Raw genomic sequence first — 48,418 nt, 5'->3', positions numbered from 1 at the left:
CCTGCGCGCTCGCGAACGCGAGCGCGCAGGTCGCGGCAGCGATCGGCAACATCGCGAAGAAGATCGCGCGCCACGACCCGCGATCGACGATTGCACCGCCGATCGCAGGCGACAACGCGGGCACGAGCAGCGCGACCATCATCACGACCGACGTGAGCCGCGCCCGCGCCTGCGGCGGATACGCGCGATAGGCCATCGTCTGCCCGACCGGAATCAGCAGCCCGCCGCCGAGCCCCTGGACCAGCCGCCAGGCGAGCAACGCTTTGATCGACGACGACGCGCCGACGCCGGCACTGCCGAGCCCGAACAGCAGCAACGATGCGGCGAACACGCGCCGCTCGCCGCAGCGGCGCGCGAGCCACGTGCCGAACGGAATCACGACGGTCAGGCCAAGTACATACATGTTGCCGACCCACGCAAGCTGCGCGACCGATGCGTGCAATTCGCGCTGCAGTGCCGGATACGCGGCGTTCAGCATGAACATGTTCGCGAGATCGATCGCGAAGCCGAGCAGGTAGACGGCGGCAATTCTGGAGCGGTCTGGCATGGCAGCGGAAACATCACGAAACGCCGCAGTGTAGAAGCCGGCGGCCGCATCGGTAAGCGGCCGGATTCGACGGGTCCCGTCGAATTTTTTTGACAATCCGATCACGCCACGACAACGCACCGCACGCGGCGGCACATTCGGGTACCCTTCGAGCGATCCAACGCATAGACAGGACCCACGCCTCAACCATGGTGAGCCTCGATCGTTTCGCCGTCTTCCGTGCCGTGGTCGAAGCCGGTTCGTTCACGGCCGCCGCAACCGCGCTGAACCAGGCGCGCGCGGCCGTCAGTTTCAACGTGAAGCAACTCGAAGCCGAGCTCGGCGTCACGCTGCTCACGCGGACGACCCGGCGTGTCGAGTTGACCGACGCCGGTGAGCGCTTCTACCAGCGCTGCCTGCGCGTGCTCGACGAAGCCGAAGGCGCGATCGACGAAGTGCGCGGCGAGCACGGCGGGATGCAGGGCATCCTGCGCGTGACGTCGACGGTCGAGTATGCGGCGCGCGTCCTCGCCCCGATGCTGCATGCGTTCACTGAACGACATCCCGCGTTACGCGTGCGGCTCGAAACGCATACGTCTCAGGCCGATCTCGTACGCGACCGCTTCGACGTCGCGATCCGGCTCGGACGCCACGAGCACTTTCGCGACCTGCCCTATCGCGGCGTCTGCCTCGCCACCTACGACGTGCTCGCCGTGATGGCGCCCGACCTGCCGGCGAAGGCCGGACTCCCGCAACCGGCGTCGCCCGGCGATCTGGCCCGCCTGCCCCAGCTCGGCCACAGCCGGCTCGAGCGGATTGCCGAATGGACGCTCACCGATCGCGCGGGCAACGAACATGCGTTTCGACCGGGCACGAAGCCTCGCGTCGTCGTCGACAATGCATCGGTGTTGGGCGAACTGGCGCGCCAGGGCAGCGGCGTCGCGCTGCTGCCCGAATGGCTCGTGCGTGACGATCTCGACAGCGGCGTACTGGTCGATGCACTGCCCGCGTACCGGTTTCCGCAGCAGAACGTCTATGCGCTGTACGTCGCGACGCGGCACGTGCCGCAGAAAGTGCGCGCGTGGGTGGATTTCATGAAGGCGCGGTTGCAGCAGGTGCACTGAGCGCGGCTCGCGTGCGTCGCCGCGCGCAGGCCGCCGCATCGGAGCCGGCCGTGCGATACAACCGGCTCCCGTTACCGCACTTTCAGTGCCGGGCAGTCAGTGCGGCTGCCCGTGCTGCGAGGCCGTCGCATCGACGGCCTCGACCGAGCGCGTCAGCCAGGGCCCGATGTCCATCTCCTCGTAGCGCACGAGCCGGCTCTTGCGCGCGCGGCGATACGCCCACCAGATCGCGACGAACAGCGGAATCCACACGTAGATCGACAGCACTTCCATCCAGTCGATGCGGGCCGCGAAGAACGCCTGGTAATCCTGCCCGAGCGAGATCACGATGCAGATCGCGATCGCGAACAGCGGCCCGAACGGAAACCATTTCGCGCGGTACGGCAGTTGATCCAGCCGGTAGCCCTGCTTCAGGAACCCCTTGCGGAACCGGTAATGGCAGACCGCGATGCCGAGCCACGCGATGAAGCCCGTGATGCCGACCGTATTCAGCAGCCACAGATAGATGCCCTGGTTGTTGGTCAGCGACGTGAGAAAGCACAGCCCGCCGACGGCCATCGTCGCGTACAGCGCATTGCGCGGCACGCCGCCCGGCGACAGCGTCGCGAACATCGCCGGCGCGCGCCCTTCCGACGCGAGGTTGTACAGCATCCGCGTCGCCGCGTAGGTGCCGGAATTGCCGGCCGACAGCACGGCCGTCAGGATCACGAGATTCATTGCGCCGGCCGCGAGGCGGAAACCCGCGTGGCTGAATACCAGCGTGAACGGGCTCACGCCGATGTCGGTCACGTCGCTCTTCAGCAGGTTCGGGTCGGTGTACGGCACCAGCAGGCCGATCACGAAGATCGCGAACACGTAGAACAGCATGATCCGCCAGAAGATCTGCTTCACCGCGCGCGGGATCGTCTTGCGCGGGTTTTCCGATTCGCCAGCGGTGATCCCGACCAGCTCGGTGCCGAGAAACGAGAAGCCCGCGATCAGCGCGACGCTCATCATCGCGTGCACGCCGCCGACGAACGGCGCGTCGCCCGTCGTGAAGTTGCGCAAGCCGACCGGATGCCCGTTCCCGATCAGGCCGGCGGCGATCAGCAGCCCGGCCGCGATGAACGCGACCACGGTGACGACCTTGATCAGCGAGAACCAGTATTCCGATTCGCCGAAGCCGCGCACCGACAGCGTGTTCAGCAGGAAGATCAGCACGAGGAAGCCCGCGCCCCACCAGATGCCGGGCACGGTCGGAAACCAGTAGCGCATCACGATCTGCGCCGCGACCAGTTCGATCGCGATCGTCACGGCCCAGCTGTACCAGTAGGTCCAGCCGAGCGCGACGCCGAATCCTTCGTCGACGTACTTCTCGCCGTAGATCGCAAACGAGCCCGATACCGGCATCAGCGCGGCCATTTCGCCAAGGCCCGTGACGACGAAGTACACCATCAATCCGATCGCGATGTACGCGGCGATCGCACCGCCCGGCCCCGCCTGCGCGACCGACGCGCCCGACGCAACGAACAGCCCCGTGCCGATCGAGCCGCCGATCGCGATCATCGCGATGTGGCGGCCCTGCAGACGGCGCTTCAGCGTCGTTCCGGACGGCGCGGCCGTCTCCGCTGCCGCTTGCAAAGCATCCATAGTGTTCACCCTGGTTGTGATTCGAGTCTGACAATTTGATTCGGAATGCAAATCGTCAGGCCCGGTCATTCGCGTCGAATCCGGCCCTTCCCGGCCGGCCGCATCACACGACGCTGCGCTTGATCGCCTGCAGTTCGGCCGTCGTCACGATCTTCTCGATCCGGAACCGCGGGCTTTCCAGCCACACGTTCGCGATCCGCCGGTACTCGTCGAGATCCTCGCACGCGAGCCGCACGAGAAAATCGAACGTGCCGCTGACGAGCCAGCAATCGAGCACGGCCGGATTCGCACGCATTTCGTCCTCGAACGGTGCCTGCGAACGCCCGTGGTCGGCCAGCGTGATCTGCGCGATCACGACGATCGGCTTGGTCGCGCGCGGCGCCTTGATCACCGCGCGGTACCCTTCGATCACGCCGAGCGCCTCGAGCCGCTCCACGCGCGCCTGGCACGGCCGCGGCGTGAGGTTCACGAGCTCCGACAGCTTCCGGTAGGAAATCCGCCCGTCGGTGCGCAGGATGTCGAGGATCCGGAGATCAATCTTGTCGAGCTGCATCTTCTTGTCGGTCATCCGCGTTCGCTCCGGTCGGGTCGTGGCTGGTGCGCGGAACGTCTGCTGTTCCGCGCGGGGGCCACATTATCCGGCCGAAGCGGCCGCGCGCCAATCGGCTAGAACCGCAGCGACAGGCAGGTCAGGCCGCCGTCCATCTTGCGGAACTCGCTCGTGTCGATCACGTGCAGCGGCAGCCCGAGCGACGCGATCGCGTCATGCACGCGCGGGTAGCCGGCCGGCGTGATCAGCGTGCCGTTCACCCGCAGCGTGTTGCCCGCGTATTCGTCGGCGGCCGAAATCGCGATCCGGCGATAGTCGGTGAAGGCCGGATGCGCGGCCAGCGCTTCGGTCACGAGCAGCGTGTCGTCGCCGAGCGCGTTGACGACCGACTTGAGATGCAGGCCGGCGCCCACCGGCACCGCGACAACCGAATAGCCGTAGCGCGACACCAGCGATTCGAACGCGGCGATGCCTTCGGCGTCGGTACGGCCCGTCAGGCCGATGTAGAAGCGCTTGCCGACCTGCATCACGTCGCCGCCGTCGAGACGGCCTTCCTGCATCGGCAGCAGGTCGCGATGTGCGGCCAGCGCCGCTTCGATGTGCACCGTCTCGCCGCGCCGCGCGGGCGCCCCGGGGCGCGTGATCACCGCGAATTCCGGCGTCACGACCGCGGTGTCCTCGACGAAGTGTGAATCGGGGAACGCCTCCAGCGGCGGCAGTTCGGTCAGCTCGACGCCGAGCGTGCGCAGCGCGTCGCAGTATGCGTGGAACTGGGTGAGCGTCTTGTCGTAGTCCGGCGCGCCGAGTTCGGCGGTGGTCAGGCCCGCGCCACAGGACGGCGCGGGGCGGCGAACGATCGCTTGCGTGAATTGCATCGACTCCTCCATGGTCAGCGCCACACCCGTGCGGCACACGGGGCGGCTGCGTTGTGTCCGGACCATTATCGGAAGCCAAATTGCGCAATTCGCGTCGATTTCGACTGCGCCGACAGCCGATTGCGTCGAATTGCGCGCGGCACGCAGCGGATTCGGCAGACGGCCGTTCACCGCCTGGCAAACGGCTGCTTGCGCGTGCGGCGCACCTGCTACACGCCCGGCCCGAACCCCATCTGAGAACGGCCAAGCGCCGTGAGATCGCCCTCCCCGCCGCGCCCGTCGAATTCGACCTCGAAGTGATCGGCCGGGAAATCGGGCGGGCTCTCGCCGCGCACGAACGCAGCCCGCTGGCGCTGCAGGTACGCGTCGTTCTTCGCGCAACAAGGCGCGGCCGCGATGTACATCACGTTGCTGTCGCCGCTGCCGCGGTGCGCATCCTCGACCGCGTGCACGACGTCGCCGTGCCAGAACACCGCGTCGCCCGGCTCCATGTGCGGGATCGGCACCAGCGCGTCGAGCAGCAGCGCATGCCATTCGGGCCGAATCGACAGCGCGCGGCCCGGACGCGCGCCGCACAGGTCGTCATCGGCGACATCATCCTGCAGCGCGCGCAGCACGACATAGGCCATCGCGTTCGCGACCGGAATCAACTGCAGCGTGCCGTCGCCGGGCCCCTGCGGCGTGAGCGCGGTCCAGCCCTGGAACGTGCGGAACATCGAGCACACGGCCGGCGACGGAATCTCCTCGACGTCCGGACGGAACGCCGCATCGAACGGGTCGTAATCGCGCCAGCGACCGGCCAGCACGTGACGGTAGACCTGGCGGAAATTCGCGCCGAGCCAGCGTTCGACGGAGCCGCCGTCGACATGCGGTGACAGCCCGAGCGACGTCGAGCCGGGCGGGCGGCGACGAATCCGGTCGGCATAGGCCGGCACCTGATCGGGATCGAAGTGCGTTTGCCCACCGTCCGCGTGCCGCCACAGGCGGTTCAGGAACACGCGCGCCTCGGTCAGTGCCGGCGACTGGCGCGCAGCCACCTGCGGCTTCGACCAGTAGACACCGTAGATCTGCGGCTTGCCCGATGCGAGGTTGCCGAAATAGCGGTCCTCGGCGCGTGCGTGCAGCCGGTCGGCGAAGCGGTTCGCGTCCAGGTACGCGCCGATCTCGTCGTTCCAGTCGCGCGCCTGCTGCGCATCGAATACGCCGCGGATCACGACCGCGCCATGCGTGCGGATCGCGGCAACCGCGTGCGGCTCGACGTTCCCGCCCGCGATATCCGCGAACGGCACCACCGGAATGACGTCATGGCCATGCGCATGCGCGCGGCGGATCGTGTCGACCTGCCGCGCGATATCGCCCTCCAGCTCGCGGAACGTGGCCGCATAACCGGGCAGGTCGGCGCGCAGCACCCTTTTCGCGTCGCGAATCGCGGCAGGCAGGTCGTCAATCGTCAGTTGCATCGTGGTCTCCTCGCTGACAGGTGTCGTGATGTGCTGTCAGCATACGGCCGGTGCGCGACCGCCTTCGCCACTATCCGGCCAACAATCGATACAATCCTGACAACCGTGCGTCACGCCGGACGATGGCAGACCACGCACAGCTTGTTGCCGTCCGGGTCACGGAAATACGCGCCGTAGTAGTCGCGGTGATAGTCCGGCCGCAGGCCCGGCGGCCCTTCGCAAGTACCGCCGTGGCGCAGCGCGAGCGCGTGGCAGCGATCGACGTGCGTGCGTGTCGGCGCATCGAACGCGATCGTGTGGCCATTGCCCGGTTCGGGCGCGCGGCCGTCGAGCGGTTGGCCGAAGAAGAACAGCGGCCGGTCGGCGTCGGCCGGCATCCAGCCCGACCAGCCGTCCGGCTCGCGGAATTTCAGGCGCAGCCCGAGTTCCGCGAACAGCGGCGCGTAGAAATCGTAGGCGCGCGCGGTGTCGGTCACACCCACGCAAACATGTGAAAACATGGCATCGCTCCGTTGTGACGATCGCTCACGATCATGCCACGGCGCGATGCCCGCCCTCACCCGGAGGCCGCGATGAAGCCGCAGTACGAGCACGTGACGTTCGCCCCCGGCTGTTCGATCCGTGTCTATCACCGCCAACTCGCCCGCATCCCGTTCGAATGGCATCGCCATCCCGAATACGAACTGACGCTGACGCTCAACAGCCGTGGCCGGCGCTTCATCGGCGACCACGTCGCGCACTACGCGGACGACGACCTGGTGCTCGTGCCGCCCAACCTGCCGCATACCTGGTCGTCGAATTCCCGCATCGATCGCGAGGCGCCCGAAGTCGCGCTCGTCATCTGGTTCGACGGCGACTGGGTGCGGCGGCTGGCCGACTGTTGCCCCGAATACGCGCCGCTGCGCTCGCTGCTGCGGCGAGCCGCACCGGGGCTGCGCTTCGACACGGATGCGGCCCGCGCGATGCGCGCACGGCTCCCGCAATTGCTCGATCCGTCGCCGCGCACACGGCTCGCGGCCGCGCTCGACACCCTCGCCGATCTCTCGGAAGCCGGCGGCGAACCGCTCGCCACCGCGCACGCGTACGACCGTGCCGACGGCACGACACCGCCCGCCGACACGGCCGCACCCGAAGCCGAACGCCTCGACCGTGTGCTCGACGCGATCGACCGGCACTTCCACGAACCGCTGCGCATCGACACGCTCGCCGCCACCGCACACATGTCCGAACGCACGCTGCAGCGCCTGTTCGTCCGGCATCTCGGCGCAAGCGTCGGCCGCTACGTGCAGCGGCTGCGGCTCGCGCACGCGTGCCGTCATCTCGTCGGCACCGACTGGCCGATCGCGACCGTGGCCGCGCGCTGCGGTATTCCGAATGCCGCGAACTTCAATCGCCAGTTCCTTGCCGCACGCGGGATGACGCCCGGCGCATACCGGCAGTTCTTCGTGCAGCACGGGCACGCGCCTGATAACGACGCGCCCGAACTCGACACACGCCCGCCGTCGCTGGAGCACCGCGCCGGCCCGGGCAAACCTCGGCCGCACAAATGAAAACACCCCGACGGGATGACCCGTCGGGGTGTCGTGGCGTTGCGATCGCCCGACGCGAGCGGCCTGCCGGCCGTTCGCGCGGCGCACGACTTAACGTGCGTTGAGCGGCTTCGCTTCGCGCGGCGTATCGCCGATGAACAGCTGACGCGGACGGCCGATCTTCTGTTCCGGATCGCCGATCATTTCGTTCCACTGTGCAATCCAGCCGACCGTACGTGCCATCGCGAAGATACACGTGAACATCGACGTCGGGATGCCCAGCGCGCGCTGGACGATGCCCGAGTAGAAGTCGACGTTCGGGTACAGCTTGCGCGACACGAAGTACTCGTCTTCCAGCGCGATCTTCTCGAGCTGCATCGCGAGCTTGAACAGCGGGTCGTCGTGCAGGCCCAGTTCGTTCAGCACTTCGTAGCACGTTTCGCGCATCAGCTTCGCACGCGGGTCGTAGTTCTTGTACACGCGGTGACCGAAGCCCATCAGCTTCACGCCCGAATTCTTGTCCTTCACCTGCTTGATGAATTCGGGGATGTTGTCCGGCGAACCGATCTGCTCGAGCATGTTCAGCGCGGCTTCGTTCGCACCACCGTGCGCCGGGCCCCACAGACATGCGATACCGGCAGCGATACAGGCGAACGGGTTCGCGCCCGACGAGCCGGCCAGGCGGACGGTCGACGTCGATGCGTTCTGCTCGTGGTCGGCATGCAGGATCAGGATACGGTCGAGTGCGCGGACGAGCACGTCGTTGACCTTGTACTCTTCGCACGGGTTCGAGAACATCATGTGCATGAAGTTCGCGCTGTACGACAGTTCGTTCTTCGGATAGACGAACGGCTGGCCGATGCTGAACTTGTACGCCATCGCGACGAGCGTCGGCAGCTTCGCGATCATGCGGATCGCCGACACTTCACGGTGACGCGGATCGTTGATGTCGAGCGAGTCGTGGTAGAACGCGGACAGCGCGCCGACTGCGGCAACCAGCACCGCCATCGGGTGCGCGTCGCGGCGGAAGCCACGGAAGAAGAAGTGCATCTGCTCGTGCACCATCGTGTGCTTCGTGACGGTGTCGACGAATTCCTTCTTCTGCGCTGCGTTCGGCAGTTCACCCTTCAGCAGCAGGTAGCAGCTTTCGAGGAAGTCCGCGTTTTGCGCGAGGTTGTCGATCGGGTAGCCGCGGTACAGCAGTTCGCCCTTGTCGCCGTCGATGTACGTGATCGCCGAATTACAAGCTGCCGTCGACATGAAGCCCGGGTCGTATGTGAACTTGCCGGTCTGGCCGTACAGCTTGCGGATGTCGATTACGTCCGGGCCCAACGTGCCCTTGTAGATCGGCAGTTCGACGCTCGGCGAATTGTCGCTGAACGATAGCGTGGCTTTAACATCAGACGGAGTCATGGCACATCCTCAATCGAAATAAAGAAACGGGATTCGATAACGGGCGTAACGCGTTACACGTTGCGCAGCATCTCCAACAGCCGGTGAATGTCCGGGCTGTCTAGGTCGCCTTCTGGTTCCTTGCGCGCGAGGAGCAAGTCCATCAGGTCGTTGTCGCTCAGATCGAGCAGGCGCGACAACGCGCCTACGTCTGCATCGGTGAGGTCATGCTCGTATCTGCTGAAGAAACGCTCGAAAATGATGTCGTTCTCCAGCAGACCCCGCCGCGCACGCCAGCGGAGGCGTGCGCGACGGTGCGGGTCGGATTGATGCGAATCGTCGCTCATCTCGACCTTAAACCGCGCGGCGGACCATCAGTTCCTTGATCTTGCCGATCGCCTTCGTCGGGTTCAGGCCCTTCGGGCAAACGTCGACGCAGTTCATGATCGTGTGGCAACGGAACAGACGGTACGGGTCTTCCAGGTTGTCGAGACGCTCGCCGGTGGCCGTGTCGCGGCTATCCGCGATGAAGCGGTAAGCCTGCAGCAGGCCGGCCGGGCCGACGAACTTGTCCGGGTTCCACCAGAAGCTCGGGCACGACGTCGAGCAGCTCGCGCACAGAATGCACTCGTACACGCCGTCGAGCTCGTCGCGCTCTTCCGGCGACTGGAGGCGTTCCTTCTCCGGCGGCGGCGCGTCGTTGATCAGGTACGGCTTGATCGAGTGGTACTGGTTGAAGAAGTGCGTCATGTCGACGATCAGGTCGCGCACGACGGGCAGGCCCGGCAGCGGACGCAGCACGATCTTCTGCGGCAGGTCGTTCAGGTTCGTCAGGCACGCGAGACCGTTCTTGCCGTTGATGTTCATCGCGTCCGAACCGCACACGCCTTCACGGCACGAACGGCGGAACGACAGCGTCTCGTCCACTGCCTTCAGCTTCACCAGTGCGTCGAGCAGCATGCGCTCGTGCTCGAGCTCGAGTTCGTACGTCTGCATGCGCGGCGCTGCGTCCTTGTCCGGATCGTAGCGGTAGACTTCAAAAATGCGTTTTGCCATTTCGGATTCCTTTGACTCGGCTTAGAACGTGCGCGGCTTCGGCGGCACGGATTCGACCGTCAGCGGCTTCATTTGAACCGGCTTGTAGTCGAGGCGATCGCCTTCGCTGTACCACAGCGTGTGGCGCAGCCAGTTTTCGTCGTCGCGGTGTTCGTAGTCGCTGTGTGCGTGTGCGCCGCGGCTTTCCTTGCGCGCTTCCGCCGACACCATCGTGGCGCGGGCCACTTCGATCAGGTTCTCCAGCTCGAGCGCTTCGACGCGCGCGGTGTTGAACACCTTCGACTTGTCTTTCAGGTGGATGTTTTCCACGCGTGCCGCCAGGCCGGCCATCTGCTCGACGCCTTCCTTCAGCAGTGCCGACGTGCGGAACACGCCTGCGTGCTTCTGCATCGTCGCGCGGATGTCGTTCGCGACGTCCTGCGTGTATTCGCCCGAGGTCGACTTGTCGAGCTTCGCCAGGCGTGCCAGCGAGAATTCGCCCGCATCGGCCGGCAGCGGCTTGTGTTCCTTCTGGTTCTTCACGTGCTCGACGATGTGGTTGCCGGCCGCACGGCCGAACACCACGAGGTCCAGCAGCGAGTTCGTGCCGAGGCGGTTCGCGCCGTGCACGGACACGCACGAGCATTCGCCCACTGCGTAGAAGCCGTTGACCGGATCCTTGTGACCGCCGCGCGTCGTGCCGACGACCTGACCGTGGATGTTGGTCGGGATGCCGCCCATCTGGTAGTGGATCGTCGGGACGACCGGGATCGGTTCCTTGATCGCGTCGACGTTCGCGAACTTCAGCGCGATTTCGCGGATCGACGGCAGACGCTTCATGATCGTCTCGGCGCCGATGTGCGACAGGTCGAGCAGCACGTGATCCTTGTTCGGACCCACGCCGCGGCCTTCCTTGATTTCCTGGTCCATCGAACGCGACACGAAGTCACGCGGCGCCAGATCCTTCAGCGTCGGCGCGTAGCGCTCCATGAAACGCTCGCCGTTCGCGTTGCGCAGGATACCGCCTTCGCCGCGCACGCCTTCGGTGATCAGCACGCCCGCGCCGGCCACGCCGGTCGGGTGGAACTGCCAGAACTCCATGTCCTGCAGCGCGATGCCCGAACGCGCAGCCATGCCGAGGCCGTCGCCGGTGTTGATGAACGCGTTGGTCGATGCCGCGAAGATCCGGCCTGCGCCGCCCGTCGCGAACAGCGTGGTCTTGCCTTCCATGATGTAGACGTCACCCGTCTCCATCTCGAGGGCCGTCACGCCCAGCACGTCGCCTTCCGCGTCGCGGATCAGGTCGAGCGCCATCCATTCGACGAAGAACTGCGTCTTCGCTTCGACGTTCTGCTGGTACAGCGTGTGCAGCAGCGCGTGACCGGTACGGTCGGCGGCCGCGCATGCGCGCTGGACCGGCTTCTCGCCGTAGTTCGCGGTGTGGCCGCCGAACGGGCGCTGGTAGATCGTGCCGTCCGCGTTACGGTCGAACGGCATGCCGAAGTGCTCGAGTTCGTACACGACGTTCGGCGCTTCACGGCACATGAATTCGATCGCGTCCTGGTCGCCGAGCCAGTCGGAGCCCTTGATCGTGTCGTAGAAGTGGAAGTGCCAGTTGTCTTCGCTCATGTTGCCGAGCGACGCACCGATACCGCCCTGCGCGGCCACCGTGTGCGAACGGGTCGGGAACACCTTCGACAGCACGCCGACCGACAGGCCCGCGCGCGACAGTTGCAGCGCTGCGCGCAAGCCGGAGCCGCCCGCGCCGACGATCACCACGTCGAACTTGCGACGCGGGAGGTTAGTTTTGATTGCAGCCATTCTTTACACTCTCCAGAGAATCTGCGCGGCGTAGCCCGCACATGCGAGCAGCCAGACGATGGTCAGCGATTGCAGCAGCAGGCGCACACCGACGGGCTTCACGTAGTCCATCCAGATGTCGCGCACGCCGACCCATGCGTGGTAGAAGAGGGAAAGCAGCATCACGAAGGTTGCGAGCTTCATCCATTGTGCGGCGAAGATCGATGCCCAGCCTTCGTACGAGAAATCGTGCGCGCCGAAGAACAGGACGAGCAGAATGACCGTGTAGACCGCCATGATCGTGGCGGTGATGCGCTGCGCAAGCCAGTCGCGCAGGCCGTAGTGAGCGCCGACGACGAGGCGCTTCGAGCCGATTCGGTTATTGGCTGCCATTTTCTTAGAATGCTCCGAACAGTTTGAGTGCCATGGCGATCGTCAGGGCGATCGAGACGACAAAGACGACGACTGCCGTCCGCTTGCCGCCTTCCTTCGTGACGGCGTCGTGGTTGACGTCCATCAGCAGGTGGCGAATGCCGGCGCAGAAATGGTGGAAGAAGGCCCACGACAGTGCGAGGACGATCAGCTTGACGATGATGTTGGAGAGGAAAGCCTTGAAGACTTCGAAGCTGAGCTCGGACGTGAGGCTCTGGTCGAAGAGGAACAGCAGGAACGGCAGGAACAAGAACAGCAGCGCGCCGCTGACTCGATGGAGAATCGACAATATCGCTGCCAGCGGCATGCGATATTTCATCGTGATATCGCCGAATCCGATGTTCCGGTATTCCGGCCTCGGCTTTCTTACTGCATCAGTCATGCTAGACCCCTACTATGTTGTCACACCAATCCGCGATTTTAGCGCCTTTTTATATCGCGCTGCAGCGAAAGTCTGCTCTGGATAGTTGCGCGAACAAGAACAAAGGCGGCCCGAAACGTGCTTCGCGAACGTGGGGAACGCGAACGCACTCGGCTTGAGCCGATACACCGTCAACTCAAGTCATTCTGATAGTAGTACCCGGTTGTGACATACCAGCCGCGACGCACTTCCACCGGCCGGTCTCCGTATGTATAGGACACGCGCTCGACCGACAGCAATGGGAAACCCGCCGGCACGTGCAGCAGGTCGGCTACCGCCGGTTCCGCCGCGACCGCGCGGATCTTCTCCGTCGCGCGGATCATCCGCGTGCCGAACTCCGTCTCGAACATCGCGTAGAGCGGCCCCTTGTACTCGCTCAGCCGCTCGAACGTGAGCCCGCGGAACATCGCGCCCGGCAGCCAGATCTCGTCGAGCACCGTCACTTCGTTCTCGAACTCCAGCAGGCGGCGCACCTGCACGACGGGATCGGCCGGCTTCAGGTCGAGCTGCCGCGCGATCTCGGCCGGCGCGCGCAGGCGACGGCATTCGAGCAGGCGGCTCACGTGCGGATGCTCGGCACCGTCGTCGGCCAGCAGCCGCAGGAAGCGGAACTGCGCGCGATCCTCATTGTGCGTTGCAACAAAAGTACCCTTGCCCTGCCGCCGGACCACGAGGTTTTCGGCGGCCAGCTCGTCGATCGCCTTGCGGACGGTGCCCTGGCTGACCTTGTAGCGGGCCGCGAGCTCCACCTCGCTCGGGATGATCTCGCCCGGCTTCCACTCACCGGTTTCGAGACTTTGCGTGATTAATGACTTAATCTGCTGGTATAACGGGCTGAACGTCGGTGACGGAGCAACCGCAGGCGAAGATGCGGGATCGCCCGCGCCCGGCTGCCCTGGGCCGCCTGCGCCGTTCTGATTCGCGGTATTCGCCTGGTTCGATGTCATGGCGCGCATTTCATCACAAACCGCACTTTTTCGTCCACTCAAATTCCGCAAAACATCTGTCTTATATAAGACATATGATACCGTTTGACTTTGCGCGTGACGGCTCCTACACTCCGGGTCGAGCAAGGGTTCGCGGGTGCAAAAGCGCGTCCCCGGCTACGTGCCACGGCCGTCTCCAGGTTCACCGCGTCTGCCATCGCGAGTCCTCCGCCCTGCTTCAATGCAACGCTACGCACAACGCGCATAGAATGGCGTTTTCGCTAGCGTCCAACGCTTCACCCCGTCCTGGAGATTTTCAATGGCTAAGCCCGCAAAGCGCGTTGCCGTCACCGGCGCCGCAGGTCAAATCGCTTACTCCCTGCTGTTCCGCATCGCGAACGGCGACCTGCTCGGCAAGGACCAGCCGGTCATCCTGCAACTGCTCGACCTCCCGCAAGCCCAAGGCGCCGTCAAAGGCGTCGTGATGGAACTCGACGATTGCGCGTTCCCGCTGCTGTCGGGCGTCGTGATCACCGACGATCCGAAGGTCGCATTCAAGGATGCCGACGTCGCACTGCTGGTCGGCGCACGTCCGCGCTCGAAGGGCATGGAGCGCAAGGACCTGCTGTCGGCAAACGCCGAAATCTTCACGGTTCAGGGCGCTGCGCTGAACGAAGTCGCGAGCCGCGACGTGAAGGTGCTGGTCGTCGGCAACCCGGCGAACACGAACGCATACATCGCGATGAAGTCGGCACCGGATCTGCCGAAGAAGAACTTCACGGCCATGCTGCGCCTCGACCACAACCGCGCGCTGTCGCAGCTCGCAGCGAAGTCGGGCAAGCCGGTCGCATCGATCGAGAAGCTCGCCGTGTGGGGCAACCACTCGCCGACGATGTACCCCGACTTCCGCTTCGCGACCGCCGAAGGCGAATCGCTGCTGAAGCTGATCAACGACGACGTGTGGAACCGCGACACGTTCATCCCGACCGTCGGCAAGCGCGGCGCGGCGATCATCGAAGCGCGCGGCCTGTCGTCGGCAGCGTCGGCAGCGAACGCGGCGATCGACCACGTGCGTGACTGGGTCCTCGGCACGAACGGCAAGTGGGTCACGATGGGCATCCCGTCGGACGGCTCGTACGGCATCCCCGAAGACATCATCTACGGCGTGCCGGTCGTTTGCGAAAACGGCGAGTACAAGCGCATCGAAGGCCTGGAAATCGACGCGTTCTCGCGCGAGAAGATGGACGGCACGCTGGCCGAGCTGCTCGAAGAGCGCGATGGCGTCGCCCACCTGCTGAAGAACTAAGCATCACGCGTATCGCCGGGCGGCCCTCGGGCAGCCCGGTTTCGGCCCGGGCCGGCACGCCGCCGGCCCGGCCGACCGATCCGATCCGCGCACGTTTTGCCGCCCCGCGCTTGCCGCGCACCGGCCCAGAACGCGCCCGAATCCGATTTTCTCCACGTTGACCCGCTTCCCTGACGTAGACGAGATGGCCGCGCTCACTCCTGCACAAGTGCTGTACGACGGGGCGTCCCCGCCCGCGATCCTGCCCTGCTGTGATCACTACGCGGGCAGCGAAAAGCTGATGCGCAAGTCGCTCGCGCTACAGGCCGAGCTGGGCCCCGTGTTCGACATCACGCTCGACTGCGAAGACGGCGCGGCCGTCGGCCAGGAAGCCGCGCACGCCGCACTCGTCACCGACCTGCTCGGCAGCGACGAGAACCGCTTCGGCCGCGTCGGCGTCCGCATCCACGACTTTTCCCATCCGCACTGGCGCGACGACGTGCGCATCGTGCTGCGTGCGGCGCGCGCCCCCGCCTACATCACGCTCCCGAAGATCGCGAGTGCCGCCGACGCAGCCGAAATGGCCGCGTTCATCGAAGGCACGCGCCGCGAGCTCGGCATCGCGCAGCCGATTCCCGTCGACGTGCTGGTCGAGACGCACGGCGCGCTCGCGCACGCGGCCGCCCTCGCCGCGCTGCCGACGGTCGGCACGCTGAGCTTCGGGCTGATGGATTTCGTCTCCGCGCACCATGGCGCGATTCCCGATTCCGCGATGCGCTCGCCCGGCCAGTTCGAGCACCCGCTCGTGCGCCGCGCGAAGCTGGAAATCGCCGCGGCCTGCCACGCGCACGGCAAGACACCGTCGCACAACGTGACGACCGAGGTGCGCGACATGAGCGTCGTCGCCGCCGATGCACGCCGCGCGCGCGACGAATTCGCGTTCACGCGGATGTGGAGCATCCACCCCGCGCAGGTCCGCCCGATCGTCGACGCATTCGCGCCGCGTACCGACGAGGTCGAGCTGGCCGCCGAGATCCTGCTGGCCGCGCAGGCCGCCGACTGGGGGCCGACGCGCCACGGTGATACGCTGCACGATCGCGCGAGTTACCGGTATTACTGGTCGGTGCTGCGCCGCGCGCAGGCCACCGGCCAGCCCGTACCGGCCGAGGCCGCGCCGCTGTTCGGGCCGGCCGCCGCGGGCAGCGCGCCGTAAGCGCGCGCCGCCGGCCGATACACGAGTTTCATGCATTCGACGACGCGCGAACCGGATAGAGGTTTGCGAAACGACAAAAAACGTAACGGAGCCTGAAAACCTGATATGTACGTGGCCAAATAGGCGAAAATAGCGGCCGCTGCGCGCTCTCGGGGCGCGTGCAGTTTCAAACCGGCCGGCAGCTTCGATTGCCGGCCCTTGTCAACTGATTATCGAAAGGTTCTGACTCCATGAAGAAACTCCTGATCGCTACCGCCATCGGCGCCTTGTCCGCCACGATGCTGGTGTCGGCTCCGAGCGCGTTTGCCCAGGGTACGACCACGACGACCGCGAAGAAGGCGACGGCCAAGCGCCCGGCGCCGGCCAAGCGCATCATCCCGCGCAGCAAGAAGGCACAGGCGCGTGCCGCAGCCAAGGTCGATACGGCGCCGGAAGGCGCGGTCAAGTGGTCCTGCAAGGAAGGTCTGTCGTTCGACCTCGCCGGCGACATGAAGCGCGACCAGGTCGTCACGGTTCACTGGGCGAAGAAGAACTACAAGCTGCCGCGTCAGGCCACGACGACGGGCGCCGACACGTTCTACGATCCGGCAGCAGGCTTCAAGCTGGTCGTGATCCCGACCAAGGCGATGCTGTTCTCCGACGCGAATGGCGGCGAACGCCTCGCGGACGAATGCGTGACGCCGGAAATGGCCCAAGGCACGCCGGCACCGACGCAGTCGAACGAGCTGAAGCCGGCAACGAACTAAGCGCGTTCCCATCGGCCCCTCGATGTCCGCCCCGGTCTCCAACGTCCGCCCTGCTCCGGATACGGTACTCGTCGATATCGTCGACTACGTGCTGAATGCCGGCATCGACAGCGCGCTCGCGCTGGAGACGGCGCGTCATTGCCTGATCGACACGCTCGGATGCGGACTCGAGGCGCTGTCCTACCCTGCCTGCACCAAGCTGCTCGGCCCCGTCGTGCCCGGTACGATCGTGCCGAACGGCGCAAAGGTGCCCGGCACGTCCTTCCAGCTCGATCCCGTCCAGGCCGCGTTCGGCATCGGCGCGATGATCCGCTGGCTGGACTTCAACGACACCTGGCTCGCCGCCGAATGGGGGCATCCGTCCGACAATCTCGGCGGCATCCTGGCGACGGCCGACTGGCTCTCCCGCACGGCCGTCGCGGCCGGCCGGAAGCCGCTCACGATGCGCGACGTGCTGGTCGCGATGATCCAGGCCCACGAGATCCAGGGCTGCCTTGCCCTCGAGAATTCATTCAATGCGGTCGGGCTCGACCACGTGCTGCTCGTGAAGGTCGCATCGACGGCTGTCGTCGGCCGGCTGCTCGGGCTCACGCGCGACGAGCTGATCAACGCGGTGTCCAACGCGTTCGTCGACGGCCAGGCGCTGCGCACCTACCGTCACGCACCGAACACGGGCTCGCGCAAATCATGGGCGGCCGGCGATGCAACGTCCCGCGCGGTGCGCCTCGCGCTGATCGCGAAAACGGGTGAAATGGGCTACCCGTCCGCGCTCACCGCCAAGACCTGGGGCTTCTACGACGTGCTGTTCGACGGCAAGCCGTTCCGCTTCCAGCGCCCGTACGGCACGTACGTGATGGAAAACGTGCTGTTCAAGATCGCGTTTCCCGCCGAATTTCACGCGCAAACGGCCGCCGAAGCCGCGCTGCAGCTGCACGCGCAGCTCGCCACCGCAGGCCGCACGACCGACGACATCAGCCGGATCACGATCCGCACGCACGCGGCGGCGATCCGCATCATCGACAAGCAGGGCCCGCTCGCCAATCCGGCAGACCGCGACCACTGCATCCAGTACATGGTCGCCGTGCCGCTGCTGTACGGCCGGCTGACCGCGGCCGACTATGAAGATTCGGCCGCTGCCGATCCCCGCATCGACGCGCTGCGCGCGAAGACCGTATGCGTCGAGGATCCGCAGTTCACCAAGGATTACCACGACCCGGACAAGCGCTCGATCGCGAATGCTCTGACGATCGAGTTCACGGACGGGTCGACGCTTGCCGAGGTGGCGGCCGAATACCCGCTCGGCCACCGGCGGCGCCGGGCCGAAGGCGTCCCGCTGCTGGTCGAGAAGTTCAGGACCAACCTTGCCCGCCGCTTTCCGGCCAAGCAGCAACAAGCGATTCTCGACGTGTCGCTGGACCAGGCAAAGCTCGAAGCGATGCCGGTCGATCAGTACGTCGATCTGTATGTGATATAGCCGTCATCTACAGGACACGTTGTTTCCTAGCCTTAAACCCAGGAAAATCACCATGGCCCACAATCTCCACAAGACCCTCAAGGAATTCGACAGCGGTTCCGGCAAAGGCAAGTTCTACTCGCTGCCGCAACTCGGCAAGGAGCTGAAGACGAAGATCGAACGCCTGCCGGTGTCGATCCGTATCGTGCTCGAGTCCGTGCTGCGCAACTACGACGGCAAGAAGATCACCGAGGAGCACATCGAGCAGCTCGCGAACTGGAAGCCGACCGCGAAGCGCGTCGACGAGATTCCGTTCGTGGTGTCGCGCGTCGTGCTGCAGGACTTCACGGGCGTGCCGCTGCTCGCTGACATCGCGGCCATGCGCGGCGTCGCCGAGCGTACGGGCAAGAACCCGAAGAAGATCGAGCCGCTGGTCCCGGTCGATCTCGTCGTCGACCACTCGGTTCAGATCGACTACTTCCGCCAGAAGGACGCGCTCGACCTGAACATGAAACTGGAATTCCAGCGCAATAATGAGCGCTACCAGTTCATGAAGTGGGGCATGCAGGCATTCGACACGTTCAAGGTCGTGCCGCCGGGCGTCGGCATCGTCCACCAGGTGAACCTCGAATACCTCGCGCGCGGCGTCCACAAGAAGGCGGACGGCGGCGACACCGTGTACTACCCGGATACCCTCGTCGGCACCGACAGCCACACGACGATGATCAACGGCATCGGCGTGGTCGGCTGGGGCGTGGGCGGCATCGAGGCTGAAGCCGGCATGCTCGGCCAGCCGGTGTACTTCCTGACGCCGGACGTCGTCGGCGTCGAGCTGAAGGGCAAGCTGCGCGAAGGCGTGACGGCCACCGACCTGGTGCTGACGATCACCGAAATGCTGCGCAAGGAGAAGGTCGTCGGCAAGTTCGTCGAGTTCTTCGGCGAAGGCACGAAGTCGCTGTCGCTGCCGGACCGCGCCACGATCGGCAACATGGCGCCGGAATACGGCGCGACGATGGGCTTCTTCCCGGTCGACGAAAAGACGATCGACTACTTCGAGGGCACGGGCCGCACGAAGGCGGAAATCGCCGCGTTCGAAAACTACTTCAAGGCGCAGAAGCTGTTCGGCATCCCGAAGGCCGGCGACATCGACTACACGAAGGTCGTGACGCTGGATCTCGCGACGGTCGCCCCGTCGCTGGCGGGCCCGAAGCGCCCGCAGGACCGCATCGAGATCGGCAACGTCAAGTCGACGTTCACCGACCTGTTCTCGAAGCCGGTCGCGGAAAACGGCTTCGCGAAGAAGGCGGACGACCTGGCCACGCAATACACGACGAGCAACGGCGTCGACGTGAAGAACGGCGACGTGCTGATCGCCGCGATCACGTCGTGCACGAACACGTCGAACCCGAGCGTGCTGCTGGCCGCCGGCCTGCTCGCGAAGAAGGCCGTCGAAGCCGGCCTCACGGTCGATCCGAAGATCAAGACCTCGCTCGCGCCGGGATCGCGCATCGTCACCGAGTACCTGACGAAGACGGGCTTGCTGCCCTACCTGTCGAAGCTCGGTTTCGAAGTCGCGGCCTACGGCTGCACGACCTGTATCGGCAACGCGGGCGACCTGACGCCGGAGCTGAACGAAGCGATCACGAAGAACGACATCGTCGCGGCAGCCGTGCTGTCGGGCAACCGTAACTTCGAAGCGCGTATCCACCCGAACATCCGTGCGAACTTCCTCGCATCGCCGCCGCTGGTCGTCGCCTACGCGATCGCCGGCAACATCACGCGCGACCTGATGACGGAACCGGTCGGCAAGGGCAAGGGCGGCCGCGACATCTACCTCGGCGACATCTGGCCGACGAGCGAAGAAATCCACGCGCTGCTCAAGTTCGCGCTCGATCCGAAGAAGTTCGAGGACAACTACTCGAAGCTGACCAAGAAGGGCGACCTCTGGAGCAAGATCGAGGGCGAATCGGGCCAGGTCTACGACTGGCCGAAGTCGACGTACATCGCCGAGCCGCCGTTCTTCGGCAACGACTTCTCGATGGAACCGGCTGCATCGATCCCGACGGTCAAGGGCGCACGCGCACTCGGCATCTTCGGTGACTCGGTCACGACCGACCACATCAGCCCGGCAGGCTCGATCAAGGAAGACTCGCCGGCAGGCAAGTGGCTGAAAGAAAACGGCGTGCAGAAGGCCGACTTCAACAGCTACGGCTCGCGCCGCGGCAACCACGACGTGATGATGCGCGGCACGTTCGCGAACGTCCGGATCAAGAACCTGATGATCCCGGCGAAAGAAGACGGCTCGCGCGTCGAAGGCGGCCTGACGATCCACCAGCCGAGCGGCGAACAGCAGTCGATCTACGACGCGGCCATGCAATATGTCGGCGCCGATACGCCGACCGTCGTGTTCGCGGGCGAAGAGTACGGCACGGGCTCGTCGCGCGACTGGGCCGCGAAGGGCACGCAACTGCTCGGCGTGAAGGCCGTGATCGCACGCAGCTTCGAGCGCATCCACCGCTCGAACCTGGTCGGCATGGGCGTGCTGCCGCTGCAGTTCAAGGGCTCGGACAGCATCCAGTCGCTCGGCATCACCGGCGACGAAACGTATGACATCGAAGGCCTCGGCGACGACTTCAAGCCGCAGCAGGACGTCACGCTGGTGATCAACCGCAAGAACGGCGAATCGCAGCGCGTGCAGGTGCTGCTGCGCATCGATACGCCGATCGAAGTCGATTACTACAAGCACGGCGGTATCCTGCCGTTCGTGCTGCGCTCGCTGCTCGCAGCGTAAGCGCGCGGCTTTTGCAGGTGCCGCAGCCGCCTCGCGGCGGTTGCGGCCGATTTGGATGCCCGACCTCGTGTCGGGCTTTTTTTTGCCTGCGCACTACGCGGCGTGACCGGTCGTGCGGCGCGTCACGCCGCCTTGTCGGCCCGCGCCTTCGTGCCTGCACCCGCTCGCCGGGTGTTCTTCTTCAGATGCGTGCGGTTGTAGTCGATCGCCGCGCGCACCAGATTCTTCAGCGCCCGCTTGTCGAGCCGGTCGCCTTCGAACAGGTCGATCGCGCGCCGCGCATTGCCGTCGAGGCCGTCGTTGAACAGCTTGTCGGGATCGGGCAGCTGCGCGCCGTGCATGAAGGTCAGCTTTACCTTGCCCTTGTGCGCGTTCGCCACGGCGATCATCCCGTCGCACGACCATACGGGGCTGCCCATCCATTTCCATTCCTCGACGATGCCCGCTTGCGCATCGAGGATCGTCTGGCGCAGGTCGGCGAAGGTCTTGCCGCGCCAGTCGTCGATGCCGGCGATCAGCGCGTCGATGCGCTCCGTCGGCGTGAGCTCCGTCGTGCTCATGCGCGGGCCTCCGTGCCTTCGTCGGGGCGGGCCAGCACCTGCTCGAGCGAATCGAAGAACCGCACCCAGCCGTGCTGCGCACCGCGGTACGCCTGCTCCTGGTCGGTGCGGAAGCCGACCTGCTCCATCCGCAGGTGCGTGCCGGCCGGTGTGGGCGTGAGCGTCCACGTGACGACGCTTTCGAGGCCGTATGCGGCCCACGTATAGGACAACGCGCGCGGCGGCTCGATCGTCAGGACCGTGCAGTCGACCGAGCCCCAGTCGGCGCGGAAGCTGAAGGCGCGGCCCGCGACGGGCTCGAAGTCGCTCTTCATCAACCACGCCTCGATCAGGTGCGGTTGCGTGAGCGCGCGCCAGATCTTCTCCGGCGGATGCGGCAGTTCCCGGTCGATGACGACGGAGCGCGTTTCGGTGGTGGCCTGGTTCATTACTGGTCCATCCTTTTCAGAAGATCTTCGAGGGCATCGAACCGGTTCTGCCAGAAGCCGGCCATCTGGCTCGTCCAGTCGATCAACGGGGCCAGCGCTTGAGGCTGCGCGCTGTAGTGCGTCTGCCGGCCTTCGTGACGGTCGCTCACGAGCCCGGCCTGCTTCAGGACGCCAAGATGCTTCGAGACGGCCGGCTGCGAGACGCCCGCATGGGCCGTCAGTGCGGCAACCGTCAGTTCGCCGTCCGCGCACAGCCGCTCGAAGAGCGCGCGGCGCGTGGGATCGGCAAGCGTCCTGAAAAGCATGTCGTGTGCGTTCTGCATGTCCAAATCCATAACCCGATGGTTATGGATTGAAGGATATCCGCTGATCGACGCGCGTCAAGGCGGAATTTCGCGCACGACGCCGCGCGATCTTGCGCGGGCCTGCTGTCCGCCGCGCCGGCGCATGCACGCCTCAGGATTCGAGCGTTTCCTCTAATCCGCAGTCGCCGCATGCGATCCGAAAGCAGCCCGCAAGACTGCCGGAAGCACCGTTCCACAGTTCGGGAATCGTTTGCGGTCGACCAGCCCCTCTTTTGTGCACGCGCGACTCCGTTCCTGTCGTGTCGCTTCGTTTGACCACATAGTGCAACGCAGCACGTTGCAACGACCGGTCGCGTGCGATGCGTTCACGGGACGATCCGCTCCACGATCGCGCACGTTCCGGCGTCGCGACGAGCGACTCGTGCGTGCGAACGTCGCGCAATGCCGCGCCACCGTGTCGCGAACCGGTTCCGTTCGATTCGCCCGCGATCGCATGCACGCATGACGCAGCGCATGCGCGCGCCCGCGCCGATGTCAGAACTGACAGCTATGGAAAATGGCAGCTACCTGAACGGCAGCGACGCCCTACGCTCGTCACCGCTCGCGATCCCACAAGGGTCGAGGGCTCCAGCAACGTCGTCTCTCCTAAAAAGGACTCCCGATGAAAAGGAACGCCTGGTTTGCCCTGCCCCTGCCGTCGCCCCGCCGCCTTGCGTGCGTGGCACCGCTCGTGTTCGCCGCCGCTGCGGCGCACGCGGCGACGGACTGGGTCGACACCCATACGAAGGCCTTTCTGACCGGCCCGCAGTTGATGGCGCGCAGCGCGGCGCCGTCGCTCGAACTCGCGGCCGGCGAAACGACCGACGTCGTCGTCAGCCTGAAGCTGCGCAATGCCGCGCAGCTCAAGCAACTGTCGCGCGACGTGAACCGGCCGGGCAGCGCGCATTACCGCCAGTACCTCACGCACGAGCAGTTCCTCGCCAATTACGCGCCGACCGAAGCGCAGGTGAAGTCGGTCGTCGACTATCTGCACAAGAGCGGCTTCGTGAACGTCGAGGTCGCACCGAACCGGCTGCTGGTATCCGCACGCGGCACGGCCGGCACCGTGAAGTCCGCATTCAACACGTCGCTCGTGCACTTCGAATACGCGGGTCACTCGGGCTTCGCGAACACATCGACCGCGCAGGTGCCGCGCGCACTCGGCGACGTCGTCGGCTCGGTGCTCGGGCTGCAGAGCGTCGCACACGCGCGGCCGCTGCTGCACATCGGCAACGTGTCGAAGCCGCAGGCGCTCGCGGCCGGCACGGCGACCGGCCACTATCCGAAGGAATTCCCGGGTCTCTACAACGCAACCGGCGTGCCGACCGCAGCCGGCGTCACCGTCGGCATCATCACGATCGGCGGCGTGTCGCAGACGCTGCAGGACCTGAAGCAGTTCACGTCGAGCAACGGTTACGGCACGGTCTCGACGCAGACCATCAAGACCAACGGCTCGGGCGGCAGCTACACCGACGACCAGGACGGCCAGGGCGAGTGGGATCTCGACAGCCAGTCGATTGTCGGCTCGGCCGGCGGCCAGGTCGGCAAGCTCGTGTTCTATATGGCGGACCTCAACGCGAGCGGCAACACGGGCCTCACGCAGGCGTTCAACCGCGCGGTGTCGGACAACACCGCGAAGGTGATCAACGTGTCGCTCGGCTGGTGCGAGACCGACGCGAGCGCGGACGGCACGCTCGACGCCGAAGAACAGATCTTCACGACCGCCGCGGCACAAGGCCAGACGTTCTCCGTTTCGTCGGGCGACGAAGGCGTGTACGAGTGCAACAACCGCGGCTATCCGGACGGCTCGAACTACACGGTGTCGTGGCCGGCATCGTCGCCGCACGTGCTCGCGATCGGCGGCACGACGCTCTACACGACGTCGTCGGGCGCGTTCTCGAACGAGACGGTGTGGAACGAAGGGCTCGACGGCAACGGCAAGCTGTGGGCGACGGGCGGCGGCGTCAGCACGATCCTGCCCGCGCCGTCGTGGCAGTCGGGCAGCAACCGCCAGTTGCCGGACGTGTCGTTCGACGCCGCGCAAAGCACGGGTGCGTACATCTACAACTACGGCCAGTTGCAGCAGATCGGCGGCACGAGCCTCGCCGCACCGATCTTCACGGGCCTCTGGGCACGCCTGCTCGCAGCGAACGGCACGGGCCTCGGCTTCCCGGCCGGCAAGTTCTACGCCGACATTCCGTCGAACCGGTCGCTCGTGCGCTACGACGTGGTGTCGGGGAACAACGGCTATCAGGGGTATGGCTACAACGCAGGCACCGGCTGGGATTACCCGACCGGCTTCGGCAGCCTGAACATCGCGAACCTCAACCAGCTGATCAAGTCGGGCGGGTTCTAAGCGAAGCGTGAAGGCCGGCGCGCGGCGGTGGTTCGTTGCGCGCCGGTTCGAGACTTTCCCGCGATCGTAGTCAGGTCGTCAGCTTGCGGCGCAACCGCGCACACCCCTACTCCGTCGCCCGCTCGCCCACGCGCTCCGACGCGGCCGGCACACCAGCACGATGCGACGGCGCAAAGAGCCGCAACCCGCTCGCGACGCTCGCGGCCCCGGCGAAGCCCGCGCCGAGCATCAGTGCGAGCGTCGGCCCGTGGCGCCCCGCGATCCCGAACGACAGCGCGACGAGCGCCGCGCCCGTCGCCTGCCCGATCAGCCGCGCGGTCGCGATAATCCCGCTCGCGCCGCCGCTGCGCTCGGGCGGCGCGCTCGACATCAACGCCTTCAGGTTCGGTGACTGGAAGAAGCCGAAGCCCGCGCCGCACAGCATCATTCGCCAGCCGATGTCGATGACGCCCGGCGCCGCCGGCAGCGCGGCGAGCGACACCATGCCCGCGCTCAGCAATGCCAAACCGATCGCACCGAGCAGGCCCGGCGGATAGCGATCCGACAACCGGCCCGCGATCGGCGCCGCGAGCGCGACGATCACCGACCACGGCGTCATCAGGAATCCCGTCTCGACCGCATTGCGATGCAGGACGGTTTCGAAATAGAACGGCAGCGACACGAACGCGAGCCCCTGCGCGGCGAACGCGCACACGGCGGTCAGCGCGGACAGCGTAAACACCGGCCGGCGAAACAGGTCGACCGGCAGCATCGGCGCCGGATGCCCGGCCTGGCGGCGGATCAGCAGCCAGCCGAATACGAGCGCGACCGCAGCCATCGCGAACACGACGGAAAGCGGCCCGCGCTGCGCGAATTCGCCGAGCGCGAAGATCAGCGACGCAAACGTGATCACGTTGAACAATGCGGCGACCGGATCGAACGCATGCTTGCCGCGCGCCGTCTGCGGCAGCGACGGAATCGCCACTGCAAGCGCGAACACGCCGAGCGGCACGTTCACCGCGAACAGCCACGGCCACGCGGCGACCGACAGGATCAGCGACGCGATGGTCGGCCCCACCGCGAACGACACGCCGACCACGAGCGCGTTGAAGCCGACGCCGCGCCCGAGCCGGTGTGCAGGGAACAGGCCGCGGATCAGCGCGACGTTGACGCTCATGATCGCGCTCGCGCCGAAGCCCTGCACGATCCGCGCGGCCGTCAGCATCGGCAGCGTCGACGCGAGCGAGCAGCCGAGCGACGCGAGCGTGAACACCGCGAGCCCGGCGATATACACGCGCTTGTGGCCGACGATGTCGCCGAGCGATGCGAACGGCAGCAGCGTCGCGACCATCGCGAGCTGGTAGGCGTTGATGATCCATACGGACGCGGCCGGCGATGCATGCAGGTCCGCGGCGATCGCGGGCAGCGCGGTGTTCGCGATCGCGGTGTCGAGCGTCGCGAGCGCAACGGCCAGCAGCACCGCGGACATCGCGCGCCAGTTGACGGCCGGCTCATGCGCGCCGGCGGGGGAAGCGAATTCGGACAAGATGAGGCTCGGCTGACGAGCGACGCGTTGCGCCGCGTCGCGGATTGGACTCGCGGCGGCGTTCCGGACGCACCGCACGGAACGCGCGCCACCGCGCCCCGTATTGTTGCAGAGCCGCATAGAACGTGCAGGCGGCCGCCTCGTCAGTCAGCGAAATGAAAGAAAGTGCGTAGCCGTGCAGGACGCGCGGCAACGCAGGCGCAGCGAACCGGCCCGCCGGGTCAGCTCACCGCGCGCCGCGCATTGCGTCCGCGCAGCCATTCGAGCGCCAGCAGCAGGCTCGTCGAGAAGATGATCAGGATCGTGGCGAGCGCAGCGATCGTCGGGCTGATGTTCTCGCGGATTCCGGTGAACATCTGGCGCGGCAGCGTCGTCTGGTCCGCGCCCGCGAGGAACAGCGTGACCACGACTTCGTCGAACGACGTCGCGAACGCGAACAGCGCGCCCGACATCACGCCCGGCGCGATCACCGGCAGCGTCACTCGGAAGAACGTCGACACCGGATTCGCGCCAAGCGACAGGCTCGCGCGCACGAGGTTCTGGTTGAAACCTTGAAGCGTTGCGGCAACCGTCGTCACGACGAACGGCACGCCGAGTGCCGCGTGCGCGGCGATCAGCCCCGTGTACGTGTTCGCGAGCCCGAGCGGCGCGAAGAACAGGTACATGCCGACGCCGACCACGACGACCGGCACGATCATCGGCGACAGCAGCACGGCCATCAGCAGCCCCTTGCCTCGGAAGTCCGCCTTCGTGAGACCGATCGCGGCGAGCGTGCCGAGCACGGTCGCGACGACGGTCGCCGACGGCGCGACGATGAAGCTGTTCTTCGCGGCCATCCGCCACTCGTCCGATGCGATCAGGTTCTCGTACCAGCGCATCGAGAAGCCCGGGATCGGATAGACGAGGAACGTGCTCGACGAGAACGACAGCGGCACGATCGCGAGCACCGGCAGGATCAGGTACAGCAGCGTCAACACGACGAGCACGCGCAGCGCGACGTACCACGCGCGCTCGACGAACGACATGTGCGGCGCGAACAGCGGCCTGGCGAGTTTCATGGTCGGATTCCCTTTCCCGTTTCGTTGCGCGCGGCGCTCAGCCGAGGCTCACGTTCGTGCGCGTGAAGCGCCCGTACACCGCGTACAGCACGAGCGTCGCCGCGAGCAGCAGCCCGCCGAGCGCACACGCCATGCCCCAGTTGATCGTCACGTTCGTGAAGTACGCGACGTAGTAGCTGACCATCTGGTCGTTCGGCCCGCCGAGCAGCGCGGGCGTGATGTAGTAGCCGATCGCGAGGATGAACACGAGCAGCGCGCCCGCGCCGACGCCCGGATAGGTCTGCGGCACGTACACGCGCCAGAACGCGGCGAACGGATGGCTGCCGAGCGACACGGCCGCGCGCTGGTAGGTCGGCGGGATCGACTTCATCACGCTGTACAGCGGCAGGATCATGAACGGCAGCAGGATGTGCGTCATCGAGATGTACACGCCGACGCGGTTGAACAGCAGCGTCAGCGGATGCGAGATCAGCCCGCTGCCGATCAGCGCCGTGTTGATGAGCCCTTCGCTCTGCAGCAGCACGATCCACGCGGCGACGCGCACGAGCACCGACGTCCAGAACGGAATCAGCACGAGGATCATCACGAGGTTCGCGCGCCGCTCCGACAGCGTCGAGATCCAGTACGCGAGCGGATAGCCGAGCAGCAGCGCGAACAGCGTGACGGCGACGCCGATCACGAATGTGCGGCCGAAGATCGCGAGGTAGATCGACTGGTCGGGATCGGCCGGCACGACGTGGCCGAAGCCATCCTGCTTGTGGTCGAGCGCGGCGAGCAGGTAGAACGGCGAATACACGCTGCCGTTCTTCGCGATCGCCTGCCAGTACGCGGCATCGCCCCAGCGCGAATCGAGCGCGACCAGCTTGTCGCGCGTCTGCGCGGGTGTCAGTGCCGCGTCGTTGTCGCCCTTCAGCGGCATCGCGCGCGCCGTCTTCGCGACGAGCGAGCGATAGCCGGGAATCTCGGTGTTCAGCCGCCGCGCGAGCGCACCCATCGCCTCGCTGTCGGCCACCTTCGTCATGTCGGCCGCGAGCGCGGCGTACGCGGCGTCGGCCGGCGGCGCCTTGCGGTCCCAGCCCGACAGCGCCCTGACCGTGTTCGGCAGCGCTGCGGCGATCTCGGGGTTCTGCACCGCACGCGTCAGCAGCGTGCCGATCGGCACGACGAAAATCAACAGCAGGAAAATCGCGAGCGGCGCGACCAGCAGCAGTGCCATCGTGCGCTTGCGGGCCTCGGCGGCCTTCAGCTCGCGCTTGAGCGCGGCGTTCGACGGCGAGGAAGGCGCGATCGTCATCGTATTCAACGGTTCTCTCCGGCCGGGCACGTTCCGGCGGAATGCCGCGCGACGCGATCGACGCGTCGCGCGGCCGGTTGCATCAGGACACCTGAACGGCTGTTACTTCGTCGCCCACGCGGCGAAACGCTGCTCGAGCTCGTCGCTGTGGTCGGTCCAGAAGCCGATGTCTTCCAGCACGGCGTTCTTGCCGTTGGCCGGCGAGTTCGGCAGGTTCGCGAGCGTCTTCGCGTCGAGCGACTTGATCGCCGCGATGTTCGCCGGACCATACGCGATGTGCTGCGCATAACCCTGCTGCGGCTTCGGCGTCAGCGTGTACGCAATGTACTGCTCGGCGAGCGCCTTGTTCGGCGAGCCCTTCGGAATCGCCCAGTAGTCGAGGTCGTAGATGCTGCCGTTCCACACGACCTTCAGGTTCTTGCCTTCCTTCTGCGCGGCGTCGATGCGGCCGTTGTACGCGGTCGACATCACGACGTCGCCGGCGACGAGGAACTGCGGCGGCTGCGCGCCCGCTTCCCACCACTGGATGTACGGCTTCAGCTCGTCGAGCTTCTTGAACGCGCGATCCTGGCCGGCCTTCGTGCCGAGCACCTTGTAGACGTCCTTCGTCGCGACGCCGTCGGCCATCAGCGCGAATTCGAGGTTATAGCGCGCGCCCTTGCGCATACCGCGCTTGCCGGGGAATTTCTTCACGTTCCAGAAATCGGCCCAGCCCGTCGGCGCCGACTTCAGCTTGTCCGCGTTGTACGACAGCGCCGTCGACCACACGAAGAAACCGACACCGCACACCTGCGGCGATTCCGGAATCAGGTCGGACTTCTTCGCGATCTTCGACCAGTCGAGCTTCTCGTACAGCCCTTCGTCGCAGCCGCGGTTCAGGTCGCCCGACTCGACTTCGACCACGTCCCAGTTGACGTGCTTCGCCTCGACCATCGCCTTCACTTTCGCCTGCTCGCCGTTGTATTCGACAGCCGTGACCTTGTTGCCGGTCGCCTTCTCGAACGGCTGGTTGAACGCGGCCTTCTGCGCGTCGCCGTTCGCGCCGCCGAAGTTGACGACCGTGAGTTCGGCAGCCGATGCCGATGCGCCGACGACGGCGAGCGCCAGTGCCAGCGCAGTGCGCCGTGCTGTAAAGCTTGCTCGGTTCATGGTGGTTCCTCTCCTCTCGTGGTGGAAGTGGGCAGTTGTTGTTGACGACGTGCTACGGAAAATCGGGAAAACCCTGCTCAAGCGAACACGCGCAGGTGCTCGGGTGCGAACGCGAGCGCGACCGGTGCGCCGGGCGAGAACGCATCGATCGCGCCGGTGCCGAGCGGCACCTTCACGAAGCATTCGTCCTGGCCCGGCAGCGCGCAGCGCATGCGCACGTGGTCGCCGAAATAGATGAGGCTGCGCGCCTCGCCGCTCAACTGGTTGGCGGCTGAGCCGTTCGCGTGCCCGTTCGCGCCGTGTGCGGCAAGGCTCATGCGTTCGGGGCGAATGCACGCAACGGCGGGCGCACCCTCGGCCGCATCGCCGATGCGGCGGCCGACGAGCTTCGTGCCGTCGTCGAGCCGGAACTCGCAGAATTCGCCGTCGACGCGCGCGATGGTGCCGCGCAGCCGGTTGCTGTCGCCGATGAAGTTCGCGACGAATTCGTTGCACGGCGATTCGTACAGGCGGTCGACGGTGTCGAGCTGCTGCACGATGCCCTTGTCGAACACGGCGACGCGATCGGACATCGTCAGCGCCTCGCCCTGGTCGTGCGTCACGTACACGAAGGTCACGCCGAGCTTTTCGTGCAGCGCCTTCAGTTCGTACTGCATGTGTTCGCGCAGCTGCTTGTCGAGCGCGCCGAGCGGCTCGTCCATCAGCACCAGCTTCGGCTCGAACACGAGCGCGCGCGCCAGCGCGATGCGCTGCTGCTGGCCGCCCGACAACTGTGCCGGATAGCGTTTCGCGAAGCGCTCCATCTGCACCATCTTCAGCGCATGCGCGACGCGCTCCGCGCGCTCGCCGGCCGGCAGCTTGCGCACGGTCAGCGGATACGCGACGTTCTGCTCGACCGTCAGGTGCGGGAACAGCGCGTAGTTCTGGAACACCATGCCGATGTTGCGCTTGTGCGGCGGCACGTTGTTCAGCAGCTCGCCGTCGAGGCGGATCTCGCCGCCGGTCGGGAATTCGAAACCGGCCAGCATCATCAGGCAGGTGGTCTTGCCCGAACCCGACGGCCCGAGCAGCGTCAGGAATTCCCCGCGGTGGATATCGAGGTCGAGCGATTTGACGACGAGCGTTTCGCCGTCGTAGGTCTTCCGCACGCCGCGAAAGCTGACGATCACATCATCGGACTTCATCGTGGCTGTCCCCTTGCTTCGCGACAATTGATTTTGAGATGCGAGCCACTATACGGTGCTCACGGTTCTACAATAGGGAACCATTTCAATATTACTAGTAGGACCACTTTGGATACCGTGATCCTCGCCGACTGGCTCTCTGCCCGGCTCGACCGCAGTTCGCCCGAGCCGATGTACCGGCAGCTGCTGCAGCAGATGCAGCAGGCCATCCTGACCGGGGAATTAGGGCCAGGAACAAAACTGCCCAGCTCCCGCACGCTCGCGGCCGACCTGTCGATCGCGCGCAATACCGTGCTGCACGTGTACGACCAGCTGACGGCCGAAGGCTACGTGCTGACGACCACCGGCAGCGGCACCTATGTGGCCGACACGCGGCCGGACACCGCCGCGATCCACGTGCCCGGCGCGGCGCCTCCGCCGTCGAGCGCCGATGAACCGCCGTTGCCGGACGCGCAGGGCAGCCTGTCGATGCGCGGCCGGCAACTGATCGAGCATGCGGGTGTGTCACGACGCCAGTGGGGGGCGTTCATGCCGGGCGTGCCGGACGTGTCGGAATTCCCGAGCCGGACGTGGAGCCGCCTGCAGGCCCGGCTGTGGAAGGAAGCGAACCCCGAGTTGCTGACCTACGCACCGGGCGGCGGCTACCGGCCGTTGCGGCGCGCGCTCGCCGATTACCTGCGGGTCGCGCGCTCGGTCAAATGCTCGCCGGACCAGGTGATCATCACGACGGGCATCCACCAGTCGATCGATCTCGCGGTGCGGCTGCTGTCCGACATCGGCGATCGCGCGTGGGTCGAGGAGCCGTGCTACTGGGGCGTACGCAGCGTATTGCAGGCGGCCGGCCTCACGCTGACGCCGGTGCCGGTCGACCAGGAAGGGCTCGACCCGCGTGCCAGCGACATGCAGCATCCACCGCGGCTCGTGCTCGTCACGCCGTCGCATCAGTACCCGCTCGGGATGGTGATGAGCCTCGCGCGGCGCCGGATGCTGCTCGAATATGCGCGCCAGCACCGCTGCTGGATCATCGAGGACGACTACGACAGCGAGTTCCGCTACGGCAGCCGCCCGCTCGCGTCGCTGCAGGGGCTCGACGACGGCGGCCGCGTGATCTACGTCGGCAGCCTCGGCAAGATGCTGTTCCCCGGACTGCGGATGGGCTACATGGTCGTGCCCGAGCACCTGGTCGACACGTTCCGCACCGGGCTGTCGGAGCTGTATCGGGAAGGCCAGCTGATGCAGCAGGCCGTGCTCGCCGAGTTCATCATGGACGGCCACCTGACTTCGCACGTCAGACGAATGCGCACGCTGTACGGCGAGCGCCGGCAACTGATGATCGACGCGATCCGCGCGCGCTTCGGCGACGCGCTGCCCGTGATGGGCGACGAGGCAGGCCTGCATCTCGTGCTCGGCCTGCCCGACGCCTGCGACGATCGCGCGGTCACGCAGAGCGCGTTCGATGCGGGCGTGATCGTGCGCCCGCTCACCAGCTACTACAGCAGCCTCGACACCGCGCGGCGCGGCCTGCTGCTCGGCTATGCGTGCGTCGCGCACGAAGGCATCGGGCCCGCGTTCGACACGCTCGCGAACACCATCGAGCAACACCTGCCGCGGGACCTCACGCGCGCGGCATGACCGCGATCATGCGCCGCGCCGCCCGCGCGTCCCACACTACCGCGCGCTGCCCGCCCCGCGATCGAGCGAAGCCGCGCGCACGGCTTCGCCGGGCTTCGTGAACACGCGCTGCCGCAGCGCGGCGACCTGCGCGTCGCGATCCTGCGGCGACAGGCCGGCCGACTCGATCTGCGCACGCTGCACCGCATAGTCCGCGTAGCGGCTCTGCCACGACGCGTCGTCCTGCTGCATCTGCGCGACGCGCGCGGCGGCTTCGGGGCCGAGCGTCTGCGTCAGTTGCGCGCGCATTGCATCGGGCGTCGCCCCGCTCTTCTGCAATTGCGCGATCTGGTCGATCGCCGCGCGCTGCCGGTCGATGCGCTGCTGCGCGGCGCGTTCGTCGGCCGGCATCTGCTGTTCGAGCGCCGCGAGTCGTTCGGCCTTCTGCGCATCCGTCAGCGTGGGATCCTGCGCGATCTTCAGCCGCGCGAGGTCGTAGCGCTGCCGCCACTGCTCAGCGCCGAAAAACGGCTGGCTCCAGTCGCCAAGCGTGCGGTACGCGATCGACGCGCGTTGGTCGAGCGCGAGCTGCAGCGCGCCCAGGTCGGACTTGTCGACCGCACCGGCATCGCGCAGTTTCGCGAGTGCGTCGAGATACGCGCGATACCGGTGCCACACGTCGAGCGCCTCGACCTGCGCCACGGTGCCGTCGAGCTGCGCGGCAATCTCGCGCACGACGAACGCATCGAGCGCGGCCGCACTCAGGTCGCTCCGTGCGGTCAGGCAGTAGTCGAAGAAATCGCGCACCGCGCGCGACTTCGCAAGATGGCCGCCAGCATCGAGCGGCAGCCGTGGCGCGCTGGAGCCGGCGAGTGACGGCGGCAAGCCCGCGCTCGCCGGCACGGCGGCCTGCGGTGGCGCCGCAGCCAATCCGCCTGGCGCCAGCGCATCCGGCGACTCACCGGCAGTGCCCGCTCCACGATGCCAGCCCGCGCCGCTCCACATCGCGACGCCGGCAATCGCCGCCAGCCCCACGACACCATAGACCATGGCGCGCCGCGCCAGCGGCGCGCGCCCTTCACGAGCCGCCATCGATTACACGCCCGCCAGCTTCAGCCGGTTCGCATGCGTACGGATCACCGCGACCGGATCTTCCGCATACGCGCCGCGCACGCCGAGCAGCTGGTTGATCTCGTCGAGATGGTTCCACTTGTAGCTCGTGCTCAGCACGTTGCCGTACAGCGCACTGCACTTCGACACGACCCCGTCGTTCTGCCCGGAGCTGCGGTTGATCATCACCGTGCCCGTGCCGAACAGCGCGAGCGTCGACAGGTCGAGTGCGTTCGCCGGATCGACGACCGGAATGGTGCTCGTGTCCGTCGCACCCGTGACACCGAACAGCGAGAGCGTCGGCTGGATCGCCGTGCCGGCCCACGAGTACAGCAGATGCGTGTTGCCGCCGACGGTTTCGGTCGGCGCACCGGTCTGGCAACTGCCCGGCGCACCCAGGCCTGCACTCGGGTAGTTCTGGTTGTAGGTGGCGGCCCGTGCGGTGGTCAGCGTCTGCAGTGCGGCGAGCGCGTCCTGGTTCGTGTTGTGGGTGCTGCTCGTTAGGATCCCGAACACATTGACGAACGCGGCGATCACCGTTGACGAAAGCCCGGTCGGATCGTACGCGAGCACGTTCTGCACGAAGTCGGCGAACTCGGAGCCGCGATGCGGCGTGCCGATCGTCGTCACCGACGCGACGAGATCGGGCGCGACGGCCGCGACATAACGCGACGAGAGGCCGCCCTGGCTGTGACCGACGAGATTGACCTTGGTGGCGCCCGTCGCCGCGAGCACCGTCTTCACGTAAGCGAGCAACTGTTCGCCGCGCCCGTTCGGGCCATCGTCGCTCTGGAAACCCGACAGGTTCGCAACGTAGACGGTCGCACCGTTCTGCTGCAGGTCTTCCTGGACGCCGTACCAATACTCGAGCACGCCGGCGTACTTGTCGGTACCTGTGAGCCCGTGCACGAGAATGATCGGATAGCGCGTCGCCGCGTAGTTGTCGGCGGGCGCGGTCGCCGCCACTGCCGCGTGCGTCGTCGCAAACGTCATCACAGCGGTCGCCCCCGCGAACGGCGCGACGCTCATCGCGCATGCCACTGCCCCTGCCACAACCCTGGAACGCATCGTTTTGGCCATGCATGTTCTCCTGATTATTGTGCTGCCGGTGCGAATGAAGCCGGATCGACACGCACTATGCGTCGCAAACATCGCGACCACCGTGTGCGTCGAATGCGGGAGTGAATCACGACTCGCGAACGTTTGCGCCCTGACTAGACACGGTTCTCTAATCGGTTGACGCGCCCCGCCCGTTCGGGCGGGGCCGCGTTCATGCGTGCGCATGCTGCAACGCACACGCGCGATGCGTTACAGCTTCGCACTCACGCGCACCCATGCGGTCCGGCCCGGTTCCATCACCGGCGAGTTCGCCGGATAGCCGAAGCCCGCATTGCCGGCGAGGTTCAGGTGCTCGGTGTAGGCCTTGTTCAGCACGTTGTCGACGCCGACCGAGATCTGCACGGTCTTGCTGACGTTGTACTGCGTATGCAGCGAAAGCACACCGAATCCGGCGCTCGGGCCGAAGTCCTTGCCAACCACGTTGCCCTCGTTCAGTGCATAGCGATGCTGCGGCGCAACGATGCGCCACAGGCCCCCCGCCGACCACGCGCCACGCGTGTATTCGAGCCCGATGCGCGCCTCGAGCGGCGGCATCTGCGGCAACGGATCGCCGCTTGCCACGTTGCGCCCCCACGCATACGCGAGCGACGTCTCGACACGCAGCGGCGAAACCGGTTTCCACGACACGCCCGCTTCGCCCCCCATGATCTGCGCATTGACGTTGGTTGCCTGCGTGGTCGGGCCCATCATGCCGGCCGCGTAGTTGAACAGGATAAAGTCCTGCACGTAACCCGCGTAGGCCGACACCCATGCATCGAGCCGGTCGCTCTTGTATTGCGCGCCGATGTCGAGCTGCGTGGTCTTCTCCGGCTGCACCGCCGAAAACGCGTTGACCGACCCGGCCGGCCCGCGCTTCGCGGAAAACAGCTCCCAGTAGTCGGGATAGCGTTCCGTATGGCCGACACCCGCGTACCACGTGACGGGCAGCGATGCGAGATCGCGCTCGTAGCGGATGAAGCCGCTCGGCAGCACGCGGGTGCGATCGTCGTCGAAGGTCGGATTCGGCTTGCTCTTCATCATGCCGCTCGTCGTCGCGCGCTTGTCGCTTGCGCTCGCATAGTCGATGCGCGCGCCGCCGATCACGCGCGACACTTCGCTCGCATACCAGGTCAGTTCGCCGAACACGCCCGCATTCCACATCGTCGCCTGCGCATCCCACGGCTTGTCGCCGTAGTTCTGCCGCCCCATCGCCGAGCGCGAGTCGAGCCGGTTCGATTGTGCATCGACGCCCGTCACGAGCTTGAAGTCGTCGGCAAAACGGAACGTCGCGGCCGCGCGTGCGCCGAACGTGCGACGCCGCACTTCCGACGCCATCCGCATCGGCATGCTGCTGGTCGGGTCCGGTTGCCGCAACGTGTAGTTGTCCATCACATGATCGGCTTCGTTGTAGTACACGCGTGCCTCGATCCGGTCGAGCACGTCGCCGAGATGCTTCTTGTCGAACGACAGGCCGAACGTCTCGCGGCGGAAATGCGCACCGTCCATCCCGCGCCCCGCATAGCGCGCATAGCCGTCGCCGGTGCCGGCGGTCAGCTCGACGCGCGTGTGGTCGTCCGGCATCCAGCCGAGCGCCGCATCGGCGTTCCACTTGTCCCACTGCGACGGCACGGTGTTGCCGTTGCCGTCCTTGTAGTCATGCGAATGCGCGTGGTTCGCGGTCACGCGGCCATAGACGTCGGGCGTGCCGGCCGTCACGTCGATGTTCTGGTCGTTGCGGCCGAACGACCCGCCGACCAGGCTGCCCTCGAAACGCATGCCGGGCTTGTCGAAGCGCGGCGTCACGCGCTCGAACATCACGGTGCCGGCCGACGCGCCGGGACCGTACAGCACGGTCTGCGGCCCCTTCACGACGGTGACCTTGTCGTAGCTTTCCGGTGCGATGTACGACGTCGGCGCATCCATGCGGCCCGGACATGCACCGAGCGTCGACATCCCGTTCGCCAGGATGTTCAGCCGCGAGCCGAACATCCCGCGCAGCACGAGGTCGCCGTTGGTGCCGCCGCTGCGGATCGACGTGAAGCCGGGGATCGTCTTCAGGTAATCCGCACCGTCGCTGGCAGGCAGCGGCTGGCGCGGGGTCTTCGGATCCGTGACGACGACGAGCGGTGTCGACAGCGGCGATGCGACGACTTCGATGGCCGGCAACGGCGCGGCCGTATCGTCGGTCGGCGCGCTAGCCACGCGCGCCGTTTCGGCGGCCGCGGCGCTCGCGGCCAGTGCGCCGGCTGCGAGCGCGGGAACGGTGAGTTTCAGCACGCGCGGCATGCGCCGCGCACAGGCATTGCGTGACGCCCGCGGCGCACGCAACTGGAAAATGGTCATGATCGAAAGCCCGAGTGACGCCCTCCACGCGGCCTCGACGGGCCGCACGGATATCGGCGGTGAATGGAACGGAAACAGCGCGTCAGGCGCGCTCGGGCGGGGCGCGCGGGTACGCGCGCGGATAGCGGTCGGTGCGCGCCGCGACGGCAGGCGGCGTGACGGCGGAAACGGAAACGACGGGAACGGAAGCGAGTGCCGCGGCGGCAGGCCCGCCGATCGCGGGGCTGTGCGCGAAGAAACCGCAATAGCCGCACGCATCGAGATGCAGCGCATGATCGTGCATGCGGCCCGCATCGGGCGACCGATGCGCGCCATGCTCTGTACTGCAGACGATCGAGTCAGGCGTGGCCGCCTGCGCGACGCGCCACTGCGACACCAGCGGCGCCGCGATCGCGAACCAGATCGCGAGCACGCCAAGCCAGGCGGTCAGGTGACGATGTCGGTGCAGCATGCGCGGCGGCAAGTAAGCGGAATGTAAAAACAGCCGAGATGTTACAGAATGTTTAACGCGATGACCAGCGCGGATGTCGGTAAACGGACCGGGGGCGCATGGTTGTCAACACAACCATGCGCCCCCGCCTGCTGCATGCCTCCCGACCGCGCCGGTCAGGGCGCCATGCGCCGCAGCACGTCGTCGCGCCGGATGAAATGATGGTAGAGCGCGGCCAGCGCGTGCAGGCCGATCACGAAGTAGAACGCGTTGCCGATCAGCTCGTGCGCTTCCTTGATCGTCGGCCGCAGCGCCTTGTCGGGGCCGAACAACGTGAACGACACGCCGAGCCAGTCGAGCGACACCGGCTTGCCGCCCAGGTTGATCATCATGATGCCGAGCAGCGGCTGCGCGATGATGAACACGTAGAGCGCGACATGCGCGAGCGTCGAGAGCCAGCGCAGCAGCACCGCTTGCTGAATGGCTGCCGGCACGCGGCTGACGGCTCGCCACAGCACGCGCAGCACCGACAGCACGAGCACGAGCGTGCCCGCGGTGAGATGCACGTTCATCCAGAACACCCGGCTGTCGCTGCCTTTCGGCCCGCGGATCTCGATGGCCAGGTAGGCCAGCGCCACCAGCAGGAACACGACCCAGTGGAAGAAGATCGCGGGCGAGCTGTAGCGCGTCTGTTTCGCGAGGATGTTTCTCATGCTTCGTCTCGTGTTGTATGCGGGGGTGAGCGCGTGCGGCAATCGGTCAGCGCCCGGAAAAGCTGCCCCGATTGTAGCCGCACGTGCGTCCGGTTTTGCACGACGCGCGCAAATATCCGACGAATCGTCCACGCGCGCCGCACGGCGCACCATATGGAAAGTCCGCATCGCGCGCCCGGACGGCTGTGGCACGATGGAGCTTTGGTGCGACGGCACGCGGGCATCATGAGCAAGGCGTTCTTCGTTGCGGCCTATCGGCTGACCGCCGCGTTGCTCGCGGTATCCACCACGCTGCACAGCGTCGCCGACTACTGGCACCTGCCGGGCTTTCATCTCGGCAACTACCTCAGCTACTTCACGCAACTGAGCAGCCTCTACGCGGCCGCGATGCTCGCCGTCGGGCTCTGGCGCATCGCGCGCCCCGGCTCGGCCCGCTACGAATCGATGCGAGGCGCCGCGGTGCTGTACGTATTGATCACCGCGATCGTCTACGAGCTCCTGCTCGCGCGGCTCGATGCGCTGCGCCACGTCACGCCGGCGTTCAACAACTGGGTGCTGCACCGGATCGTGCCGCTCGTCGTGCTGTGTGACTGGCTGTATGTGGAGCCGCGCCTGCCGATCCCGTGGCGCAGCGCGTTCGCGTGGCTCGGCTTCCCGATCGTCTATCTCGGCTATACGCTCGTGCGCGGCTCATTCGAGAACTGGTATCCGTACCCGTTCGTCGATCCGCGGCCGCACGGCTACCTGCCGGTCGCGATCCAGTGTTCGCTGATCGCGCTCGGCGCGGCGGGGCTCGCACTGGGCATTCGCTGGCTCGGCAATCACGCGAGACAGTCCGGCACGGTGACGCTCAGGAAAGGTTGAAGGCGGGAGCGTGTGCGCCGCCCGGCGCACACGGGATGATGCGGGCGGTCAGCCGCCGTTGCGCGGCAGGAAGTTCATCGGATCGACGACCTTGCCGTTCTGGCGGACTTCGAACTCGAACGTCGAGCGACCGCTTGCGTCGGTGCCCATTTCGGCGACCGGCTGGCCCTGGCGCACCGCGTCGCCTTCGTTGACGAGCAGTTTGCCGTTGTGTCCGTAGGCCGTGATGAGCCCGTTCTCATGCTTCAGGATCACGAGCGGGCCGTAGGCCTTGACGCCCGATCCGGCGTAAACCACACGCCCGGCCGCCGAAGCCCGCACCGAATGGTCGGGCCCGGATGCGACGATCACGATGCCGCGCGTCTTGCCTGCCGAGAACGGCGTCGCCACGACACCGGTGGCCGGCCATGCGAGCGAACCCGGCTGCGCGGCCGCGGGCGGCTGCCCGAGCGACGTCGCAGCAGGCGGCGGCGCGACGCGCAGCACCTGGCCGGGATACACGGCATCGCTCGGCGCCATGTGGTTCCAGCTGGCCACGTCCTGGACGCGCTGCCCGTAGGCGTTCGCGACGCCCGCGAGCGTATCGCCCGGATTCACGCGGTAATAGCCGGCGATCACGCCCGGCGTTGCGGCCGACGTAGGTGCCGGCTGGCGCGCCGGCTGCCAGCTGTCGGTCCACGGCGTCATCGTGCAGCCCGTCAGCGCGATGGCCGCGGCAACGAGGGCCGCCTGCGGCAGCCAGCGCGTCAGCGCATCGTGGATGGGAATAGTTTCTCTCAAGGGTCCTCCCGGATTTGCGTCGTTGCGTCGCCCACCGCCCCCCGGCGCGCGACGCACGATGTCCGGCCGGACGGCCGGACCAACCAGTATCCGACCGCTCTCGCGGCCGTCAGTTTCCACAGCGGAACGTCGGCGCGAATGGGCTCACCGGCCCCTTTTTCGCGTCGTCCCGATCGGCAAAGATACCATTTGTGGCGGTCAAGGCCGCGTCAGGTGCCCGATCCGGCAACAATCTTGCGGCGTCGCACCGATGTGCCGGCGGCCTGCAAGCCTCGTGGCACGGGCCGCCGGGCGGGCCCGCCGCGGATTTTCCGCATGCCGCGCCGCCCTCGCGGGCCGTATCGATCCCGTCACATTCTCCCCTTCGATCGCCACCTATACTCGGTGATGCACTGCGCGATCCAACGACAACGAGGAGCATGACCATGAACAACGCGATGTTTCTTTCCGTGCAGCTCAACGCCGACGATTTCTCCGGTTCCAGCGGCCTGGTCGAATTGCTCAACCGGCACCTGCTGTTCGCGACCGACGTCGCCGAGGCCGCCGATGCGCTCGTCCAGCTGGCGAGCGTCGCGCATATGACCGGCGCCACGCGACACAGCGTCGAGCTGCCGGTCCTCGCGATCGAGCGGCTGCGCGATGCACTCGACACGTTGAGCGGCTACGACGAAACGTGGCTGCAGGTGCTGGAACCGGCCGAAGCGCTGTTCCGGGATATCGGGCGCGGCAGGCGCGCGCTGCACTGAACTGACGGCTGGCGCGACACGCGCGCCGCCAATGAAAACAGCCCGCCGTTCCGGATGACGGAACGGCGGGCTGTTCGTACTTCAGGGGCCGGATCAGGCCGCCGAGGCGGCCAAACCATTAACGACCCTTGTAGATCGGAGCGTCGTCAGCGATGCGCTTGACTTGCCAGCCGGTCTTGGCCTTGGCCGGTGCGCCGGATTCTTGTGCGGCGGCCGGTTGCGCGCCGTAGCCGGTCGTGTCGGCAGCGGCGACGTTCTGTTGCGGGTTCAGGCGGGCTTCAGCAGCCTGGATGCCTTCCGGGTAGTTCGTACGGTCGCTGCCCAGCTTGTAGCCAGCCTGTTGCACGGCAACCAGGTCAGCCTTGACCTGTGCACGGGTGACGGGCGCGTTCTGTTGGGCGAACGAGACGGCGGGAACGGCGAGGACGGCAGCTGCGGCGAACGTTGCGATCAGCGATTTCATGATTACCTCCGGGATTTTTTTGCTCCGCCGCACACACCATGTCTGCAGCGATGGAACAGAGTTTAGTCCCGGCGTCCCCTAGGGAAAACCATGAAACAACGAAAACACTGTTTCCCCGGAGCTAACAATGTCGGCATCCGGGATAGAGAAACCCTATTCATAGAATAGATTTTCGCAACAATGCTGTCCCCGCCAGCCGGTTACGACCAGTTCGCGTGGAAGCTGCCCGGCTTGTCGGTACGTTCGAACGTGTGCGCGCCGAAGAAGTCTCGCTGCGCCTGCACGAGGTTCGCCGGCAGCCGCTCGGAGCGGTAGCTGTCGAAGTACGCGACCGCCGACGCGAACGCCGGTACCGGTACGCCGGCCTTCACCGCGGCGACCACGACGTCGCGCAGCGACGCCTGGTAGTTCGCGGCGATGTCCTTGAAGTACGGATCGAGCAGCAGGTTCGCGAGCGCCGAATCCTTCGCGTACGCGTCCGTGATCTTCTGCAGGAAGCGCGCGCGGATGATGCAGCCCGCACGGAAGATCTTCGCGATCGTCCCGAGATCGAGGTTCCAGCCGTACTCCTCGGACGCCGTGCGCAGTTGCGCGAAGCCCTGCGCGTACGAGATCACCTTGCTCAGGTACAGCGCGCGGCGCACCGCTTCGACGAACGCGGCGCGATCGCCGTCGAACGGCGCGGCGGCCGGGCCCGACAGGACCTTGCTGGCCGCGACACGCTCGGTCTTCAGCGACGACAGCACGCGCGCAAACACCGATTCGGTGATCAGCGGCAGCGGCACGCCGAGATCCAGCGCATTCTGGCTCGTCCACTTGCCGGTGCCCTTCTGCGCGGCGCGATCGAGGATCACGTCGACCAGGTGCTTGCCGGTTTCCTCGTCCTTCTTGCCGAAGATCTTCGACGTGATCTCCATCAGGTAGCTGTCGAGTTCGCCCTGGTTCCATTCGGTGTACACCGCGCCGAGTTCGTCGTTGGTCAGGCCCGCGACGTCCTTGAGCACCGCATAGCTTTCGGCGATCAGTTGCATGTCGCCGTACTCGATGCCGTTGTGGACCATCTTCACGTAATGACCCGCACCGTCCGGGCCCATGTACGCGACGCACGGCTCGCCGTCCGACGGCGCCTTGGCGGCGATCTGCTTGAGGATCGGCTCGACGAGGTCGTACGCGTCACGCTGGCCGCCGGGCATGATCGACGGGCCGCGCAGCGCGCCCTCTTCGCCGCCCGACACGCCGGTGCCGATGAAGTGCAGGCCCGATTGCGCGAGCTCCTGGTTGCGGCGGATCGTGTCGGTGAAGTGCGTATTGCCGCCGTCGATCAGCACGTCGCCCTTCTCGAGCAGCGGCTTGAGCGACGCAATCGTCGCATCGGTCGCTTCGCCGGCTTTCACCATCATCAGGATCCGGCGCGGCGTTTCGAGCGACGCGACGAACTCCTCGAGCGTATAGGTCGGCACCAGATTGCGGCCGGGGAATTCGGCGATCAGTTCGTCGGTTTTCTCGCGGCTGCGGTTGTACACCGACACCGCGTAACCGCGGCTCTCGATATTGAGTGCGAGATTGCGGCCCATCACCGCGAGCCCGATCACACCGATTGCTTGTTTGCCCATTAGTCAATTCTCCGGAAAAAACGGGGCGCGACCCGAGCCGGGTCGCGCACAGGCGAAAGGATAGTGGAAACCCGGCGGTGCTGCGCGCTTCCGTGTCACTGCTCCGCGTGCGGCAGCCGTCGGAACACGACGCTCAGGTTGTTCGCCGGCATCTCGACCACCTCGATGCAGTCGAGCCCGCGATCGAGGCCGAGCGCGACGACGGTCTCGAGATCGCGCACGCCCCACGACGGGTCGCGGCTGCGCAACTGCAGGTCGAATGCTTCGTTCGACGGCGCCGTATGCCGGCCCTCGCGGCGATACGGTCCGTACAGGAACAGCACGCCGCCCGGCCGCAGCAGGCGCGACACGCCCGCGAACAGCGCTTCGGTGCAGGCCCACGGCGAGATGTGAATCATGTTGATGCAGACGACTGCATCGAGCGCGTCGACCGGCCACGATGCGTCGCGCACGTCGAACGCGAGCGGCCCGGCAACGTTGGCGAGGCCCGCATGGGCAACCCACGCGGCGATCGAGCGCCGTGCCTGCGTGTCAGGATCGCTCGGTTGCCACTGCAGGCCCGGCAGCGCCTGCGCGAAGTGGACCACGTGCTGCCCCGTGCCGCTCGCGATTTCGAGCACGCGGCCGCTCGCTGGCAACACGCGGCGCAAGACATCGAGAATCGGCCCGCGATTGCGTTCGGCCGCCGGCGCCGACAGCCGCGCGGACGGATCGGGAGAAGATGTCGGGCCGGTCACGATGCCTGCTCCGGGGCGTGGCCCGCGAGGCCCAGCCGCGCAGTCAGCGCGTCGAGCGCGGGTGCGCAGCGCGCCTCGACCTTCAGCGTCAGCATCGGATCGGCGCGCGTATGGCCGAGATTGAGCGCGGCGACCGGCTTGTGCTGCGCCTGCGCCCACACGCAGAAGCGGTAGCCGGAATACACCATCAGCGACGAGCCGACGACGAGCAACGCGTCCGCCGCATCGAGTGCCTGCGACGCGAGCGCCACACGCTCGCGCGGCACGTTTTCGCCGAAGAACACGACCGCCGGCTTCAGCAGCCCGCCGCACGCGGGGCACGCCGGGATGCGGAACGTATCGAGCGCGGCCCATTCGAGGTGCGCGTCGCCATCCGCGGCCGGCTCGGCCTCCGCGCCCAGCAGTTCGGGATTGTCGGCCTCGAGCATGACCTGGATCGTCGCGCGCGCATGATGCGCGCCGCAATCGAGGCACGTGACGCCGTCGATTCCGCCGTGCAGCTCGATCACGTCATCGCTGCCCGCGCGCTGGTGCAGGCCGTCGACGTTCTGCGTGACGAGTCGCTCGATCCGTCCCGCACTGCCGAGCCTCGCCAGCGCAACGTGCGACCCGTTCGGCCGCGCGCGGCCGACGACGGGCCAGCCGATCATGCTGCGCGCCCAGTAGCGCCGCCGCGCGGCATCGGAGCCGAGGAATTCGTGGAGCTGGATCGGCGGCGAGCGCATCCATTGGCCGTTGCGGTCGCGATAGCCGGGAATGCCGGAGTCGGTGCTGATGCCCGCGCCGGTCAAGACCAGCAGACGCGGATGACGCTCGACGAACGTGTGCAGCGCATCGAGTGCGGCCGGATCGATGTCGGCGGTTGAAAGGTCGTGCAGGGCTTTGTCGTTCATGTTGGCAGCGTGATCGGGCGCGCCGGCAAGCCGTGCGCCCGCACGGGCGGCCAGCCACGCCAGCACATGATACAGAACGCCGCGCGATCGGGCCGAGGGCCAGTGTCGCAAACCGGCGCACAAAAAAAGACGCCCATCCGCCACTCGGCGATGGGCGCTTCAACAATTGATCCATCGGGGTAGTGGATCAACTGACAGCACAATTTCGCGGCGTCCGCCCGGCTGCGGGCGGCGAACGCTTCCCCTGGACTACATGTGTTCGGCGATGCCGAATGCATCGATGCGCGGCAGCCTTTCCGGTGCGATCCGGCTCGGCCCCGTCGCGCCGACGCGATGCACGGCGCGCACACGCATACGCCGCGCGACGACGACTCGCGTTGCGCGCGGCAGCTTGAAAATCCGGGATCCGGGCCGGGCCATCCACAGGCATTCACGGTTCATCCCCGACGGCCGACTGGCACCAGTCGGCCTCGTGCGCCATACCTGCACGTCGTCGTTCAGAACAAACCCGATTGCTCGGATGGAACGGAAAGCCGCGCGCTCACGTCGCCTCGATAAACGGCGAAGCGAAAAACCCGGCAGGTCGGCGATTCATGTTTGCAACACGACACGTTGCGATTCGGTCTGTTTTCATTCTCTTGTCCCCGTCTCCGATACGTCCGACCCACTGAAGCGATCGCCGGACCGACTGCGTCCGCGACCGCGCTCACGGCCCATACAGATATGCAAGGAGCGCACCATGCTGCACGCCGCAAGGCCGCGCGGGCCGATTCGGGGCCATCGACGCGAATCACGCACCGCCAAAAAGCGCGAACGTTTCGAAACTGAAACGCCTGCCGGATCGGCGGCCGGCGGCCCGGCACGCCGTCATGCTGCGCCCGCCCGGCACACTTGGGCAGCGCGGCGTTGCATCCGCGCGCGATCGACGATCGGCTTACAATCGCCCCACAGTGCCGCATGAATGGGCGCGCGGCCGCGTCCCGGTATTCGTCGCGCAGCGCGCACCACCTGACCGGAGCCCCTTACTCGACGCATGCCTGACGCCAACGACTGGCTGGATATCGACTACCGCACACTGTTCCGGCTGCATCCGGATCGCCGGATCGAACGCGAGAACGATCCCGACTGCTCGCCCGGGCCGCGCTTCTGGCTCGGCCGATGCGCGGACGGCAACCTGGCGGGCGTACGCGCCGACGTGCCTCCCGCTGTCGCAGACGAGCTGGCGCGCCTGGCCGACAGCGAACCGCCATCCGCGGACCGCATGCCGCCCGCGCATCTCGAACGCTATCTCGTGCTGCTCGCCCCTGTCGCACACTGGAATATCGGCCTCGTCTACGCACTGCCGCACGCAAGCGGTTTCGACACCGACACACGCGCCGCACTGATCGACGGCGACAGCGACGCTGGCCGGCATCTGATGCATTCTCTGTCCACGCACGGGATGCCCGAAGGCCTGTTCTCGATGGGGTTTCGGAGCGCCGCCGATCTGTGGGCGCCGTGGTGCGCAGCCGTCGTCGACGGAGAAATCGCATCGGTCGCATTCGCCGCGCGGCTGTCCGCGGTCGGTGCCGAACTCGGTCTCGCGACGGCCCCGGCATTTCGAGGGCGTGGCCTCGCGGCGGCAGTCACCGCAGCGTGGTCGCGGCTGCCGTCGCTTCAAACGCGCACGCTGTTCTACAGCACCGACCGCGACAACCGCGCGTCACAGCGCGTGGCGTCGCGCCTCGGCCTTACGCTGCGCGGCACGACGCTGCGGGTGGTATAGCGCGCCGGGGCCGGTGCAACGCGTCAACGAAAGGCTTCGATCACCTTGACGCGACGCTCGGTTGCGTCGACGAAGCAACTGTCGACCTCCACGAGCCCGAGCGTGCCGCCCGCGTCGGGCTGCCGCGATTCGGCGCAGGCGGCGTCCCGCGCCTTGAGCCAGCGGCGCTCGTCGTTGCGCAACCTCGCCTTGCCCTGCTCGTCCAGGCTCGCCATCTTCGTCTTGTAGACGGCATTCAACCGTTTGTCGGCCGCGTCGTATTTCAGCCCGAGGCAATTGCGGATGTCGGCCGTATAGCCCGTTTGCTCGGCGGTCTTGCAGATAGCGGCGCGTTCCGCATCGCTCGCGAGCGCACCGGACACAACCGCGCAGAGCATTGCGCCCGCCGCCAGACCGATCACCGTGTGTTGAAGCGCGTTCATCCGGATTCGTTGTTTTCAATATCGGAAGGCCTCCGATTATGCCCGGCCCGCCGCCCGCATGGCCCTCGTTGCCTCGACGTCAACCGGTCACGCTCGCTCGGTCACTGCACATGCCGTGCCGCGCAACCGGCGTCCAAACACGCTAGCATTCGGACACGCAACGTCGCGCGTTCACTTCGCACCGCCTCCAAGGATTCGACATGTCCACGCCCGCCCCTGCCCGCCCCGACGTCGCGCATCGCGTCTTTTCGGACGGACGGTTGTCGATCGGCCTCACGCTTCCGCTGCTTCGCACCGGCCATATCGTCGCCGACTTCGACGAGCAGCTCGACCTCGCGGCGCTGGCCGACACGCTCGGCTTTCGCGCGCTTTGGATTCGCGACGTGCCGTTGAACAGCGCCGACTACCCCGACCCGGTCGGCCACCTCGACCCGTGGGTCCTGCTCGGCGCGCTGGCATCACGCACGCGCCGGATCGCGCTTGCCAGCGGCGCGATCGTGCTGCCGCTGCGTCATCCGCTGCATATCGCGAAAGGTGCGCTGTCGGTCGCGACGCTGTCGGGCGGCCGCTTCCTCCTCGGGCTCGGCTCCGGCGACCGGCCGCCCGAATACGCGGCGTTCGGTGTCGATGCGGAGACGCGGCGCGACCGGTACCGCGCGCACTGGGACGTCGTCGCGGCCGCGCTCGGCGTGCCGTCGCGCGTGCTGCCCGACGAAACGCCGCCCGATGCGCCCGAATTCACGCTGCTGCCGCGCGGCGCCGACGCGGTGCCGATGCTGGCAGTCGGCTCGGGCGGGCAAAGCGTCGACTGGATCGCACGGCACTCGATCGGCTGGATGACGTACCACCGCGATCCGGACACGCAGCGCGCACGTTATTCGATGTGGCGCGCGGCGGTCGACCGGCTCGCGTCGCCCGCCTTTCGCGCGTTCGGCGTGTCGATGCGGCTCGACCTCGTCGCGGATCCCGACGCGCCGGCCACCGCATTGCCGCTCGGCTATGCAACCGGACGACGCGCATTGATCGACCTCCTGCAGGACATGCGCGCGGCGGGCACGCATCACGTCACGCTGAATCCGGGCTCGGACCGGCCCGTTCGCGAAGTCGTCGAAGAAATCGCGGAACACGTGCTGCCGGTTTTTCACGACGGGCAAGCGTGATTCGGAAGGATTCCAGATTAATCTGATGTGACGCGTACATCGCTCACCGTTGCCGACAAGCCGTTACTACAAATAACTTACATTCCGGCAATTGAGAAGCCGCCGCCTATCCGAGACTGCCTACAGTCTGCGTCAGACACATGACTGCGCAAGCGCACCGCAAACGCCCGCGCCGTGTTGTGTATGCCCGATTCGAATGATCATCGATGGAACTATTCGGTTCCGATCGCAATCATGTTAACTTCCGTCCATCGTTCAGCCCGGCGGGCCGCGCGCCGATGCGCACCCGCATGCCTACTCCATGCGACATTTCCTCCTCGGCTGGCTGCTTGCCGCCGTCGTCTCGGCCGCCCACGCGGCCGCTCCCGTCCCTGCCGCCGCGTCAGCCGCGTCCGGCACCGCGCCCGCGCTGACACCGCAACAGGCGCAGCAGGCACTCAATGTGCTCGAGAATCCGCGCGCTCGCGCGCAGGTCGAAACGACGCTGCGTGCCATCGCGGCCGTCGGCGCGCTGAGCGCGCCCGCGGTCGCGGCAAGCGACGCGGCTGCGGCCAGCGGCGCGTCGGCTGCCGCGGCCCCAGCCGG

45 protein-coding genes and 1 pseudogene are annotated in these 48,418 nt (G+C 66.6%); 14 read left to right on the top strand and 32 right to left on the bottom strand.

What is annotated here, in order from left to right:
* The coding region (locus G3O06_RS24535) for an MFS transporter (RefSeq protein WP_205817777.1) at positions 1-547 on the bottom strand (547 nt) is incomplete at its 3' end.
* Between the two features lie 188 nt (positions 548-735).
* Here G3O06_RS24535 and G3O06_RS24530 point away from each other — a divergent pair.
* Positions 736-1,650 carry a LysR family transcriptional regulator gene (locus tag G3O06_RS24530; RefSeq protein ID WP_205817776.1) on the top strand — a complete coding sequence of 305 codons (915 nt, stop codon included), beginning with the start codon at positions 736-738 and terminating at the stop codon, positions 1,648-1,650.
* 96 nt (positions 1,651-1,746) lie between these two features.
* Here the strand turns inward: G3O06_RS24530 and G3O06_RS24525 are convergent, their stop codons facing one another.
* From G3O06_RS24525 to G3O06_RS24505, 5 genes are all read right to left on the bottom strand, one after another.
* The gene (locus G3O06_RS24525; RefSeq protein WP_174970804.1) at positions 1,747-3,279 is read right to left on the bottom strand and encodes an amino acid permease; all 1,533 of its coding nucleotides are present in this window, start codon (positions 3,277-3,279) and stop codon (positions 1,747-1,749) included.
* 103 nt (positions 3,280-3,382) lie between these two features.
* Positions 3,383-3,847: an Lrp/AsnC family transcriptional regulator gene (locus tag G3O06_RS24520; RefSeq protein WP_011355736.1), complete on the bottom strand. Its 465-nt coding sequence runs from the start codon at positions 3,845-3,847 to the stop codon at positions 3,383-3,385.
* 98 nt (positions 3,848-3,945) lie between these two features.
* On the bottom strand, positions 3,946-4,704 hold the full coding sequence (locus G3O06_RS24515) for an arginine deiminase family protein (RefSeq protein WP_174911314.1): 759 nt from the start codon (positions 4,702-4,704) through the stop codon (positions 3,946-3,948).
* 209 nt (positions 4,705-4,913) lie between these two features.
* On the bottom strand, positions 4,914-6,164 hold the full coding sequence (locus G3O06_RS24510; RefSeq protein WP_205817775.1) for a DUF1479 domain-containing protein: 1,251 nt from the start codon (positions 6,162-6,164) through the stop codon (positions 4,914-4,916).
* Between the two features lie 110 nt (positions 6,165-6,274).
* The gene (locus G3O06_RS24505) at positions 6,275-6,664 is read right to left on the bottom strand and encodes a VOC family protein (protein ID WP_205817774.1); all 390 of its coding nucleotides are present in this window, start codon (positions 6,662-6,664) and stop codon (positions 6,275-6,277) included.
* A gap of 72 nt (positions 6,665-6,736) precedes the next feature.
* Here G3O06_RS24505 and G3O06_RS24500 point away from each other — a divergent pair, with 72 nt between their 5' ends.
* Positions 6,737-7,714 (top strand): AraC family transcriptional regulator, encoded by a 978-nt coding sequence (locus G3O06_RS24500; protein ID WP_205817773.1) that lies wholly within the window; start codon positions 6,737-6,739, stop codon positions 7,712-7,714.
* 90 nt (positions 7,715-7,804) lie between these two features.
* Here G3O06_RS24500 and gltA read toward each other — a convergent pair whose 3' ends face one another.
* The 7 genes from gltA to G3O06_RS24465 all read right to left on the bottom strand — a co-directional run bounded on the left by gltA (position 7,805) and on the right by G3O06_RS24465 (position 13,729).
* Positions 7,805-9,106 (bottom strand): citrate synthase, encoded by a 1,302-nt coding sequence (gene gltA, locus G3O06_RS24495; RefSeq protein ID WP_174911326.1) that lies wholly within the window; start codon positions 9,104-9,106, stop codon positions 7,805-7,807.
* 53 nt (positions 9,107-9,159) lie between these two features.
* Positions 9,160-9,432, bottom strand: a complete 273-nt coding sequence (locus tag G3O06_RS24490; RefSeq protein ID WP_011355742.1) for a succinate dehydrogenase assembly factor 2 — start codon at positions 9,430-9,432, stop codon at positions 9,160-9,162.
* A 7-nt stretch (positions 9,433-9,439) separates the two neighbouring features.
* Positions 9,440-10,141, bottom strand: a complete 702-nt coding sequence (locus G3O06_RS24485; protein ID WP_011355743.1) for a succinate dehydrogenase iron-sulfur subunit — start codon at positions 10,139-10,141, stop codon at positions 9,440-9,442.
* Between the two features lie 21 nt (positions 10,142-10,162).
* Complete coding sequence (gene sdhA / locus G3O06_RS24480; protein ID WP_174911329.1) at positions 10,163-11,941, bottom strand: succinate dehydrogenase flavoprotein subunit; 1,779 nt, start codon at positions 11,939-11,941, stop codon at positions 10,163-10,165.
* Between the two features lie 3 nt (positions 11,942-11,944).
* Positions 11,945-12,313 carry a succinate dehydrogenase, hydrophobic membrane anchor protein gene (sdhD, locus tag G3O06_RS24475; protein ID WP_011355745.1) on the bottom strand — a complete coding sequence of 123 codons (369 nt, stop codon included), beginning with the start codon at positions 12,311-12,313 and terminating at the stop codon, positions 11,945-11,947.
* Positions 12,314-12,317: 4 nt separating this feature from the next.
* A complete protein-coding gene (sdhC, locus tag G3O06_RS24470; RefSeq protein ID WP_034185792.1) occupies positions 12,318-12,734 on the bottom strand; it encodes a succinate dehydrogenase, cytochrome b556 subunit in 417 nt (138 codons plus the stop codon).
* Positions 12,735-12,904: 170 nt separating this feature from the next.
* On the bottom strand, positions 12,905-13,729 hold the full coding sequence (locus tag G3O06_RS24465) for a GntR family transcriptional regulator (protein ID WP_205817779.1): 825 nt from the start codon (positions 13,727-13,729) through the stop codon (positions 12,905-12,907).
* A 289-nt stretch (positions 13,730-14,018) separates the two neighbouring features.
* Here G3O06_RS24465 and G3O06_RS24460 point away from each other — a divergent pair, with 289 nt between their 5' ends.
* The 5 genes from G3O06_RS24460 to acnA all read left to right on the top strand — a co-directional run bounded on the left by G3O06_RS24460 (position 14,019) and on the right by acnA (position 21,187).
* A complete protein-coding gene (locus tag G3O06_RS24460) occupies positions 14,019-15,005 on the top strand; it encodes a malate dehydrogenase (RefSeq protein WP_011355748.1) in 987 nt (328 codons plus the stop codon).
* A 184-nt stretch (positions 15,006-15,189) separates the two neighbouring features.
* Entirely contained in the window at positions 15,190-16,197 is a 1,008-nt protein-coding gene (locus tag G3O06_RS24455; protein WP_174971000.1) for an aldolase/citrate lyase family protein, read from the top strand.
* A 230-nt stretch (positions 16,198-16,427) separates the two neighbouring features.
* Positions 16,428-16,943, top strand: coding sequence for a hypothetical protein (locus G3O06_RS24450; protein WP_174911335.1), 516 nt, complete (start codon positions 16,428-16,430; stop codon positions 16,941-16,943).
* A gap of 22 nt (positions 16,944-16,965) precedes the next feature.
* Positions 16,966-18,417 carry a bifunctional 2-methylcitrate dehydratase/aconitate hydratase gene (locus tag G3O06_RS24445; protein WP_205817772.1) on the top strand — a complete coding sequence of 484 codons (1,452 nt, stop codon included), beginning with the start codon at positions 16,966-16,968 and terminating at the stop codon, positions 18,415-18,417.
* Positions 18,418-18,469: 52 nt separating this feature from the next.
* Positions 18,470-21,187 carry an aconitate hydratase AcnA gene (acnA, locus tag G3O06_RS24440; RefSeq protein ID WP_174970791.1) on the top strand — a complete coding sequence of 906 codons (2,718 nt, stop codon included), beginning with the start codon at positions 18,470-18,472 and terminating at the stop codon, positions 21,185-21,187.
* Between the two features lie 122 nt (positions 21,188-21,309).
* Here acnA and G3O06_RS24435 read toward each other — a convergent pair whose 3' ends face one another.
* The 3 genes from G3O06_RS24435 to G3O06_RS24425 are packed head-to-tail and all read right to left on the bottom strand — an operon-like array spanning position 21,310 to position 22,498.
* Positions 21,310-21,747: a DUF1801 domain-containing protein gene (locus G3O06_RS24435; protein ID WP_205817771.1), complete on the bottom strand. Its 438-nt coding sequence runs from the start codon at positions 21,745-21,747 to the stop codon at positions 21,310-21,312.
* A complete protein-coding gene (locus G3O06_RS24430) occupies positions 21,744-22,175 on the bottom strand; it encodes an SRPBCC domain-containing protein (protein ID WP_205817770.1) in 432 nt (143 codons plus the stop codon). Before G3O06_RS24430 ends, G3O06_RS24435 begins: the two co-directional genes overlap by 4 nt.
* The gene (locus G3O06_RS24425) at positions 22,175-22,498 is read right to left on the bottom strand and encodes a metalloregulator ArsR/SmtB family transcription factor (RefSeq protein ID WP_041493622.1); all 324 of its coding nucleotides are present in this window, start codon (positions 22,496-22,498) and stop codon (positions 22,175-22,177) included. The genes G3O06_RS24430 and G3O06_RS24425 overlap by 1 nt, the downstream gene beginning before the upstream one ends.
* 643 nt (positions 22,499-23,141) lie before the next feature.
* On the opposite strand from G3O06_RS24425, the gene G3O06_RS24420 reads away from it, so the two are divergent.
* Complete coding sequence (locus G3O06_RS24420; RefSeq protein ID WP_174972999.1) at positions 23,142-24,875, top strand: S53 family peptidase; 1,734 nt, start codon at positions 23,142-23,144, stop codon at positions 24,873-24,875.
* Between the two features lie 106 nt (positions 24,876-24,981).
* Here G3O06_RS24420 and G3O06_RS24415 read toward each other — a convergent pair whose 3' ends face one another.
* From G3O06_RS24415 to G3O06_RS24395, 5 genes are all read right to left on the bottom strand, one after another.
* Positions 24,982-26,400, bottom strand: a complete 1,419-nt coding sequence (locus tag G3O06_RS24415; protein ID WP_174917493.1) for an MFS transporter — start codon at positions 26,398-26,400, stop codon at positions 24,982-24,984.
* A 221-nt stretch (positions 26,401-26,621) separates the two neighbouring features.
* Positions 26,622-27,458 carry an ABC transporter permease gene (locus G3O06_RS24410; protein WP_027791109.1) on the bottom strand — a complete coding sequence of 279 codons (837 nt, stop codon included), beginning with the start codon at positions 27,456-27,458 and terminating at the stop codon, positions 26,622-26,624.
* Positions 27,459-27,495: 37 nt separating this feature from the next.
* Positions 27,496-28,752 (bottom strand): ABC transporter permease, encoded by a 1,257-nt coding sequence (locus tag G3O06_RS24405; protein WP_205817778.1) that lies wholly within the window; start codon positions 28,750-28,752, stop codon positions 27,496-27,498.
* A gap of 102 nt (positions 28,753-28,854) precedes the next feature.
* Positions 28,855-29,901 carry an ABC transporter substrate-binding protein gene (locus tag G3O06_RS24400; protein WP_089453390.1) on the bottom strand — a complete coding sequence of 349 codons (1,047 nt, stop codon included), beginning with the start codon at positions 29,899-29,901 and terminating at the stop codon, positions 28,855-28,857.
* 77 nt (positions 29,902-29,978) lie between these two features.
* Positions 29,979-31,085, bottom strand: coding sequence for an ABC transporter ATP-binding protein (locus G3O06_RS24395; protein ID WP_174972995.1), 1,107 nt, complete (start codon positions 31,083-31,085; stop codon positions 29,979-29,981).
* A gap of 108 nt (positions 31,086-31,193) precedes the next feature.
* On the opposite strand from G3O06_RS24395, the gene G3O06_RS24390 reads away from it, so the two are divergent.
* Positions 31,194-32,717 carry a PLP-dependent aminotransferase family protein gene (locus G3O06_RS24390; protein WP_089453391.1) on the top strand — a complete coding sequence of 508 codons (1,524 nt, stop codon included), beginning with the start codon at positions 31,194-31,196 and terminating at the stop codon, positions 32,715-32,717.
* 36 nt (positions 32,718-32,753) lie between these two features.
* Here the strand turns inward: G3O06_RS24390 and G3O06_RS24385 are convergent, their stop codons facing one another.
* The 5 genes from G3O06_RS24385 to G3O06_RS24365 all read right to left on the bottom strand — a co-directional run bounded on the left by G3O06_RS24385 (position 32,754) and on the right by G3O06_RS24365 (position 38,390).
* On the bottom strand, positions 32,754-33,788 hold the full coding sequence (locus G3O06_RS24385) for a lipase secretion chaperone (protein WP_205817769.1): 1,035 nt from the start codon (positions 33,786-33,788) through the stop codon (positions 32,754-32,756).
* 3 nt (positions 33,789-33,791) lie between these two features.
* Positions 33,792-34,886 (bottom strand): triacylglycerol lipase, encoded by a 1,095-nt coding sequence (locus tag G3O06_RS24380; RefSeq protein WP_205817768.1) that lies wholly within the window; start codon positions 34,884-34,886, stop codon positions 33,792-33,794.
* Between the two features lie 228 nt (positions 34,887-35,114).
* Positions 35,115-37,247, bottom strand: coding sequence for a TonB-dependent copper receptor (locus G3O06_RS24375; RefSeq protein ID WP_205817767.1), 2,133 nt, complete (start codon positions 37,245-37,247; stop codon positions 35,115-35,117).
* 82 nt (positions 37,248-37,329) lie between these two features.
* Positions 37,330-37,698 carry a DUF2946 domain-containing protein gene (locus G3O06_RS24370; protein WP_205817766.1) on the bottom strand — a complete coding sequence of 123 codons (369 nt, stop codon included), beginning with the start codon at positions 37,696-37,698 and terminating at the stop codon, positions 37,330-37,332.
* A gap of 155 nt (positions 37,699-37,853) precedes the next feature.
* Positions 37,854-38,390 (bottom strand): cytochrome b, encoded by a 537-nt coding sequence (locus G3O06_RS24365; protein WP_174917485.1) that lies wholly within the window; start codon positions 38,388-38,390, stop codon positions 37,854-37,856.
* 225 nt (positions 38,391-38,615) lie between these two features.
* Here G3O06_RS24365 and G3O06_RS24360 point away from each other — a divergent pair, with 225 nt between their 5' ends.
* On the top strand, positions 38,616-39,254 hold the full coding sequence (locus G3O06_RS24360) for a Pr6Pr family membrane protein (protein WP_205817765.1): 639 nt from the start codon (positions 38,616-38,618) through the stop codon (positions 39,252-39,254).
* Between the two features lie 48 nt (positions 39,255-39,302).
* Here the strand turns inward: G3O06_RS24360 and G3O06_RS24355 are convergent, their stop codons facing one another.
* The gene (locus G3O06_RS24355) at positions 39,303-40,034 is read right to left on the bottom strand and encodes a peptidoglycan DD-metalloendopeptidase family protein (protein WP_205817764.1); all 732 of its coding nucleotides are present in this window, start codon (positions 40,032-40,034) and stop codon (positions 39,303-39,305) included.
* Between the two features lie 425 nt (positions 40,035-40,459).
* Here G3O06_RS24355 and G3O06_RS24350 point away from each other — a divergent pair, with 425 nt between their 5' ends.
* Positions 40,460-40,780, top strand: a complete 321-nt coding sequence (locus G3O06_RS24350) for a hypothetical protein (RefSeq protein ID WP_174917482.1) — start codon at positions 40,460-40,462, stop codon at positions 40,778-40,780.
* A 118-nt stretch (positions 40,781-40,898) separates the two neighbouring features.
* Here the strand turns inward: G3O06_RS24350 and G3O06_RS24345 are convergent, their stop codons facing one another.
* The 4 genes from G3O06_RS24345 to G3O06_RS24330 form a co-directional block, all read right to left on the bottom strand.
* The gene (locus G3O06_RS24345; RefSeq protein ID WP_043177725.1) at positions 40,899-41,243 is read right to left on the bottom strand and encodes a DUF4148 domain-containing protein; all 345 of its coding nucleotides are present in this window, start codon (positions 41,241-41,243) and stop codon (positions 40,899-40,901) included.
* A 200-nt stretch (positions 41,244-41,443) separates the two neighbouring features.
* Positions 41,444-42,856, bottom strand: coding sequence for an NADP-dependent phosphogluconate dehydrogenase (gene gndA, locus G3O06_RS24340; protein ID WP_043177729.1), 1,413 nt, complete (start codon positions 42,854-42,856; stop codon positions 41,444-41,446).
* 95 nt (positions 42,857-42,951) lie between these two features.
* The gene (locus tag G3O06_RS24335) at positions 42,952-43,593 is read right to left on the bottom strand and encodes a DUF938 domain-containing protein (protein WP_205817763.1); all 642 of its coding nucleotides are present in this window, start codon (positions 43,591-43,593) and stop codon (positions 42,952-42,954) included.
* Positions 43,590-44,486, bottom strand: a complete 897-nt coding sequence (locus G3O06_RS24330; RefSeq protein ID WP_205817762.1) for an NAD-dependent protein deacetylase — start codon at positions 44,484-44,486, stop codon at positions 43,590-43,592. The genes G3O06_RS24335 and G3O06_RS24330 overlap by 4 nt, the downstream gene beginning before the upstream one ends.
* Positions 44,487-45,519: 1,033 nt before the next feature.
* On the opposite strand from G3O06_RS24330, the gene G3O06_RS24325 reads away from it, so the two are divergent.
* Complete coding sequence (locus G3O06_RS24325) at positions 45,520-46,251, top strand: GNAT family N-acetyltransferase (protein WP_205817761.1); 732 nt, start codon at positions 45,520-45,522, stop codon at positions 46,249-46,251.
* A 23-nt stretch (positions 46,252-46,274) separates the two neighbouring features.
* On the opposite strand, the gene G3O06_RS24320 is transcribed toward G3O06_RS24325, so the two are convergent.
* On the bottom strand, positions 46,275-46,673 hold the full coding sequence (locus G3O06_RS24320; protein ID WP_205817760.1) for a lysozyme inhibitor LprI family protein: 399 nt from the start codon (positions 46,671-46,673) through the stop codon (positions 46,275-46,277).
* Positions 46,674-46,873: 200 nt separating this feature from the next.
* Here G3O06_RS24320 and G3O06_RS24315 point away from each other — a divergent pair, with 200 nt between their 5' ends.
* Together G3O06_RS24315 and G3O06_RS24310 are read left to right on the top strand one after the other, a co-directional pair.
* On the top strand, positions 46,874-47,833 hold the full coding sequence (locus tag G3O06_RS24315; RefSeq protein ID WP_205817759.1) for an LLM class oxidoreductase: 960 nt from the start codon (positions 46,874-46,876) through the stop codon (positions 47,831-47,833).
* Positions 47,834-48,134: 301 nt separating this feature from the next.
* A pseudogene (locus G3O06_RS24310) lies at positions 48,135-48,418 on the top strand (mechanosensitive ion channel protein); the annotation flags it as partial.

Source organism: Burkholderia sp. Ac-20345 (genome assembly GCF_017104825.1).
Lineage (GTDB): Bacteria > Pseudomonadota > Gammaproteobacteria > Burkholderiales > Burkholderiaceae > Burkholderia > Burkholderia lata_B.
This window is presented reverse-complemented; position numbering and strand designations above follow the sequence as displayed.

Bases quoted from the DNA above. Each gene is read 5' to 3' on its own strand.
- G3O06_RS24530 (WP_205817776.1), top strand. From the start codon at position 736: ATGGTGAGCCTCGATCGTTTCGCCGTCTTCCGTGCCGTGGTCGAAGCC.
- G3O06_RS24525 (WP_174970804.1), bottom strand. From the start codon at position 3,279: ATGGATGCTTTGCAAGCGGCAGCGGAGACGGCCGCGCCGTCCGGAACG.
- G3O06_RS24520 (WP_011355736.1), bottom strand. From the start codon at position 3,847: ATGACCGACAAGAAGATGCAGCTCGACAAGATTGATCTCCGGATCCTC.
- G3O06_RS24515 (WP_174911314.1), bottom strand. From the start codon at position 4,704: ATGCAATTCACGCAAGCGATCGTTCGCCGCCCCGCGCCGTCCTGTGGC.
- G3O06_RS24510 (WP_205817775.1), bottom strand. From the start codon at position 6,164: ATGCAACTGACGATTGACGACCTGCCTGCCGCGATTCGCGACGCGAAA.
- G3O06_RS24505 (WP_205817774.1), bottom strand. From the start codon at position 6,664: ATGTTTTCACATGTTTGCGTGGGTGTGACCGACACCGCGCGCGCCTAC.
- G3O06_RS24500 (WP_205817773.1), top strand. From the start codon at position 6,737: ATGAAGCCGCAGTACGAGCACGTGACGTTCGCCCCCGGCTGTTCGATC.
- gltA (WP_174911326.1), bottom strand. From the start codon at position 9,106: ATGACTCCGTCTGATGTTAAAGCCACGCTATCGTTCAGCGACAATTCG.
- G3O06_RS24490 (WP_011355742.1), bottom strand. From the start codon at position 9,432: ATGAGCGACGATTCGCATCAATCCGACCCGCACCGTCGCGCACGCCTC.
- G3O06_RS24485 (WP_011355743.1), bottom strand. From the start codon at position 10,141: ATGGCAAAACGCATTTTTGAAGTCTACCGCTACGATCCGGACAAGGAC.
- sdhA (WP_174911329.1), bottom strand. From the start codon at position 11,941: ATGGCTGCAATCAAAACTAACCTCCCGCGTCGCAAGTTCGACGTGGTG.
- sdhD (WP_011355745.1), bottom strand. From the start codon at position 12,313: ATGGCAGCCAATAACCGAATCGGCTCGAAGCGCCTCGTCGTCGGCGCT.
- sdhC (WP_034185792.1), bottom strand. From the start codon at position 12,734: ATGACTGATGCAGTAAGAAAGCCGAGGCCGGAATACCGGAACATCGGA.
- G3O06_RS24465 (WP_205817779.1), bottom strand. From the start codon at position 13,729: ATGCGCGCCATGACATCGAACCAGGCGAATACCGCGAATCAGAACGGC.
- G3O06_RS24460 (WP_011355748.1), top strand. From the start codon at position 14,019: ATGGCTAAGCCCGCAAAGCGCGTTGCCGTCACCGGCGCCGCAGGTCAA.
- G3O06_RS24455 (WP_174971000.1), top strand. From the start codon at position 15,190: ATGGCCGCGCTCACTCCTGCACAAGTGCTGTACGACGGGGCGTCCCCG.
- G3O06_RS24450 (WP_174911335.1), top strand. From the start codon at position 16,428: ATGAAGAAACTCCTGATCGCTACCGCCATCGGCGCCTTGTCCGCCACG.
- G3O06_RS24445 (WP_205817772.1), top strand. From the start codon at position 16,966: ATGTCCGCCCCGGTCTCCAACGTCCGCCCTGCTCCGGATACGGTACTC.
- acnA (WP_174970791.1), top strand. From the start codon at position 18,470: ATGGCCCACAATCTCCACAAGACCCTCAAGGAATTCGACAGCGGTTCC.
- G3O06_RS24435 (WP_205817771.1), bottom strand. From the start codon at position 21,747: ATGAGCACGACGGAGCTCACGCCGACGGAGCGCATCGACGCGCTGATC.
- G3O06_RS24430 (WP_205817770.1), bottom strand. From the start codon at position 22,175: ATGAACCAGGCCACCACCGAAACGCGCTCCGTCGTCATCGACCGGGAA.
- G3O06_RS24425 (WP_041493622.1), bottom strand. From the start codon at position 22,498: ATGCAGAACGCACACGACATGCTTTTCAGGACGCTTGCCGATCCCACG.
- G3O06_RS24420 (WP_174972999.1), top strand. From the start codon at position 23,142: ATGAAAAGGAACGCCTGGTTTGCCCTGCCCCTGCCGTCGCCCCGCCGC.
- G3O06_RS24410 (WP_027791109.1), bottom strand. From the start codon at position 27,458: ATGAAACTCGCCAGGCCGCTGTTCGCGCCGCACATGTCGTTCGTCGAG.
- G3O06_RS24405 (WP_205817778.1), bottom strand. From the start codon at position 28,752: ATGACGATCGCGCCTTCCTCGCCGTCGAACGCCGCGCTCAAGCGCGAG.
- G3O06_RS24400 (WP_089453390.1), bottom strand. From the start codon at position 29,901: ATGAACCGAGCAAGCTTTACAGCACGGCGCACTGCGCTGGCACTGGCG.
- G3O06_RS24395 (WP_174972995.1), bottom strand. From the start codon at position 31,085: ATGAAGTCCGATGATGTGATCGTCAGCTTTCGCGGCGTGCGGAAGACC.
- G3O06_RS24385 (WP_205817769.1), bottom strand. From the start codon at position 33,788: ATGGCGGCTCGTGAAGGGCGCGCGCCGCTGGCGCGGCGCGCCATGGTC.
- G3O06_RS24380 (WP_205817768.1), bottom strand. From the start codon at position 34,886: ATGGCCAAAACGATGCGTTCCAGGGTTGTGGCAGGGGCAGTGGCATGC.
- G3O06_RS24375 (WP_205817767.1), bottom strand. From the start codon at position 37,247: ATGACCATTTTCCAGTTGCGTGCGCCGCGGGCGTCACGCAATGCCTGT.
- G3O06_RS24370 (WP_205817766.1), bottom strand. From the start codon at position 37,698: ATGCTGCACCGACATCGTCACCTGACCGCCTGGCTTGGCGTGCTCGCG.
- G3O06_RS24365 (WP_174917485.1), bottom strand. From the start codon at position 38,390: ATGAGAAACATCCTCGCGAAACAGACGCGCTACAGCTCGCCCGCGATC.
- G3O06_RS24360 (WP_205817765.1), top strand. From the start codon at position 38,616: ATGAGCAAGGCGTTCTTCGTTGCGGCCTATCGGCTGACCGCCGCGTTG.
- G3O06_RS24350 (WP_174917482.1), top strand. From the start codon at position 40,460: ATGAACAACGCGATGTTTCTTTCCGTGCAGCTCAACGCCGACGATTTC.
- G3O06_RS24345 (WP_043177725.1), bottom strand. From the start codon at position 41,243: ATGAAATCGCTGATCGCAACGTTCGCCGCAGCTGCCGTCCTCGCCGTT.
- gndA (WP_043177729.1), bottom strand. From the start codon at position 42,856: ATGGGCAAACAAGCAATCGGTGTGATCGGGCTCGCGGTGATGGGCCGC.
- G3O06_RS24330 (WP_205817762.1), bottom strand. From the start codon at position 44,486: ATGAACGACAAAGCCCTGCACGACCTTTCAACCGCCGACATCGATCCG.
- G3O06_RS24325 (WP_205817761.1), top strand. From the start codon at position 45,520: ATGCCTGACGCCAACGACTGGCTGGATATCGACTACCGCACACTGTTC.
- G3O06_RS24320 (WP_205817760.1), bottom strand. From the start codon at position 46,673: ATGAACGCGCTTCAACACACGGTGATCGGTCTGGCGGCGGGCGCAATG.
- G3O06_RS24315 (WP_205817759.1), top strand. From the start codon at position 46,874: ATGTCCACGCCCGCCCCTGCCCGCCCCGACGTCGCGCATCGCGTCTTT.